General features: G+C 73.2%; 47 protein-coding genes, 1 tRNA gene and 3 pseudogenes (1 of these 51 cut by a window edge). 33 read left to right on the plus strand and 18 right to left on the minus strand.

The genetic code is table 11. The annotated features are described in order from the left end of the window. Nucleotides 1–108: 108 nt before the first annotated feature. From ACFXAE_RS21725 to ACFXAE_RS21740, 4 genes are all read right to left on the minus strand, one after another. A complete protein-coding gene (locus tag ACFXAE_RS21725; RefSeq protein WP_384717258.1) occupies nucleotides 109–1,473 on the minus strand; it encodes an FAD-dependent oxidoreductase in 1,365 nt (454 codons plus the stop codon). A 134-nt stretch (nucleotides 1,474–1,607) separates the two neighbouring features. Next, nucleotides 1,608–4,334, minus strand: a complete 2,727-nt coding sequence (locus ACFXAE_RS21730; protein WP_384717261.1) for a SpoIIE family protein phosphatase — start codon at nucleotides 4,332–4,334, stop codon at nucleotides 1,608–1,610. 214 nt (nucleotides 4,335–4,548) lie between these two features. Next, nucleotides 4,549–5,094: a hypothetical protein gene (locus ACFXAE_RS21735; RefSeq protein ID WP_384717264.1), complete on the minus strand. Its 546-nt coding sequence runs from the start codon at nucleotides 5,092–5,094 to the stop codon at nucleotides 4,549–4,551. Between the two features lie 30 nt (nucleotides 5,095–5,124). Next, nucleotides 5,125–5,682: an ATP-binding protein gene (locus ACFXAE_RS21740; protein ID WP_384717431.1), complete on the minus strand. Its 558-nt coding sequence runs from the start codon at nucleotides 5,680–5,682 to the stop codon at nucleotides 5,125–5,127. Nucleotides 5,683–5,837: 155 nt separating this feature from the next. Here ACFXAE_RS21740 and ACFXAE_RS21745 point away from each other — a divergent pair, with 155 nt between their 5' ends. Together ACFXAE_RS21745 and ACFXAE_RS21750 are read left to right on the plus strand one after the other, a co-directional pair. Next, on the plus strand, nucleotides 5,838–6,068 hold the full coding sequence (locus ACFXAE_RS21745) for a DUF397 domain-containing protein (RefSeq protein ID WP_384717267.1): 231 nt from the start codon (nucleotides 5,838–5,840) through the stop codon (nucleotides 6,066–6,068). A 155-nt stretch (nucleotides 6,069–6,223) separates the two neighbouring features. Further along, nucleotides 6,224–7,144 carry a helix-turn-helix domain-containing protein gene (locus tag ACFXAE_RS21750; RefSeq protein ID WP_384717270.1) on the plus strand — a complete coding sequence of 307 codons (921 nt, stop codon included), beginning with the start codon at nucleotides 6,224–6,226 and terminating at the stop codon, nucleotides 7,142–7,144. Between the two features lie 71 nt (nucleotides 7,145–7,215). Here ACFXAE_RS21750 and ACFXAE_RS21755 read toward each other — a convergent pair whose 3' ends face one another. After that, on the minus strand, nucleotides 7,216–8,037 hold the full coding sequence (locus ACFXAE_RS21755; RefSeq protein ID WP_384717273.1) for an SAM-dependent methyltransferase: 822 nt from the start codon (nucleotides 8,035–8,037) through the stop codon (nucleotides 7,216–7,218). A gap of 310 nt (nucleotides 8,038–8,347) precedes the next feature. On the opposite strand from ACFXAE_RS21755, the pseudogene ACFXAE_RS21760 reads away from it, so the two are divergent. The 12 genes and pseudogenes from ACFXAE_RS21760 to ACFXAE_RS21815 form a co-directional block, all read left to right on the plus strand. Further along, nucleotides 8,348–8,704, plus strand: a pseudogene (locus tag ACFXAE_RS21760) (nitrate reductase); the annotation flags it as partial. Further along, nucleotides 8,703–8,978, plus strand: a pseudogene (locus tag ACFXAE_RS21765) (hypothetical protein); the annotation flags it as partial. The pseudogenes ACFXAE_RS21760 and ACFXAE_RS21765, both read left to right, overlap by 2 nt. A gap of 132 nt (nucleotides 8,979–9,110) precedes the next feature. Further along, the gene (locus ACFXAE_RS21770; RefSeq protein ID WP_384717276.1) at nucleotides 9,111–10,796 is read left to right on the plus strand and encodes a tetratricopeptide repeat protein; all 1,686 of its coding nucleotides are present in this window, start codon (nucleotides 9,111–9,113) and stop codon (nucleotides 10,794–10,796) included. A 954-nt stretch (nucleotides 10,797–11,750) separates the two neighbouring features. Then, complete coding sequence (locus ACFXAE_RS21775) at nucleotides 11,751–12,653, plus strand: alpha/beta hydrolase family protein (protein WP_384717279.1); 903 nt, start codon at nucleotides 11,751–11,753, stop codon at nucleotides 12,651–12,653. Between the two features lie 166 nt (nucleotides 12,654–12,819). Continuing rightward, entirely contained in the window at nucleotides 12,820–15,321 is a 2,502-nt protein-coding gene (locus tag ACFXAE_RS21780; protein WP_384717282.1) for a LuxR family transcriptional regulator, read from the plus strand. Next, nucleotides 15,243–15,515: a helix-turn-helix transcriptional regulator gene (locus ACFXAE_RS21785; protein ID WP_384717285.1), complete on the plus strand. Its 273-nt coding sequence runs from the start codon at nucleotides 15,243–15,245 to the stop codon at nucleotides 15,513–15,515. The genes ACFXAE_RS21780 and ACFXAE_RS21785 overlap by 79 nt, the downstream gene beginning before the upstream one ends. A 146-nt stretch (nucleotides 15,516–15,661) precedes the next feature. Further along, nucleotides 15,662–16,918 carry a helix-turn-helix domain-containing protein gene (locus tag ACFXAE_RS21790; RefSeq protein WP_384717288.1) on the plus strand — a complete coding sequence of 419 codons (1,257 nt, stop codon included), beginning with the start codon at nucleotides 15,662–15,664 and terminating at the stop codon, nucleotides 16,916–16,918. A gap of 345 nt (nucleotides 16,919–17,263) precedes the next feature. Further along, nucleotides 17,264–18,046 carry an ABC transporter ATP-binding protein gene (locus ACFXAE_RS21795; protein WP_384717291.1) on the plus strand — a complete coding sequence of 261 codons (783 nt, stop codon included), beginning with the start codon at nucleotides 17,264–17,266 and terminating at the stop codon, nucleotides 18,044–18,046. Next, nucleotides 18,043–18,846 carry an ABC transporter ATP-binding protein gene (locus tag ACFXAE_RS21800; RefSeq protein ID WP_384717294.1) on the plus strand — a complete coding sequence of 268 codons (804 nt, stop codon included), beginning with the start codon at nucleotides 18,043–18,045 and terminating at the stop codon, nucleotides 18,844–18,846. The genes ACFXAE_RS21795 and ACFXAE_RS21800 overlap by 4 nt, the downstream gene beginning before the upstream one ends. Further along, complete coding sequence (locus ACFXAE_RS21805; protein WP_384717297.1) at nucleotides 18,843–19,739, plus strand: branched-chain amino acid ABC transporter permease; 897 nt, start codon at nucleotides 18,843–18,845, stop codon at nucleotides 19,737–19,739. The genes ACFXAE_RS21800 and ACFXAE_RS21805 overlap by 4 nt, the downstream gene beginning before the upstream one ends. Then, nucleotides 19,732–20,871, plus strand: a complete 1,140-nt coding sequence (locus ACFXAE_RS21810; RefSeq protein ID WP_384717300.1) for a branched-chain amino acid ABC transporter permease — start codon at nucleotides 19,732–19,734, stop codon at nucleotides 20,869–20,871. Before ACFXAE_RS21805 ends, ACFXAE_RS21810 begins: the two co-directional genes overlap by 8 nt. Next, nucleotides 20,868–22,145, plus strand: a complete 1,278-nt coding sequence (locus tag ACFXAE_RS21815; protein ID WP_384717303.1) for an ABC transporter substrate-binding protein — start codon at nucleotides 20,868–20,870, stop codon at nucleotides 22,143–22,145. The genes ACFXAE_RS21810 and ACFXAE_RS21815 overlap by 4 nt, the downstream gene beginning before the upstream one ends. A gap of 46 nt (nucleotides 22,146–22,191) precedes the next feature. Here ACFXAE_RS21815 and ACFXAE_RS21820 read toward each other — a convergent pair whose 3' ends face one another. Further along, nucleotides 22,192–22,674, minus strand: a complete 483-nt coding sequence (locus ACFXAE_RS21820; protein WP_384717306.1) for an MSMEG_6728 family protein — start codon at nucleotides 22,672–22,674, stop codon at nucleotides 22,192–22,194. Nucleotides 22,675–22,767: 93 nt separating this feature from the next. Then, nucleotides 22,768–23,811 carry an L-glyceraldehyde 3-phosphate reductase gene (gene mgrA, locus ACFXAE_RS21825; protein WP_384717434.1) on the minus strand — a complete coding sequence of 348 codons (1,044 nt, stop codon included), beginning with the start codon at nucleotides 23,809–23,811 and terminating at the stop codon, nucleotides 22,768–22,770. Nucleotides 23,812–24,041: 230 nt separating this feature from the next. Between mgrA and ACFXAE_RS21830 the strand changes: the two genes are divergently transcribed. Next, nucleotides 24,042–24,608, plus strand: a complete 567-nt coding sequence (locus tag ACFXAE_RS21830) for a snapalysin family zinc-dependent metalloprotease (protein WP_384717312.1) — start codon at nucleotides 24,042–24,044, stop codon at nucleotides 24,606–24,608. Between the two features lie 127 nt (nucleotides 24,609–24,735). Beyond that, nucleotides 24,736–24,808: transfer RNA gene (locus ACFXAE_RS21835), tRNA-Gly, on the plus strand. Nucleotides 24,809–24,861: 53 nt separating this feature from the next. Here ACFXAE_RS21835 and ACFXAE_RS21840 read toward each other — a convergent pair. The 3 genes from ACFXAE_RS21840 to ACFXAE_RS21850 all read right to left on the minus strand — a co-directional run bounded on the left by ACFXAE_RS21840 (nucleotide 24,862) and on the right by ACFXAE_RS21850 (nucleotide 29,099). Beyond that, on the minus strand, nucleotides 24,862–26,184 hold the full coding sequence (locus tag ACFXAE_RS21840) for a lipase family protein (RefSeq protein ID WP_384717315.1): 1,323 nt from the start codon (nucleotides 26,182–26,184) through the stop codon (nucleotides 24,862–24,864). Between the two features lie 180 nt (nucleotides 26,185–26,364). Beyond that, a complete protein-coding gene (locus ACFXAE_RS21845) occupies nucleotides 26,365–27,540 on the minus strand; it encodes a S1 family peptidase (protein WP_384717318.1) in 1,176 nt (391 codons plus the stop codon). Between the two features lie 251 nt (nucleotides 27,541–27,791). Beyond that, nucleotides 27,792–29,099 (minus strand): cation:proton antiporter, encoded by a 1,308-nt coding sequence (locus ACFXAE_RS21850; RefSeq protein ID WP_384717321.1) that lies wholly within the window; start codon nucleotides 29,097–29,099, stop codon nucleotides 27,792–27,794. Between the two features lie 325 nt (nucleotides 29,100–29,424). Between ACFXAE_RS21850 and ACFXAE_RS21855 the strand changes: the two genes are divergently transcribed. The 3 genes and pseudogenes from ACFXAE_RS21855 (at nucleotide 29,425) to ACFXAE_RS21865 (ending at nucleotide 31,707) form a co-directional block, all read left to right on the plus strand. Beyond that, on the plus strand, nucleotides 29,425–29,889 hold the full coding sequence (locus ACFXAE_RS21855) for a hypothetical protein (RefSeq protein ID WP_384717324.1): 465 nt from the start codon (nucleotides 29,425–29,427) through the stop codon (nucleotides 29,887–29,889). Between the two features lie 129 nt (nucleotides 29,890–30,018). Further along, entirely contained in the window at nucleotides 30,019–31,104 is a 1,086-nt protein-coding gene (locus ACFXAE_RS21860) for a GNAT family N-acetyltransferase (RefSeq protein WP_384717327.1), read from the plus strand. Nucleotides 31,105–31,155: 51 nt separating this feature from the next. Then, nucleotides 31,156–31,707: pseudogene (locus ACFXAE_RS21865) on the plus strand (DUF2269 domain-containing protein). Nucleotides 31,708–31,718: 11 nt separating this feature from the next. Here ACFXAE_RS21865 and htpG read toward each other — a convergent pair. Continuing rightward, entirely contained in the window at nucleotides 31,719–33,620 is a 1,902-nt protein-coding gene (htpG, locus tag ACFXAE_RS21870) for a molecular chaperone HtpG (protein ID WP_384717330.1), read from the minus strand. A gap of 396 nt (nucleotides 33,621–34,016) precedes the next feature. Here htpG and ACFXAE_RS21875 point away from each other — a divergent pair, with 396 nt between their 5' ends. The 8 genes from ACFXAE_RS21875 to msrA all read left to right on the plus strand — a co-directional run bounded on the left by ACFXAE_RS21875 (nucleotide 34,017) and on the right by msrA (nucleotide 43,378). After that, nucleotides 34,017–34,823: an alpha/beta fold hydrolase gene (locus ACFXAE_RS21875; RefSeq protein ID WP_384717333.1), complete on the plus strand. Its 807-nt coding sequence runs from the start codon at nucleotides 34,017–34,019 to the stop codon at nucleotides 34,821–34,823. Beyond that, nucleotides 34,820–36,097 carry a PP2C family protein-serine/threonine phosphatase gene (locus tag ACFXAE_RS21880; protein ID WP_384717336.1) on the plus strand — a complete coding sequence of 426 codons (1,278 nt, stop codon included), beginning with the start codon at nucleotides 34,820–34,822 and terminating at the stop codon, nucleotides 36,095–36,097. The genes ACFXAE_RS21875 and ACFXAE_RS21880 overlap by 4 nt, the downstream gene beginning before the upstream one ends. Continuing rightward, nucleotides 36,094–36,414 (plus strand): STAS domain-containing protein, encoded by a 321-nt coding sequence (locus tag ACFXAE_RS21885; RefSeq protein WP_384717339.1) that lies wholly within the window; start codon nucleotides 36,094–36,096, stop codon nucleotides 36,412–36,414. The genes ACFXAE_RS21880 and ACFXAE_RS21885 overlap by 4 nt, the downstream gene beginning before the upstream one ends. A 162-nt stretch (nucleotides 36,415–36,576) precedes the next feature. Continuing rightward, nucleotides 36,577–37,764 carry a glutamate--cysteine ligase gene (locus ACFXAE_RS21890; RefSeq protein WP_384717342.1) on the plus strand — a complete coding sequence of 396 codons (1,188 nt, stop codon included), beginning with the start codon at nucleotides 36,577–36,579 and terminating at the stop codon, nucleotides 37,762–37,764. 147 nt (nucleotides 37,765–37,911) lie between these two features. Continuing rightward, complete coding sequence (locus tag ACFXAE_RS21895) at nucleotides 37,912–39,696, plus strand: N-acetylglutaminylglutamine amidotransferase (RefSeq protein WP_384717345.1); 1,785 nt, start codon at nucleotides 37,912–37,914, stop codon at nucleotides 39,694–39,696. Continuing rightward, nucleotides 39,669–41,825 carry a S9 family peptidase gene (locus tag ACFXAE_RS21900; protein ID WP_384717347.1) on the plus strand — a complete coding sequence of 719 codons (2,157 nt, stop codon included), beginning with the start codon at nucleotides 39,669–39,671 and terminating at the stop codon, nucleotides 41,823–41,825. Before ACFXAE_RS21895 ends, ACFXAE_RS21900 begins: the two co-directional genes overlap by 28 nt. A 90-nt stretch (nucleotides 41,826–41,915) precedes the next feature. Beyond that, on the plus strand, nucleotides 41,916–42,359 hold the full coding sequence (locus ACFXAE_RS21905; RefSeq protein ID WP_384717350.1) for an ATP-binding protein: 444 nt from the start codon (nucleotides 41,916–41,918) through the stop codon (nucleotides 42,357–42,359). Nucleotides 42,360–42,865: 506 nt separating this feature from the next. After that, nucleotides 42,866–43,378, plus strand: coding sequence for a peptide-methionine (S)-S-oxide reductase MsrA (gene msrA, locus ACFXAE_RS21910; protein WP_384717353.1), 513 nt, complete (start codon nucleotides 42,866–42,868; stop codon nucleotides 43,376–43,378). Nucleotides 43,379–43,424: 46 nt separating this feature from the next. On the opposite strand, the gene ACFXAE_RS21915 is transcribed toward msrA, so the two are convergent. Further along, a complete protein-coding gene (locus ACFXAE_RS21915) occupies nucleotides 43,425–43,889 on the minus strand; it encodes a carboxymuconolactone decarboxylase family protein (protein WP_384717356.1) in 465 nt (154 codons plus the stop codon). Between the two features lie 176 nt (nucleotides 43,890–44,065). Here ACFXAE_RS21915 and ACFXAE_RS21920 point away from each other — a divergent pair, with 176 nt between their 5' ends. Further along, a complete protein-coding gene (locus ACFXAE_RS21920) occupies nucleotides 44,066–44,290 on the plus strand; it encodes a hypothetical protein (protein ID WP_384717359.1) in 225 nt (74 codons plus the stop codon). Nucleotides 44,291–44,314: 24 nt separating this feature from the next. Here ACFXAE_RS21920 and ACFXAE_RS21925 read toward each other — a convergent pair whose 3' ends face one another. Further along, entirely contained in the window at nucleotides 44,315–45,022 is a 708-nt protein-coding gene (locus ACFXAE_RS21925; protein WP_384717437.1) for a discoidin domain-containing protein, read from the minus strand. Nucleotides 45,023–45,436: 414 nt separating this feature from the next. Between ACFXAE_RS21925 and ACFXAE_RS21930 the strand changes: the two genes are divergently transcribed. The 5 genes from ACFXAE_RS21930 to ACFXAE_RS21950 all read left to right on the plus strand — a co-directional run bounded on the left by ACFXAE_RS21930 (nucleotide 45,437) and on the right by ACFXAE_RS21950 (nucleotide 53,093). Further along, on the plus strand, nucleotides 45,437–47,716 hold the full coding sequence (locus ACFXAE_RS21930; protein ID WP_384717362.1) for a catalase: 2,280 nt from the start codon (nucleotides 45,437–45,439) through the stop codon (nucleotides 47,714–47,716). 213 nt (nucleotides 47,717–47,929) lie between these two features. After that, entirely contained in the window at nucleotides 47,930–49,111 is a 1,182-nt protein-coding gene (locus ACFXAE_RS21935; protein WP_384717365.1) for a spore photoproduct lyase family protein, read from the plus strand. Between the two features lie 79 nt (nucleotides 49,112–49,190). Beyond that, complete coding sequence (locus tag ACFXAE_RS21940) at nucleotides 49,191–50,045, plus strand: ABC transporter ATP-binding protein (protein WP_384717368.1); 855 nt, start codon at nucleotides 49,191–49,193, stop codon at nucleotides 50,043–50,045. Further along, nucleotides 50,042–51,022: an ABC transporter substrate-binding protein gene (locus ACFXAE_RS21945; protein WP_384717371.1), complete on the plus strand. Its 981-nt coding sequence runs from the start codon at nucleotides 50,042–50,044 to the stop codon at nucleotides 51,020–51,022. The genes ACFXAE_RS21940 and ACFXAE_RS21945 overlap by 4 nt, the downstream gene beginning before the upstream one ends. A gap of 4 nt (nucleotides 51,023–51,026) precedes the next feature. Continuing rightward, the gene (locus ACFXAE_RS21950; RefSeq protein WP_384717374.1) at nucleotides 51,027–53,093 is read left to right on the plus strand and encodes an iron ABC transporter permease; all 2,067 of its coding nucleotides are present in this window, start codon (nucleotides 51,027–51,029) and stop codon (nucleotides 53,091–53,093) included. Between the two features lie 74 nt (nucleotides 53,094–53,167). Here ACFXAE_RS21950 and ACFXAE_RS21955 read toward each other — a convergent pair whose 3' ends face one another. The 5 genes from ACFXAE_RS21955 to ACFXAE_RS21975 form a co-directional block, all read right to left on the minus strand. Continuing rightward, nucleotides 53,168–53,620: a phospholipase gene (locus ACFXAE_RS21955; RefSeq protein WP_384717377.1), complete on the minus strand. Its 453-nt coding sequence runs from the start codon at nucleotides 53,618–53,620 to the stop codon at nucleotides 53,168–53,170. Nucleotides 53,621–53,767: 147 nt separating this feature from the next. Then, nucleotides 53,768–54,361 carry a sugar O-acetyltransferase gene (locus ACFXAE_RS21960; protein WP_384717440.1) on the minus strand — a complete coding sequence of 198 codons (594 nt, stop codon included), beginning with the start codon at nucleotides 54,359–54,361 and terminating at the stop codon, nucleotides 53,768–53,770. Between the two features lie 138 nt (nucleotides 54,362–54,499). Further along, on the minus strand, nucleotides 54,500–55,453 hold the full coding sequence (locus ACFXAE_RS21965) for an ROK family glucokinase (protein ID WP_361743814.1): 954 nt from the start codon (nucleotides 55,451–55,453) through the stop codon (nucleotides 54,500–54,502). A 126-nt stretch (nucleotides 55,454–55,579) separates the two neighbouring features. Next, nucleotides 55,580–56,098 carry a DUF5304 domain-containing protein gene (locus ACFXAE_RS21970; RefSeq protein ID WP_384717380.1) on the minus strand — a complete coding sequence of 173 codons (519 nt, stop codon included), beginning with the start codon at nucleotides 56,096–56,098 and terminating at the stop codon, nucleotides 55,580–55,582. A 57-nt stretch (nucleotides 56,099–56,155) separates the two neighbouring features. Then, nucleotides 56,156–56,605, minus strand: partial view of an ArsA family ATPase gene (locus ACFXAE_RS21975; RefSeq protein WP_384717383.1) — the 3' end only. It continues 705 nt past the right edge of the window; the window shows 450 of its 1,155 coding nt (coding positions 706–1,155); its start codon lies off the right edge, out of view — the gene reads right to left on this strand; its stop codon occupies nucleotides 56,156–56,158.

The raw sequence follows: 56,605 nt of genomic DNA on the forward strand, positions 1-56,605 counted from the left end.
GACCCCCCCCGCCGCCCCCCCCCACACTCACCCGCTCGCGCGCCCGCCCCCCCCCCAACCCACACCGCACGCGCGCCCAGGGGCACGGCCCCGCGCGGGGTCAGCGGGTCACGCGCCGCTCTCCCGCAGCATGTCCTCGCGCTCCACGAGCTTCACGCGTTCGCGGCCCTGCGGCTCGCCCAGTGCCTTCTCCGCGGCGTCCAGGCGGTACCAGCCGTCCCAGGTGGTGAAGCGGATGCCGCGTTCGGCGAGGAACGCGTCCACGGCCTCCGGGGCCGGCGACTCGGGCGTCTGGAGCCGGCCGCTCGCGTAATCCGCCAGCAGGTTCCCCACCGTCTCGTTGGCGTCGCCCTTGGTGTGGCCGATCAGGCCCACCGGACCGCGCCGGATCCAGCCGGTGACGTACGTGGAGTCCAGGTGCTCGCCGGTCTCCTGGATGACACGCCCGCCCTCGTCCGGGACCGTGCCGGAGCCGATGTCCCAGGGCAGCTTGGGAAGCTTGTCGGAGAGGTAGCCCACGGCCCGGTAGACCGCGCTGACGTCCCAGTCCTTGAACTCGCCGGTCCCCTTGACGTTGCCGGTGCCGTCGAGTTCGGTGCGCTCGGTGCGCAGGCCGACGACCTTGCCGTCCGCACCGAGGATCTCGGTGGGCGACTCGAAGAAGTGCAGGAACAGCTTGTGCGGGCGGTCGCCGGCATCGCGGATCGCCCAGTTCTCCAGGGTCTTGGCGACCATGTCGGCCTGCTTGTTGCCGCGCCGGGTCGCGATCGAGCCCTCGTCGTAGTCGATGTCCTCGGGGTCGACGATCACCTCGATGCTGGGGGAGTGGTCCAGCTCCCGCAGCTCCATCGGGCTGAACTTCGCCTGCGCCGGGCCGCGGCGGCCGAAGACGTGGACCTCCAGCGCCTTGTTGGCCTTCAGGCCCTCGTGGACGTTCGGCGGGATCTCGGTGGGCAGCAGCTCGTCGGCCGTCTTGGCCAGGATGCGGGCCACGTCGAGGGCGACGTTGCCGACACCGAGCACGGCGACCTTCTCGGCCTGGAGGGGCCAGGTGCGCGGCACGTCCGGGTGGCCGTCGTACCAGGAGACGAAGTCCGCGGCGCCGTAGGAGCCGTCGAGGTCGATGCCCGGTATGTCCAGCGCGCGGTCGGCCGTGGCGCCGGTGGCGAAGATCACCCCGTCGTAGAACGTGCGCAGATCGTCGAGGTGGACGTCGGTGCCGTAGTCCACATTGCCGAACAGCCGGATCTGCGGCTTGTCGAGCACTTGGTGCAGGGCCGTGATGATGCCCTTGATCCGCGGGTGGTCGGGGGCGACGCCGTACCGGATCAGTCCGAACGGCGCAGGCATCCGCTCGAAGATGTCGATGGACACGCCCGGTTCGGCGGCCACGTCGGACTTGAGCAGGGCGTCGGCGGCGTAGATCCCGGCGGGGCCGGATCCGACGATGGCTACCCGCAGGGGGCGGGGCATGGTCAGGTTCCCTTCGAGTGATGACAGGCGACTCGGTGGGAAGCCTAAACTGAGGCATGCCTTACCTGGTACGCGGGTCCGGTCTATGGGCTCATAAGCCTCTCTTATGAGGTCTCCTCACATGCCCTTATGTCTCAGGGAACGGGCTGTTCCGTCCAGATGACCTTGCCGGCGGGCAGATAGCGGGTGCCCCAGCGCTCGGTGAGCTGGGCGACCAGGAACAGGCCGCGTCCGCCCTCGTCCGTCATGGTTGCGTACCGCAGATGGGGTGAGGTGCTGCTGCTGTCGTACACCTCGCAGATCAGGTTGCGCTCGTACAGCATCCGCACCTGGATGGGGGTGCCGCCGTAGCGGAGCGCGTTGGTGACCAGCTCGCTCAGGATCAGCTCGGTGCTGAACGCCAGCTCGTCCAGCCCCCACTCGGCCAGCTTCCGGGTGACCGCCGCCCGCACCTCGCCGACGGCCGCCGGATCCGGCGGTACCGGCCACTGGGCGATCCGGTCGGCGGGCAGCGCCCGCGTCCGCGCCACGAGCAGCGCGATGTCGTCACCGGCTCGCGCCGGGCGCCGGGACTCCAGTACGACCCTGCAGGTGTCCTCGGGGGAGTCACCGGCCCGGGACAGTGCCTCGCGCAGCCGTTCCAGACCGACGTCGATGTCGTGCCCGCGGTCCTCGACCAGCCCGTCGGTGTAGAGGACGAGCCGGCTGCCCTCCGGCAGCTCCAGCCCGGTCGACTCGAACGGCAGACCGCCGAGTCCCAGCGGGGGGCCGGCGGGCACGTCCCAGAACTCCGCCCCGCCGTCCGGGCGGACCACGGCCGGCGGCGGATGACCCGCCCGGGCCACGGTGCAGTGCCGGGAGACCGGGTCGTAGACCGCGTACAGACAGGTCGCCCCTGTCACCGGTGCGCTCTGCTCGTCCTGTGCCTCGTCCTGGTCGATGCGCCCGACCAGCTCGTCGAGCAGGGCCAGGAGCTCGTCGGGCGGGAGGTCCAGCGCGGAGAAGTTGTGCACCGCCGTGCGCAGCCGCCCCATCGTGGCCGCCGCGTGCAGGCCGTGGCCGACGACGTCACCGACCACGAGCGCGACCCGGGCACCGGACAGCGGCAGCACGTCGAACCAGTCCCCGCCCACCCCGGCCTGCGCGGGAAGGTAGCGGTAGGCGATCTCCAGGGCGCTCTGCCCGGGCAGCGTGCGCGGCAGCAGGCTCCGCTGGAGCGTCACCGCCATGCTGTGCTCGCGCGTGTAACGGCGGGCGTTGTCGATGGAGACCGCGGCCCGGGCGACCAGTTCCTCCGCGAGGGCCAGCTCCTCGGTGTCGAACGGCTCCGCCTTCCGCGAACGCCAGAAGCTGACCACCCCGAGCACCAGCGCCCCGGCCCGCAGCGGCACGGTGACCAGCGAATGGATGCCGTACTCCATGACCTGCCCGGAGCGCTCCAGGTCCTGCGCGTGCCAGCCCGGCGCCTCGTCGAGCCGGGGCTCCAGGACCGGCCGGCCGGTGGCGAGGCTGACGCCCTGCGGGGACGACGCGACGAAGCGGATCCGCTCGTCCCTGGGGTAGAGCGGAGCGTCCGCGTCGATCCCCGCCGACGCCGCGCGGCGCAGTACGCCGGCCGCGTCGGGATGGCCGCCGGCCAGCACCGACTCGAACAGGTCCACCGTGGCGAAGTCGGCGAACCGCGGCACGGCCAGCTCGGCGAGTTCCTCGGCCGTGCGGGTGACGTCCAGGCTCGTCCCGATGCCCACACCCGCGTCGTACAGCATGTTGAGCCGCTCGCGCGACGTCTCCGCCCGGCCGGACAGGGCGCGCAGCTCGGTGGAGTCGCGGATCGTGGCCACGCTGCCGGGCGGGCCGCCCGTCCGGTCGGTGGGCCGCTGGTTGACCGCCAGCAGCCGGTCGGCCACCAGATGCACCTCGTCCGTGGCGACACGGCCCGAGGACAGCAGCTCGGCGGTGCCGGGGTCCAGGCCGATGTCCGGCACGGGCCGGCCCTCGGCGTCCCCGGGCAGGCCGAGCAGCCGGCGCGCCTCGTCGTTGACGAGCATGAGCGTCCCGTCCCCGTCGACGATGACCACTCCCTCGCGCACCGCGTGCAGTACCGCGTCGTGGTGTTCGTACATCCGGGTCATCTCGTGCGGGCCCAGACCATGGGTCTGGCGCAGCAGCCGTCTGCTGACCAGGGCCGCGCCCCAGGTGGCCAGGGCCAGCGCGGCGGCCGCCGCGCTCAGGACGAGGGGCAGCTGGTCCTCGGCCGCCCCGCCGACGTGCTCGGTCGTGATGCCGGCCGACACCAGGCCCACCACCTCGCCGCCGGCGTCCTTCACCGGCACCACCGCCTGCACCAGATGTCCGATGGTGCCCTCGATCTCCTCCACCACCGGCTCGCCGGCCAGCGCGGGCTCGATGGTGCCGACGAACCGCTTGCCGATGCGGTCCGGTCTGGGGTGCGTGTAGCGGATGCCGTCGGTGTTCATGACGACGACGAAGTCGACGTTCGCCTGCTCGCGGGCCGCCGCGGCGTGCGGCCGGAGCACGGCCGTGGGGTCGGAGGACTCCAGCGCCCCGAGGATGCCCGGCGCGTTCGCGAAGGTCTCCGCGACGGCGAGCGAACGGTTGCGGGCCTCCCGCGTGCTGTCCCGCCGCACCTGGAGCACCAGCGCCAGGACGGCGGCCACGACCAGCAGCAGCACGATCATCAGATGCAGCACGAACACCTGTCCGGCGACGCTGCGCCCGCTCAGCACCGACCGCAGTCCCGCCGCCGGACGCCACCGGAAGCGGCCGTCCGCGGCCCGCCGGCGCCGCACGGACGCCGCGGCACCGGGCCGCAGGGACGACCGGGGCCGGGATCGACCCATGAGTCGGACCATGTGCCATGTCTACACTGCCACGCCACGCGAGGCGAGGCACCCGCCCGACCGGCGGGTTGTCACCGTTCCGGCACGGGTTCCCCGGGGCGCGCGCGGCCGTCCCCCGAGGACCGCGCGCGCCCCTCCCCCGGCGCGCGACCGTCCCCCGAAAGCCGCGCGCGCTCTTCGACCGGGCCACCCCGGCAAACCGTGCTCCGCTGCCTCAGTCGGCCAGGGCGCGGGCCAGTTCCGTGGTGGCGCGGGCGATCTCGGTGTCCGGCTCGGCCAGCAGCCGGTTCAGGTCGCCGCGCCGGGCGCGCACCGCCTGCCGGGCGGCCCGCTCCCACACCACCGGGTTCTCCCTGCGGTTGAGCAGCTTGGGATACGCGGTGGCGGTGCTCTCCCACTGCCGGGCGTCGGCGATGGCCTTGAGCAGCTGGATGATCCCGGCCCGGCAGCTGACGTGCGGCAGCTGGGCCAGCTCCCAGAGGAAGGGGACCGTGGCGGCGGTCGCCTGTTCCGTGACGAAGCCGTACTGGCAGATCCGTTTCCGCAGATCCTCCAGGGCGGCGCGGGCGGTGCCGGTGTCCCCCCAGGCGATGCCGTTCAACAGCAGGGGGATGGCCGCCGCCGAGCCGGTGGAGTCCTGCATGTCGGCCCACGGCACGCGGGACAGTGCCGTGAGGGGCGTGGTCCGTGCCACTTTGGTGGGGGACGTGTGGCGCACAGGGCGCTCGCTGCTCGGCTGTTCCGTAGAAGCGCTGCGCATGGCGTTGGGTGCCTTTCCGCGGCAGTCGTGTCAGATGGGCGGTCGGGTCGACAACCGGGCCCACACCGTCTTGCCCGCCGGAGGGGTGGGGGTCCAGCCCCACCCCTCCGACAGGGCGGCGACGATGCACAGCCCCCGGCCGTGCTCCGCCGGGCCGGAGCCGTCGCCGGGTCTGCGGACGGGCGGGTGGTCGTCGGGGTCGGAGACGGTGAGCAGCAGGTGCGCGGGCTCCAGGCGGAACCCGAGCCGGATGTCCGGCGCACCCGCGCACCGCGGTGCCGCGTGTGTCACGGCGTTGGCGGCGAGCTCGGTGATCACGAGGGTGGCGTCGTCGCAGTGGTGGCCGAGCGACCAGTCGCGCAGGGTGTCCCGGGTGAAGGACCGCGCCCGCGCGAGCCCCTCCCGGCCACGTGCGAGGCGCAGTGTGACCGAGGCGGACGCGGGGCGGACGGTCTCCGGCACCGGGAGCGGCCGGCGCGGATCCGCCGTCGCCGCGCCGCGGCCACTCGTCCGTATTGCGGCGGTGGCCGGCGGCCGGAGTAACGGATGCGCAGGTGATGACACGGCATCTCCCCGATGCGACGTCAGGACGGGGCGTCAGCACGGGGGTTGACGCCGCAGCTATTATCCACGCTGACAGCGCTCGCGTGCAATTGCACGAGAAATTGCGCGAGATTTTTCCCGGTGCGCGGGCCGACGTCCGGCCGCGCACCGGGAGACACAAGAACGGCAAGGAGACAGCGGTGCCAGGAGTGCGCAACGGAGTGCGGGCCAGCCAGTTGGACGCCCGCTGGATCAAGAGCCGGTACAGCAACGCCGAGGGCAACTGTGTCGAGGTGGCCCCGCTGACCGACGGGGGGATCGCGATGCGCAACTCCCGTGACCCCGACGGCCCCGCCCTCGTCTACACGGCCGCGGAGCTGGCGGCGTTCCTGGCCGGCGCGAAGGACGGCGAGTTCGACCACCTGGTCTGAACGCCCGCGTCGCACCGGCGCCGACTGTCCCGGCCGGTGCCGGTGAGGCGGAACCCGACCCGCCACTTCCTCGGGGTTTTCGTACGCGGATGCGGTGAGGGGCAGTCAGGTGCGATAGTGTAAATCGCCCTTGTGCCGGTCTGCTGGGAGTCGGGATGTCTGCCGCGTCGCATCGAATCTCCCGCCTGGAACCCTATCTGGACAGGCTCGAGCCCGCTCCGACCCTGCTGAAGATGCTGGTCGGCGTGCAGTTGGCGGGCTTCCGTGACGATGCCGGACTGTCCCAGGACCAGGCGGCGCGCTCCGTCGGCTTCAGCGCCGCGAAACTCTCCCGCATCGAGTCCGGCAAGGGCCGCCGCCCGCCGACCGAGGCCGACGTCCGGGCATTGCTGAAGCTGTACGGCACCGACGGGTACGAGGCCTCGGTGCTGCTCAAGCTGCTCCTGCGGGCCGGGGAACCGGGCTGGTGGCAGCGGTACGACAAGCGGCTGATGCCCGAGTGGTTCGACCGTCTGGTCGGACTCCAGGAGGCCGCCGCCACCATCCGTACCTTCGAGATCCAGTACGTCCCCGGACTGCTGCAGACTGCCGCCTACACCCGCGCGGTGGTCGAGCGGGGGCTGCCGAACGCCCCGGCGAGCGAGGTGCAGCGCCGGGTCGAGCTGCGCATGCGCCGCGCCGAACTGCTGCTGCGCGAGGCCGCGCCGCAGATCTGGGCCGTCATCGACGAGTCGGTCCTGCTGCGTGTCCTGGGCAGCCCCGCGGTGATGCGCGAGCAGCTCGAGCACCTGGTGACGATGACCGAGCGGACCAATGTGACGGTGCAGATCGTGCCGCTCGACGTGACGAACGCGTCGGCTCCCGCCATCCCCGTGACCTATCTGCGCTTCGGCGGGCTCGACCTGCCCGACGTGGTCTATCTGGAGCACATCAGGAGCGCCAACTTCCTCGAGGACCGCGACGAGACGGAGGAGTACCGGATCGTGCTGGACCGCCTCGCCGACGAGGCGCTCAAGCCGCGCGACTCGGTGGAGCTGCTCCGCAGGACGATCGAGGAGCGCTACGCCACGGCGTAGCGGAAGGCACGAACACGCCGGCGCCCCCGTGGGACCCGAGAGGTCCGGCGGGGGCGCCGCGGCGTCACGGGTTACACCGGGAGCCGGCCCACACCGCCGAACTCGATCCACTCCTGGGTGAGCTGACGGGGCGCCACCTCGGTGTCCGGGCGCCAGGTGGACACCTCCACCAGGCCCGGCTCCAGGATCTCCAGACCCTCGAAGTACGACTCGACGTCCTTCGGCTCGCGCACCCGGCCCCAGTTCCCGTGGGTCGCCCGGTCCATGAAGTCGGTGACGGACTCACGGACCTCGGCGTCCTCGCTGACGAGCTGGCACATCACCATGAAGCTGCCCGGCGCCAGCCGTTCGCGCACCCGGCGGGCCAGGGCGAGCGGACCGTCGGTGTCACTGTCCGGGATGCAGTGGAAGACCGAGTTGAACAGCACGCACACCGGCTCCGAGAAGTCGATCAGCCGCCGGGTCTCCGGGTGGCCGAATATCCCGTCGGTGTCGCGCATGTCGGCCTGGATGACCACGGTGCGCTCGTCCTGCTCCAGCAGGGCACGGCCGTGCACCAGCACCATCGGGTCGTTGTCGGCGTACACCACGTGGGTGGTCGGGTCGATGCGCTGCGCGACCTGGTGGACGTTGTCCTGGGTGGGCAGACCGGAACCGTGGTCGACGTACTGCCGTATCCCGTACTCCTGCGTGAGGGTGCGGACCGCCCGCTGGAGGAAGCGCCGGTTGTTCAGTGCCAGGCGGCGGGTGCTGGGCACCACCTTGTCGAGTTCCTCGGTCGCGGCACGGTCCGCCGCGTAGTTGTCCTTGCCGCCCAAGTAGTAGTCGTACATACGCGCTGCCGTCGGCACGGTCGCGTCGATCTCGGTGGACAGCTGCTTACCGGTGTGCATCGTTCCCCCTGCGGGCCGCGCCAACTGGACTGGCTGGACAGGGAGTACATCCTAGGGAGCCATGAAGGGGCCGTGCCAGCCAGGCGGTGAACGTCGCTCGGAAGGAATGGCACGCCGTGCGCTCGGAATGACCCGGAGTGTCACATCGGGCACTCACTGTGAGCGCTTGCGCTCCGGAGAGGGGGTACGCGCAGGGTGACACCGTTTTCCCGGGGGGACCGGATCCTGGACAGCTCGACGGACCGGATCGCGAACCCCCGGGGCGCGCACCCCTTGCGCGCCCGGCACCCCCTGGCCGGACCGCACCGACATGCACCTGGCGCCGCGCCCCGGCACCGGCGTCGCGCTGCTGCCCGAGATCATCCACGCCGGCCGGACCGACCGTGCCTGCATCGACGCGCACACCGTCGGCTTCGACGAACTCGCCGCCCGCGTCGAGCGGTGCACCCCGAAGCGGGCCGCGGAGATCTGCGACGTCCCCGCCGTGCGGATCGAACGGGTGGCGGAACTCCTCGGCGACGCGCGGCGACTGCTGTCCACCGTCCTGCAGGGCGTCTACCGGTCCCATCAGGCCTCCGCCGCCGCCGTGCAGGTCGGCAACCTGCGTCTGATCCGGGGCATGCCGGGCCGCCCCGGCTGCGGGCCGCTCCAGTTGACTTCCTCACCCGGAGACGGGCCTGCTCCTCCTGCACGACCTGCACGACCTGCACGACCTGCACGACCTGCACGACCTGCACGACCTGCGCGACCTGCGCGCCCTGCATCAGGCCGCCTCGGGCAGCTCGCCGCACTGGGAGATGCTCGCCCGGGCGGCACAGGCCATCCGGGACCGGGAGCTGCTGGAGCCGGCCTCCTCCTGCCGTCCGCAGACCCTGCGCCGGATGCGCTGGACCAACACGATGATCAAGGTGCTGCCGCCGCAGCTCCTCGTCGGCGCGTGACCGGCCCGGGCGGCGGATCCCCGCCGACGCCTGCGCCGGCGGGTGTGCCCCGCTATCGTCGGGTTCGTCCCTACGGGACGTCCGTCGCCGGCGTCGCCGGCGGCCGGCCATCCGCTGCCCCGGGAGGCACGCATGGACGACTACTACGACCTCGGCGACCACCGCCGGCCCGTGACGACCTCCTCCGCCGACGCGCAACTCTGGTTCGACCGCGGGCTGGTGTGGACGTACGCGTTCAACCACGAGGAGGCGGTCGCCTGTTTCGAGAAGGCGGCCGAGGCCGACCCGGACTGCGCCATGGCCCACTGGGGCATCGCCTACGCCCTCGGCCCCAACTACAACAAGCCCTGGGAGGCCTTCGACGGCGGCGAACTCGTCGACACCGTCGCCCGCACCCACGAGGCGGTGGAGCGGGCGCACGAGAAGGCCGCGCACGCCACCCCCGTCGAGCGGGCCCTCATCGAGGCCCTGCGCGCCCGCTACCCGCAGGCGGAGGCCGCCGAGGACTGCTCGGTGTGGAACGAACCCTACGCGGACCGGATGCTCGCCGTGTACGAGGACGCCCCCGGCGACCCGGACGTGGCCACGCTCTGCGCCGACGCCCTGATGAACCTCACCCCCTGGCAGCTGTGGGACCTCAGGACCGGCCGTCCGGCCGACGGCGCCCGCACCCTGGAGGCCAAGGCCGTCCTCGACGGCGCGCTCGCCACCGAAGCGGGCGCCCGGCACCCCGGCGTCCTCCACCTGTACGTCCACCTGATGGAGATGTCCCCCACGCCGGAAGCCGCCCTCACCGTCGCCGACCGGCTGCGCGGCGCCGTGCCCGACGCCGGGCACCTGCACCACATGCCCTCGCACCTGGAAGTGCTCTGCGGCGACTACCGCCGGGTCGTCTCCGACAACACCGTCGCCGTCGCCGCCGACGAGAAGTACCTCGAGCGGGCCGGCGCCATGAACTTCTACACGCTCTACCGCGCCCACAACCACCACTTCAGGATCTACGGCGCCATGTTCGCCGGCCAGTCACAGGTCGCCCTGGACGCCGCCGCGCGGCTCGAGGCCGCCGTCCCCGAGGAACTCCTGCGGGTACAGAGCCCGCCCATGGCCGACTGGCTCGAGGGGTTCCTGGCGATGCGCGTCCACGTCCTGATCCGCTTCGGCCGCTGGGACGACGTCCTGGCGCTGCCGTTCCCCGCCGACCCGGAGCTGTACTGCGTGACCACCGCCATGCTCCACTACGCGCGGGGCGTCGCCCTCTCCGCGACCGGCGCCACCGACGGGGCCGAGGCGGAGCGGGCCGGCTTCCGCGCGGCCGTGGACCGCGTCCCCGGGACCCGGATGCTCTTCAACAACACCTGCCACGACATCCTCGCCATCGCGTCGGCGATGCTGGACGGCGAACTCGCCTACCGCAAGGGCGAGTACGACACCGCCTTCGCCGCGCTGGAGCGGTCGGTCGAGCTGGACGACAACCTGCCCTACGACGAGCCCTGGGGCTGGATGCAGCCCACCCGGCACGCCTACGGGGCGCTGCTGTTGGAGCAGGGCCGCGTCGAAGAGGCCGAAGCCGTGTACCGGGCCGACCTCGGCCTCGACGGCACCCTGCCCCGGCCCCTGCAGCACCCGGGCAACGTCTGGGCGCTGCACGGGTTCCACGAGTGCCTGCTGCGCACCGGGAGGACCGGGGAGGCGGCGATCATCGCCCAGCAGCTCAAGCAGGCGACCGCGCTGGCGGACGTACCCGTCGAGGCATCCTGCTTCTGCCGGCTGGAGACCCACCGCCCGGGGGCCCTTGGCGCGGCCCGCCCCTGCCACTGAACCGGCCCGCCCGGGCCGGTTCGGCGGGGCCGGACCGGCCGGCCTCAGCTCGCTTCGACGACGTCCTGGAACGTCTTCATGCAGGAGAAGCAGTGCCGGTCCGTCATGTGCCGACGAGTCGACTCGTCCTGCTTCTCCACTCCGCAGAGCGTGGATGACTTGTCCGACGTGAGGACATGCCACACCAGCTCTCCCGAAGTGTCTGCACCGCACCACATCTCGTGCATTCCCAGCTCCCTCCGGGTAGGCATGGGGGCCGCTTCCATACGAGCACGGCCCGGGCCCGGACGGCTCGTCCGGCGAGCCAGTCGGGTGATGTGCGGGCCGGAACGCATATCGGTGGTGCGGACCGGATCCCGGAAGGACGACGAAGGCGCCGGTCGTGGTGCGCCCGTCGCGCGGGCCGGGCGGACGACGGGTGACCGTGCGCGGTGAGATCGCCGGCCTCGCGAACTCCGGCCGGGACGTGGTGGAGTCCCCGCGGCGCGCGGGACCGCCGGAGGACGAACGGCTGGTGGACGATCCCGCCCGGGTCCAAGTGGGCCGGCGGCCGCGCCCACGTCTACGACGCGGCGCAAGGACCCCGCCGACCGCCGACCGCCGAGGAACCGAGAGCGGCGCGGGCCGCCTCCGCACACCGCGGCCACCGTCGGCGCCGACTCCGACGGTGACCGCGCCTGTCCGTATACCCCCACTTCACACCCGGATGCCGTGCCCGCGGGCGCGGCCGCCTCCGGGTGCCCGAGCCCGCCGCGAAGCCCCGCGCCCCGGCGCCCGGGACGCCCGGCGCGGCGCACGAGACCGGTGAGATTGCCGGTCCGCACCGGCCCCCTCCTCTCCGACAGTGGCACCGCCAGTCAATCGGCGGCACCCCGGCCGGGGCACGGCCCCCACCACACCGTGATCCCCGTGCACCGGCCGGCCGGCTCGCCGCGACAGAGAGGACCACTCGTCGTGCAGCAGCACCCCCACACCAGCAGGCGCAGGACCGGCAGGCTCGCCGCACTGACCGCGGCCGTCGCCGTCGTCGTCGGCCTCACCACCATCGGCGGCCCCGGCGCCCAGGCGGCCGACAACCCCTACGAGCGCGGCCCGGCACCGACCGAATCGAGCATCGAGGCGTCGCGCGGCCCGTACGCCGTGTCGGACATCTCCGTCTCCTCGCTGTCCGTCACCGGCTTCGGCGGAGGCACCATCTACTACCCGACCAGCACCGCCGACGGCACCTTCGGGGCGATCGCCATCTCGCCCGGTTACACCGCCTACCAGTCCTCCATCGCCTGGCTGGGCCCGCGCCTGGCCTCGCAGGGCTTCGTGGTGTTCACCATCGACACCAACTCCACCCTCGACCAGCCCGCCTCCCGTGGTGACCAGCTGCTCGCCGCGCTGGACTACCTCACCCAGCGCAGCGCGGTCCGCGGCCGCGTCGACAGCAGCCGGCTCGGCGTCATGGGCCACTCGATGGGCGGCGGCGGAACCCTCGAAGCCGCCAAGGACCGGCCCTCGCTCCAGGCCGCGATCCCGCTGACGCCCTGGAACCTCGACAAGACCTGGTCCGAGGTCAGGACCCCCACCCTCCTCTTCGGGGCCGACGGCGACACCATCGCCTCCGTCTCCAGCCACGCCGAGCCCCTCTACACCGGTCTGCCGTCCTCCCTGGACCGGGCCTACATCGAGCTGAACGGCGCCACCCACTTCACGCCCAACTCGTCGAACACGACGATCGCCAAGTACAGCGTTTCCTGGCTGAAGCGGTTCATCGACAACGACACCCGCTACGAGCAGTTCCTGTGCCCGCTGCCCCGGCCGAGCCTGACGATCGAGGAGTCCCGGGGCAACTGCCCGCACACCTCCTGAGGATCCCGAACTCCCGCCGAACGACCAACCGGTGGCGGTCCGCGCACGACGCGGGCCGCCACCGGCGTTGTGCGCGCGCATCGCCGGACGCCGGGCGTCCTGGGCCCCGGCACACGCGTGGACGCGCCCCCTCCACCTCACCTTACGCGTGAGTAAGATCGAGTGGATGACCGGACAGACGACCCCGCGGGGGCAGGTGATCCACCGGCTGCCGTACGGGCTGCGCACCGACGTCGGCGTCCACGTCGTGACCGGTGAACCCGGTTGCGGCCGTACGGCGTTCCTGGAGCACGCCGCCGGCTCCTTCCGTGCCGGACCGGTGTGGCACGTACGCGCCGACCCCGGCCGCAGCGCACCGCCGCTGAGCGGCCTGCACACCTTGCTGCGTGCCGCCGGCCGTACCGTGCGGACCGCCGGGGACGGTACGGCGGGGGAGGCGCTGTTCGACGTCCTGCGCACGGCGGCCGACGCGTCGCCGCTCCTGGTGTGCGTGGACGACGCACACCTGTGGGACGCCGCGTCGCGCGCCGCGCTGGGGCACGCCGCCGCACGGGTGCGCGCGGCGGGGGTCCGGGCGGGGCTGCTCCTCACGGTTCCCGGACACCGGCCCGTCGACCGGGAGTTGGCGGCACTGCCCGTGCTGCGGCTGGGTCCGCTGACGCCCGGGGACGCGGCCCGTGTGGTCGACGACGTGACCGGCGGTGCCGTCGATCCCGGCGTGCGCGAGGAACTGGTGACGGCGGCCGAGGGCAACCCCGCGCTGCTGCTGGCGCTGATCCACCGGCTCTCGCCCGCCCAGCTCGGCGGGCGCCGGGCGCTGCCCCGGCCGCTGGCCGACGGGGAGGTCCTCACCGCGGTGGCCGGCGGGTGCCTGACCGGCGTACCACCGGACCGGGCCGACCTGCTGCTGACGGCGGCGGCCGCCGCGCGCGCGACGGGGGAACCGGACGCCGACGCGGACCTCGTACGGCGAGCGGCCGGGGCCGACGCGATGCGGCCGTTGCCCGAGGTACTGGCCCTGGCCGAGGGCCGCCTGCGGTTCCGCAGCGCGCTGCTGGGAAGGGCGGTGTACGCCGGTGCGCCGCCCGAGCGACGCCGTGCCGCGCACCGCGCACTGGCCGCGTGCCTGGCGGACACCGGTGCGGACGGCGTCCTCGCGCTGCTGCACCGCTCCTGGACGGTCACGGGCCACGCCCCCGCCCTCGCGGCCGAACTCGCGGCGGCAGCGGCCTCCGCGCCGCAGCCGGGCCTGCGCCGCAGGGCGCTCACCCGCGCCGCCGAACTGACGACGGACGAGGCGGAGCGGGCACACCGCTACACCGACGCCGCGGCACAGGCCCTGCTCGCCGGGCACCCTCCCGGGGCCCTGCGCCTGCTCGACGCCGCCCGCAGTCGCCCGGCCCCCGCGTCCGTACGCGGCGGGGCGGAACTCCTGCGCGGCGCGGTGCTCCTCGCCGACGGGCCGGTGGACGACGCCCGCGAGTCCTTCCTGCTGGCCGCGGACCTGCTCGCAGAGACCGGCCACGAGGCCGCCGGCACGGCGACGCTGGGAGCGGCGGACGCGGCATGGGCGGCGGGCGACCTGACCTCCTGCCTCCACGCCCTCACCCCCACCCGGGCGCTCTCCTCCGAGGCCCCGGCCGCCGGCCTGCGTTCCGTACTGCTGCAAGATCACCGGGACGGGATGCGGGCCGTGCTGCTGGGGCGGTTCGACCGTGCCGCCGGCCCGCTGCGGCGGGTGGTCGAGCGCGGGCTGTCCGGCGACGAGCCCGAGCCGCTCCTGCGGTCCGCCTCCGCCGCGCTCATGCTCGGTGACGTGACCGCCGCCCGCCGCGCCGGCGCCCGGGCCCTCGCCGCGGCCCGCACCCTCGGCTCCGCCGCCCTCGAACCGAGGGCGCTGGAATACCTGGCCTACGCCGAACTGCGGGCCGGACGCCACCAGCTCGCCCGGACCCACGCCGAGGAGGGGCTGCGCACCGCGTCGCGGACCGGACAGCGGAACACGGCCGCCCACCACCACGCGGTACTGGCGCTCGCCGCGTCCATCGAGGGGGAGCGGGAGATCGTCGCCGAGCACGTCGCCGCGGCCCTGCGCACCGCACGCCGGCACGGACTCGCGCAGGCCGCGACGCTCGCCCAGTGGGCCGCGGCCCGCGCCGACCTCGGCGCCGGCCGCCCCCGTGAGGCCGCGGACCGGCTGGGCCCCCTGGTCCGCCCCGGTGCCCGCCGCGGCCACTTCGCGGTGTGGATGCTCGCCGTCCCCTGCTTCGTGGAGGCCACGGCGCTCGCCGGACGCCCCGAGCACGCGGCCGCGGTCGTCGAGGACTTCGCCCTGTGGGCCGCCTGCGGAGCCGACCCGCAGGCCCCCGCCCAGCTCCTGCGCTGCCGCGCCCTCCTGGCCGCCCCGGACGCGGCCGACACCCTTTACCTGCGTGCCCTGGACCGCCATGAGGAGACGGCCGGGGACTTCGAGCGGGCCCGCACGGAACTGCTCTACGGCAAGTGGCTGCGGCGCAGACGCAGGCTGCGCGAGGCGCGGAACCGTCTCGGGGAGGCGCTGATGGACTTCGAGCGCTGCGGCGCGCACCTGTGGGCGCAACAGGCCGCCGCCGAGTCGCGGGCGGGCGGTGCGGCCCCCGGCCGGGAGCCGGGGAGCTGTCCCGGCTGACCCCGCAGCAGCTGCGTATCGCACGGCGCGTCGCCGAGGGCGCCACCAACCGGGAGGTGGCCCTGAGCCTGTCCGTCAGCACCCGCACCGTCGACTACCACCTGCGGAACATCTTCGCCACCCTGGGGGTCCGTTCCCGGGTCGAGCTGGTCCGCCTCGTCGGACAGGCGGAAAAGACCGGTGCACAACCCTAGGGACCGACCGGACGGTATGCCATCCTTCGGGGCAGGACGAGTCCGACGGCGGCCGGCCCGCGGGCTCCCCGTACCGGCCGGGCGCCGGTACGGGGACCGCTGCCGCGCGGGCACCGCCGGGAAGCCGACCCTGGGGGAGATGCGCGATGCGACACGCCGTACGGCCACGTACCCTGCCGCGCCCCGGACCCGTGCCCGCTCCACGGCCCCGGACACCGCGCGTGCGGTCGCTGATCGATGCCGACGCGCTGCGCGTGCTGCACCGGGCCGCCCGCGTCCTGCTGGACGACCTGCCCCAGCTCACCGACGGGCTGGTCGCCGCACTGCAGGAGCAGGAGCCCGCGTACCGGGCCGCGGTGGAGGGGGACGCCACCACGACCTGGCAGGAGGTGCACCGCTCGCTGCGGCACAGCATCTCCTCGCTGCTCGATCCGCGGGGCGCCCGCGACGCGGCGCGGCGCTGCACCTGGAAGATCGGCGCCACGCGCGCCGAGCAGGGGCTGCCGCTGGACGCCCTGCTGCACGCCTTCCGGCTGGGCGGCTCGCTGGTGTGGCAGGGCCTGGTCGACGAGACATCCCGGACGGCGCCCGAGGACGTACGGCTGCTGGTGCACGTGGCGTCCGACGTGTGGGACTTCGTCGACGAGCACTGCACCCTCGTCGCGGACGCCTACCGGCAGACCGAGCGACAACTGGCGTGGCGGAGGGAGAACAGGGTGCGTCTGCTGGCCGCGGCCCTGCTGGACGGCACGAGCAGGATCGCCGACCTGCCCGAGGCCGCGCAGGCGCTGAGCCTGCCCGAGCACGGGCGGTACGTGGTCGTCGCGGTCGCCGGCGGCCGGCCCACCGGTTGTTCCGGTGCCCAAGCGGCCCTCGCTCCGGGTGTGCGCGTGCACTGGCACACGGGTGTGGACGCCGATTACGGCATCGTCCTGGCCGAGGACGGTACGGAGCCCGTCGTGCCCAAGGAGCAGGTGGCCGGTGCGCGGGTGGGCGTCAGCAGCGCGGTCGACGGGCTGTCCGCCGTGGGGGAGGCGCGGCGGCTGGCGGACACCGCACTGAGCCTGTGTCCCGAGCAGGGCGGTACGGTCCACCTGACCGAGCACCTGCCGGCGGCGCTGGTGGTGTCGAGTCCCGAACTCGGCGCCGCGCTGGCCGAGCGGCTGCTCGGCCCGCTGGCCCACCTCGAACCCGCCGACGCGAAGGTCCTGCTGGACACCCTGGCCACCTGGCTGGCCTGCGACGGCTCGGCCCAACGGGCCAGCCGGCGCCTGTACTGCCACCGCAACACCGTCCTCAACCGCCTCCGCCGCTACGAACAGCTCACCGGCCGCTCCCTCTCCCGCCCCACCGACCTGATCGAGGTCAGCCTGGCCCTGACGGCCCGCACCTATCTGACGTAACTGCGAGGCGTCCGACGCAACCGCGCCCACTCGTGCCGTATGACCGCGCCCACCCGTGCCGTATGACTGCGGGCAGTCGTGCCTCCCCCAGTGCCTCAAGGGCCTGGGAGGTGCCCCCAGGGCGGCACGGGTGGGCGCAGCGGCACCTGTGCCGGAGCCGGCAAGCGACACCCCGCCCCGGTGCCCAGCCCCTGGGCACCCGCACAACCGCCACCCACCCCCATTGGTACGCCGCAGCGTACGGGCGCCGAAACCTGTACCCGCCGCCCGCCCCCGTGCTGTCGTGAGGCTCCCCTTCCCCCGAAGCCGCCGCCGCCCCGCGCGGCACGGCCCCGAGGAGTCGTGATGCCCGAAGCACCACCGGACGACCTGCCCACCCTGCACGTCGAGAACGTCGACGTGACGTACGGGCGCGCGCTGTCCGCTCTGCGCTCCGTGTCCCTGACCGTGCCGCACGGCGCCGTCGTCGCCCTGCTCGGCGCCAACGGCGCCGGCAAGACGACCCTGCTGCGGGCCGTCTCCGGCACGCTGCGCCTGCACCGCGGCGCGATCACGGCCGGCCGTATCCGCTACGGCGAGACGGTGCTCGACGGCAAGGACCCCGTCGCGGCGGTACGCGCCGGAGTCGTCCAGGTCCCCGAGGGACGACGGGTGTTCGCCGGACTCTCGGTCGACGAGAACCTGCGCTCCGGCGGCCTCGGCCTCGGCCGGCGCGGGCGCGCCCAGGTCCAGGAGTCCCGCGAGAGGGTTTTCACGCTCTTCCCCCGCCTCGCCGAACGCACCCACCAGGCCGCGGGCCTGCTCTCCGGCGGCGAGCAGCAGATGCTCGCCATCGGCCGCGCCCTGATGGCCGCCCCGCGCCTGCTGCTCCTCGACGAGCCCTCCCTCGGCCTCGCCCCGCAGATGGTGTACCGCATCGCCGAGGTGATCCGCGAGATCAACGCCCAGGGCACCGCCGTACTCCTCGTCGAGCAGAACGCCGGCATGGCGCTCTCCCTCGCCGACCACGCGCACGTCCTGGAGGTCGGCGAGACCCGCCTGTCAGGACCCGCCGACGAACTCGCCCGCACCGACGCCGTACGCCGCCTCTACCTGGGCGAGTCGGCCGAGGACCAGGGGGCGGCGTGACCGACCGCACCACCACCGCACCGCCCGTGCTCGACGTACGGGACGTCACCGTGCGCTTCGCCGGACTCACCGCCCTCGACGGCGTCTCCTTCACCGTCGCCCCGGGCTCGGTGCACGCGCTCATCGGACCCAACGGTGCCGGCAAGTCGACCTGCTTCAACGTCCTTTCGGGTCTGTGCCGCCCGGCCGCCGGCACGGTGACGCTCGGCGACACCGACCTGACCCGCCTCGCCCCGCACCGCATCGCCGGACTCGGCGTGGCCCGCACCTTCCAGAACATCGTCACCACCCACGGCACCGTCGCCGACAACCTGATGCTCGGCCGCCACGTCCTGTCCCGCGCCGGGTTCGCCGCGAGCGCGCTGCGCCTGCCGAGTGCCGTGCGGGAACAGCGCGAGCACCTCGCCAGAGCACGCGAGATCGCCGAACTCACCGGTCTTGAGAACCACTTCGACAGTCCCGTCGCGCTGCTGTCGTACGGCGACCGCAAGCGCGTCGAACTCGCCCGTGCCCTCTGCCTGGAGCCCCGCGTGCTGCTCCTCGACGAACCGGTGGCCGGCATGAACGCCGCCGAACGCGCCCGCACCGCCGAGGTGGTGGGCGAACTCCGCGCCGAACTCGGCCTGTCCATCGTCCTCGTCGAGCACGACATGGGCCTCGTCATGCGTCTCGCCGACGACGTCACCGTGCTCGACTTCGGCAGGCCCATCGCCCACGGCACCCCCGACGAGGTCCGCCGGGACCCCGAGGTGCTGCGCGCCTACCTCGGCACCGACACGACCGGGGAGGACGCGGCATGACGACATTCCTCGACAACATCCTCGGCGGACTGGCGCTCGGCGCGGTCTACGCGCTGGTCGCGCTCGGCTTCGTCGTCATCTTCAAGGCCTCCGGCGTCCTCAACTTCGCCCACGGCTCCCTGCTCCTGCTCGGCGGCTACCTCACCGCCGTCCTCCACGACGACCTCGGCTTCGCCGGGGCGCTCGCGCTGGCGGTCCTCACCACGGCCGCCCTCGCGGGCGCACTCGACCGGTTCCTGCTGCAACGCGGCGGCCAGGACGCCCACTCCGCCCATGTGCAGACCATCGTCACCATCGGCATCGACATCGTCCTGCTCACCGATCTGGCCCGGCGCATCGGCGGCGACCTGCTGTCCCTGGGCGACCCGTGGGGCGACTCGGTGACCGAACTGGGCCCGGTGACCGTCGCCGACAGCCGGCTCGCCGCGATCGTGGTGTCGGCCGTGGTCATCGGCGGAGTGTTCGCGCTCTTCCGCTTCACCTCCTGGGGACTCTCCCTGCGGGCGGCGGCCGAGGACCTGGAGGCCGCCGCGCTCATGGGCGTACGGCTCGGCCGGGTGCGCGCGGGCGCCTGGTGCCTGGCGGGCGCGCTCGCCGCGCTGGCCGCCGTGTTCCTCGCCGCGTTCCCCGCGCCCGGACTGGAGCGCACCACCGGGCAGATCGCCCTCAACGCCTTCCCGGCCGCCATCCTCGGCGGACTGGCCTCCCCGGCCGGCGCCCTCGCGGGCAGCCTGATCATCGGCCTGACCGAGGCGCTCGTCGTCGGCTACCAGTCCGATCTGCACGTCCTCGGCGAGGGATTCGGCGACGTCGCCCCGTACGCCGTGATGCTGCTCGTCCTCCTCGTACGGCCCACCGGGCTGTTCGGCGCGAAGGGAGCGGCCCGTGTCTGACCGACTCCTCGGCGCCCTGACCCGCCGACGGGCCTCGCTGTTGCTGCTGGCCGTGGTGCTGTGCCTGCCGCCGTTCTACCTGGACGCCTTCTGGCTGCGCATCGGCCTGTTCTCCCTGGCGGCCGCCATCGGCGCCACCGGCCTCGCCCTGCTCAGCGGCACCGCGGGACAGCTCTCCCTCGGCCACGCCTTCTTCCTCGCCGTCGGCGCCTACGGCTACGCCTGGCTGGCCGGCGAACCCGGACCGGGACTGCCCCCGGCCCTCGCCGCGCTCCTCGCGGTCCTGCTCGCGGGAGCGGCCGGCGGACTGTTCAGCCCCGTCGCCGCCCGGGTCAAGGGCATCTACCTGGGCATCGCCACCCTCGCGCTGGTCTTCCTCGGCCACCACGTCCTGCTGACCGCCGACTCCGTCACCGGCGGCTTCAACGGCCGCTCGGTGCCCCCGCTGACCCTCGGCGGGTTCACCTTCGCGGAAAGCGACCCCGAACTCACCGTCCTCGGGGTGCCGTTCGGCGCGGAGGAACGGCTGTGGTTCCTGGGCCTGGCCCTGTTCGCGTTCACCTGGTTCACCGCCCGCGGTCTGCTGCGCTCACGCCCCGGCCGGGCGCTGGCAGCCCTGCGCGACAGCGAGACCGCGGCCGCCGTGATGGGCGTCGACGTCGCCCGGCACCGCTCGGCGGCCTTCGTGGTGTCGTCGATGTACGCGGGCCTCGCGGGAGTGCTCCTGGCGCTGGCCTTCCGCCGCGTCGTACCGGACTACTTCTCCCTCGCGCTCTCCGTCGACTACCTCGCCATGATCGTCATCGGCGGCCTCGGTTCCGTCGCCGGAGCCACCGCCGGCGCCGTCTTCGTCACCGCCCTGCCGCTGTTGATGACCCGGTACGCCGACCAGCTCCCGCTGGTGGCCGCCCCGGGCTCCGCCGAGGGCGCCGTGGGCCCCACCGAGGCGGCCCGCTACCTCTACGGCGCGGCGATCGTCCTGGTCCTGCTGTACGCCCCCGACGGTCTGCACGGCCTGGCACGCCGGGTCCAAGACCGCCTGCGGCGCCGCCGATCCCGTACCCCCGCCCCGGACACCGTCGTCCCTTCGCCCCCGCAACCGGCCGCACGACCCAAGGAGCACACTCCGTGAACACCACGCACCGCAACCGGCACCGCACCGCCGGGACCGTCCTCGCCGGCGCCCTCGCCCTGCTGCTCGCGGCCACCGGATGCAGCTCCAAGGCGGACGACGGCGACAAGGGCGGCGAGGCCGCCGACGGCGTCCGCACCGGCCCCGGCGTCGGCGCCGACACCATCAGGCTGGGCGCCCTCACCGACCTGACCGGTCCCTACGCCACACTCGGCAAGAGCATCGTGCAGGCCCAGCAGATGTGGGCCGACGAGACCAACGCCAAGGGCGGCATCTGCGACCGCAAGGTGGAGATCGTCGTCAAGGACCACGGCTACGACGTGCAGAAGGCGGTCACCGCCTACGCCGACATCGCCCCGGACGTCGTGGCGCTGCCCCAGGTCATCGGTTCCCCGGTGGTCGCCGCGCTGCTCGACGACATCGAGCGGGACAAGATGCTCACCTTCCCGCAGGCCTGGGCGGCCTCGCTGCTCGGCAAGGACGCCATCCAGGTGCTCGGCACCACCTACGACGTCGACATGATCGCCGCAGTCGAGTTCCTCACCCGCGCCAAGGGCCTGAAGAAGGGCGACACGATCGGCCACGTCTACTTCGAGGGCGACTACGGCGCCAACGCGCTGGAGGGGTCCACCTGGGCGGCCGGGAAGGCCGGACTGAAGGTGACCGGGCAGAAGATCAAGGCCACGGACACCGACCTGTCCGCCCAGGTCTCGGCCCTGCGCAAGGAGGGCGTGAAGGCCATCCTGATCAGCGCCGGACCCGCGCAGACGGCCTCCCTGGTAGGTGTCGCGGCCTCCCGCGGCCTGAAGGTCCCCGTCGTCAGCAGCGCCCCCGGCTTCGCGCCCCAGCTGATGAAGACCCCCGCCGCGCCGGCCCTGGCGGCCATGCTCAACGTGGTCAGCGCGGCGCCCGCGGTCAGCTCCGAGCTGCCCGGCGTGAAGGGAATGGTGGCGTCGTACCAGAAGAAGTACCCGGGCTCGCCGGTCGACTCCGGGGTGCTGTCCGGATACAACGCCGCCCAGCTCATGGGCGCCGACCTGAAGAAGGCCTGCGAGGCGGGCGGCCTCACCCGTGAGGACGTCGTCAAGGCGCACCGCGCGCAGACGAACGCCGACACCGGCCTCGGCACCCCGCAGAACTTCTCCGACGTCGACCGCCCCGCGAGCGTCGAGACGTATGTGCTCAAGCCCGACGCCGAGGCGGTCGGCGGCGTGGTGAACGCGGAGGAGGCGCACGCGGCACCGGGAGTGGAGGATTACCTGTCCGCGCGGTGACGGACGGCCGGGCACCCCGGCGGACCCCGGGGAGGGGACGCCGGGGTCAGTCGGCGACCGCCTCCGGATCGCGGTCGGACGACGGCCAGACGTACGGCAGGTCGTCCGGCTCCCCGGGGAAGAGGCCGGCGTAGACGGCCGGGTCCTTGCGGACCAGCGCCGAGCGGTGGCTGCGGTGCACGGCGTCGTCCCCCAGCCAGGGCGGCAGCTCACCGGCCTCGGCGAGCTCCCGTTGCCCGCGCACCGGCGCCCCGGGCCGCACCCCGGCGAGGTCGGCGACGAGGGTGGCGGCGCAGCTGTCCTGATGGCCCCGGTCCCGCCAGACCCGGCAGACCTCCAGGCCGTACCGCACCAGCGCCTCCTCGTAACCGGTCCACATGCGGACCGCGGGATGGCGGCGCCACCCGTAGCCCGGAACGATCAGGCCGCGCAGGACCTGGACCGCCTCCACCCGCTGCTTGCCCAGCCGGCGCCGGTCGAGCACCAGCGCCGACTCGCAGAAGTCGGGGTACGGCAGGAAGGTCTGCATACGGCCGTCCGAACTGTGTGGGGGCCAAGCGGCTCACCGCACCGCAGTTCCCCTTCCGCGGCGGCGCACACCTCACGGCCGGCCCCCGAGGGCTCAGCCCAGCGTGCCCAGCCGGGCCTCGCGCCACAGGTCGACGCCGCCGTCGGTGGCGTACGTGTCGATCTCGGCCAGCTCATCGGCGCCGAAGTCGAGGTTCTCCAGCGCGGCGACGTTCTGCTCCAGCTGCTCGGTGCGGGACGCGCCGATGACCAGCGAGGTGACCCGTGGGTCCCGCAGCGCCCAGGCCAGCGCCATCTGGGCGAGGGTCTGCCCGCGCCGGGCCGCGATGTCGTTCAGGGCGCGCAGCCGGTGCCGCATGTCGTCGGTCAGCCACTCGGTGTCGAACGACTTGCCGGCCGCCGCCCGCGAGTCCCGCGGGATGCCGTCCAGGTAGCGCCCGGTCAGCATCCCCTGCGCGAGCGCGGTGAAGCCGATGACCCCGAAGCCCTCCTCCTGGGCCGCGTCCAGCAGGCCGTCCGTCTCGATCCAGCGGTTCAGCATGTTGTACGACGGCTGGTGGATCAGCAGCGGAGTCCCGAGGTCCCGGAGGACGGCCACGGCCTCGCGGGTGCGCTCGGCGTCGTACGAGGAGATGCCGACGTAGAGCGCCTTGCCCTGGCGGACCGCCGTGTCGAGGGCGCCCATCGTCTCCTCGAGCGGAGTGGTGGTGTCCAGCCGGTGCGAGTAGAAGATGTCCACGTACTCCAGGCCCGTGCGCTTCAGCGACTGGTCCAGCGAGGCCAGCATGTACTTGCGGGAGCCGCCGCCCTGGCCGTACGGGCCGGGCCACATGTCCCAGCCGGCCTTGGTGGAGACCACCAGCTCGTCCCGGTACGGCGCGAGGTCCCGCTTCATCAGCCGGCCGAAGTTGATCTCGGCGGAGCCGTAGGGCGGGCCGTAGTTGTTCGCCAGGTCGTGGTGGGTGATGCCCAGGTCGAAGGCGCGCAGGGCGATCTCGCGCTGCGTCTCGAACGGCTTGTCGTCCCCGAAGTTGTGCCAGTAGCCCAGGGACAGCAGGGGGAGGTCGAGTCCCGAGCGGCCGGTGCGCCGGTAGCGCATGGTGCCGTCGTAACGCTCGGGATTGCTGACGTGGTTCATCGGGGCGTCTCCGGTGGTGCGGGCAGGGGTGTCCCGTGGCATGGTGTGAACTTCTGCCAACAGTGCCCCCGAGTGATCAGGAAGTCCAACCCGTCCCTTCCACGGAGTGCAGCGGTGCCGTTTCCCGCCCGGGGCGGCCGGAATGAGGGATTGGCGGCTGCGCCGGTGGGGCAGGAACGCCAGGTGTGTCATGTGCACGACTGCCCTTCCCCCCCACATGGAGGTCGACCATGCACGTTCGCAAGGTGACCGGCGGCCTGGCCGCGGTTGTCACGATGTCCCTCGCCCTGCTGGGCGGCCAGGCCACGGCCGCGCCGTCCGACGCGACCGCGCGACCGGTCGCCGCCCGGGTGCTGACCTACGACGCGAGCGGTTCCGCGGAGTTCCGGTCCGCGGTCGACCGGGGCGCGGCGATCTGGAACGAGAGCGTCGACGCCGTGGAACTGCGCCCGGTCGCGTCCGGACAGCGCGCCAACATCCGGGTCCTGGCGGACAACGGCTGGCCGCGCGCCCTGCCCGGCTCCCTGGGCAACGGCACCGTCTACATCGGCCGCCAGGCCGTGAACCAGGGGTACAACACGGTCCGCATCTCGTCCCACGAGCTCGGGCACATCCTGGGCCTGCCCGACCGCAAGCCCGGGCCCTGCTCCAGTCTGATGTCCGGTTCCAGCGCAGGTGTGGCGTGCACGAACCCGTACCCGAACGCGGCGGAGAAGGCGGAGGTCGAGGACAACTTCGCCCAGGCGGTCGCCGGGCAGCCGGTGCCGGCGCCGCGAGCCGTCCTGATCCGGGACTGACGGACCGCCCGACGCCCGCACGGGATGCCTCCTGCCCCAGCGCTCATGTGGCTGATGTGACTACTGGGGCGAATGCCGCTATGGTTGAGGCACGTCACGGCGGCGGGATCACCCGCAGCCCGACCGTGCGTTGGTGGTCCAAGGAAAGACGCCCCGCTTCCTGCGGGGAGATGCAGGTGCAAGGCCTGCCCGGCGCTCCATCACGAGCCCCGTCCCGAAGCTTCGGGACGGGGCTCGTCGCGTTGCCGGTGGTTCAGGGCTGGACCGGCATGGTCCGGCAGTTGGAGCGCGCCGGCTCGCCCTCGAGCCGGTCGGTCAGCCACTTCACCGCGTCACCCTGGTCGGTGAGCAGCGGCGCGAGGTGGTTGGTGAGGATCCTGTCGCCGAGGTTGGGCAGCACGACGGCCTTGTAGGTGACGTCGGCACCCTTGTGGCACCAGTCCAGGGCCAGTTGACGGGCCTGTGCGTGCGGCACGATGTCGTCCTGGACGCCAGTGACCAGGCGGACCGGGCCGGTGGGCTCGAGCCTGCCGATGCGCTGCTCGTCGAGGACGGCCCGGGCGTCCGGCTCGTCGGCGATGATGTCGGCGAGCGAGCTGCCGTCCTTTGTCCACTTGGTGCTCTTGGTGAAGCCGTGACCGAGGATCGCGTCCCCGACGCAACTGGTGCCGATGTCGTCGAGGGCGCTCCGGCCGGTGGCGTTGATGTGCTGGTCGACGACCTCCTGCAACGCGGGCTCCGCCTGGGCGAAACCGTTGACCGACCAGCCCAGCGCGGCCGCCAGGGCGCTGCCGTCGATGCCCTTCATGACCGCCGTCAGGTCGGCGGGCGGCGCGCCGGCGTAGGTGCCGACGAGGTTCACCTCGGGCGCGTAGGCGGAGTGCAGTTCGGCGGCGGACGCGCTGGCCCCGCCGCCCTGGCTGTAGCCGTACATGCCCACGCGTGAGCCGGCGGTGACCGACGCGCCCGGCACGGAGCGGGCCGCGCGGGCCGCGTCCAGCATGGCGTGCCCCTGGTCGAGCCGGTTGACGTAGGTGTGCAGCCGGTCGGTCGCCCCGAGCCCGACGTAGTCGGTCACCACGACGGCGGCTCCGGTGGCGAGGAGCCGGTAGACGGCCAGATTGTCGTACCCGACGGACAGCGTCTCCCCGGTCAGGGTCAGCGGGTTCTGCAGGGCCAGCGAGGGCGCGCACTGGTCGCCCTGGCCCATGGTGCCGGAGCCGACGACCACCAGGGGACGGGGCCCGTCGCCCTTCCAGGCGGCGGACGGCTCGATGTAGGCCCCGGTGACGGCCACCGGCTGCCCGCCCGAGTCGGTGGAGGTGTACATCAGCCGGGTCGCCGTGCCGGGCAGGGTGCGGCCGTCCAGGCCGGGCAGGCTCAGCCCGAGGCGCAGTGGCTCGTGGCGGACCAGTACGCCCTCGCCCGCGGGCAGTTCGGCGGGCGGGGTGTAGAAGGCGGGGATGGTGACGCCCCGCGACACCACGGGGTCGCTCGCGGCGGCGGGCGGCGCGGACACGCAGACACAGGCGGTCGTGGCGACCACGGTGGTCAGCACGCTGCTGATACGGCTCACGGCTCACTCCTCGCTCTGCTCAAGGAAAGTGAACCGGAAACTAGCAGCGCTTACTTACCGCCGGTAACCCATGGGTAAGTTACGGCACGGTAACTTTTGCGGGAAGTGGTGCGCGGAGCGCCGCACGCGAGAGCGGGCCCCGCCGGTCGCCCGGCGGGGCCCGCTCCTGGTCGTGGCCGGTCAGGCCGTGTGCAGGGTCAGCCCGTAGCGGTTGAGGATCTCGTTGACCGGCTGGAACCAGGTCTCGCCCCCGCCGGAGCAGTTGCCCCAGCCGCCGGAGGTGACGCCCTGCGCCTGGTCGCCGCTGATGAACGAGCCGCCCGAGTCGCCCGGTTCGGCGCAGACGCTGGTCTTCGTCATCTGGCGCACCGCGCCCTGGCTGTAGTTGACCGTCTCGTTCTTGGCCAGCACGTTGCCGCAGTGCCAGTGGGTCGTGGAGCCGGAGCGGCAGATCGAGGCGCCGACCGGAGCCTCCGCCGAGCCGCGCACCAGCTGGTCCGACACCGTGCCCCAGCCGAGCACCACCGGCACCGTCCACCAGCCGCTGCCCACGTTCACCCAGGCGTAGTCGTTCTCCGGGAACGAGGAGCCCTGGAAGTTGCCGATGTACGAGCCGTCCCAGCCCCTGACCTGGCCGCCGACGCCGCCGCAGTGCCCGGCGGTGACGAAGCCGCCGTGCACCGAGAATCCTATGGAGCAGCGGACGTTGCCGGTGTAGTACGGGTCGCCGCCCACCGTTCCGGCGGCGAAGGTCTCGGCCGGGGCCTCCACGGTCCGCACGGTGACCGGGCCGGCCTCGCGGGCCTCGCCCACGAAGGCGCGGACATCGTTGTCGGCACGCTTGCCGGCGACGACGTTCACGACGACCGTGTTGGCGGTCGGGTCGACGGCCCAGCTGCTGACGCCCGAGGGCGCGTCGAGGCGGTCGATGCGGGACTTGGCGGCGTCGAGCTGCCGTGCGCTGTGCTCGACGGTGCGGACGGCCGCGCCGGACGCGCGCAGGGACCGTACCGTCGAGGCGCCGGCGTCCGGGGTGACGGCCACGGTCAGCTTCTCGCTCTTCGCGTCGAACCAGGCGCCGCCGTAGGCGGATCCGGCGGTCCTGCGGGCCCGGGGTGCGAGATCGGTGGCCGCGCGCTCGGCGGCCAGCCGGTCCTCCGCCTCGGCGCGGGTCAGTCCGAAGTCCCGCTGCATCGCCTCCAGCAGGCCGGCGGAGGCGGGCGCGGAGTCGGCGGCGCGGGCGGTGGGGGAGTCGGGGGCGTCCTGCGCCGCGGCCGGCAGGGTACCGGCCGCGGTCCAGCTGCCGATCATGAGCAGGGCGGCCACGCCGGCATGCGTGAGTCGGGTGCGTCTCATGGGAGGTGTCCTTCGTCGTTCCAGCGAGGTGGGGGTGGAACACACGCAGCGTGAGAGCGCTCTCAATCTGAGTCGAGCAGAGCTTAGCGAGCCGATTCGTGTCAGGTCTATGCCAATGCAGGGCTCAATTCCCGCGCGCCTTGGCCGTCACGCCCGGATCCGGCCGGCGCCGGGGGCGCGGGACCTTCCGGAGCGCTGTTCCGGAAGGCGGCCCGAGCCGGGAATCCCCCGCCCCTCGGGGAGGGGAGCGGTCAGAGCCGTTCGCCCGCCACCTCGTCCTCGTCCGGCTCCGGTCCCGCACCGCCCGCCCGGGCCCGGTGGGTCCGCAGCCGGTCGAGGCGCGAGATGACGGGGGTGGCACTCACTCCGTGCAGCACGACGGAGGTCAGTACCGTGAAGGTCACCACCGCCCACAACCGCTCGGCCGGGACGCCGAAACCGGCGGAGCCGAGCGCGTGCGCCAGATAGAACAACGAGCCGATGCCGCGGATCCCGAAGAAGGCGATCACCACCCGCTCCCGGGGGCCGGCGGACGTACCGAACTGGGCGGCCCACGCGGTCAGCGGCCGGACCACCGACAGCAGCAGCAGACCCACGACCGCCCCCTGCCAGGTCAGCGACGCCAGCCCGCCCTGCGCGACGAACACACCGAGCAGGAACAGCAGGGCGGCGGTCAGCAGCCGTTCCACCTGCTCCACGAAATCGTGCAGCACCATGTGGTAGCCGTGGGCGCGCTCCGCCCCGCGGATCCGGCAGGCGGTGACGAACACGGCCAGGAAGCCGTAGCCGTGCAGCAGCTCCGTCACCCCGTAGGCGAGGAACGTGGCGCCGATGGCGACAAACCCCTCCCGGTGCTCGGACAGCCGCATCGCCCGCCGGCCCGCCCGGAAGAGCAGCCACCCGAGCAGCGCGCCGACGGCGAGCCCCGCGGCCACGCCCATCGCGCACTTGTACAGCACGTCGACCAGCGCCCAGCGGGCGATCCCGTCAGCGGTGGGACGTCCGCCCGCGGCGGCGAGGGCGACGGCGGCCAGGACGAAGGGGAAGGCGAGACCGTCGTTCAGCCCGGCCTCGCTGGTCAGCGCGAAGCGCACCTCGTCCTCGTCGTGCTCGGAGTCGGTGGGCGCGCCCACCCGCACCTCCGAGGCGAGCACCGGATCGGTCGGCGCGAGCACGGCCGCCAGCAGCAGCGCGGCGACCGGCGGCCAGTCGAGCAGGCCCCAGGCCAGCAGGCCCACGGCCGCGATGGTCAACGGCATGGTGACGCCCAGCTGCCGCCAGGTGCCCCGCCAGTGCCGGCGGCCGAACGGCCGGTTCAGAGCCAGACCGGCGCCCATGAGCGAGATGATCACACAGATCTCGGTGACGTGCTCCACCCACGCCCGGTCCGCCACCGGGTCGATGCCGGGCATGGGCAGGGGCAGCAACTGGAGGGCGGCTCCGCAGACGAGGAACACCAGCGGCAACGACAGCGGTCTGCGGGCCACCACCCGGGGCAGCACGGCCGCGCCGAGGGCGCCGGCTCCGAGCAGGGTGAAGAGGTATTCAGGTGAACTCACCGGTCACAGGTGCCCGGAGTCGGCCGGGAGCACGCCGGGGCCCCGGCCGAAACATCATCCCGGCGGCAGGAACCCGCCCGGACGGACGGACGGGTGCGGCCCCCGCCGCCCGCCGGGAAGCGTGCTCCGGAGTGAAGGGCGGGGCCCGTGGGAAGCACCGCGGCCGGCGCGCGCCGAATGCGCCGCCTCGCGACGCGGAGGTCTTGACGGAGCGGGAGGCGCTCGGCGCTACTGGAAGACGTGCCGGGCGCACATGCGTGGGGGGCCCGCCCGGCGCCGACCCGGTGTACCCACCCCCGCCGGACGCATGCCGAAGGGGTGACCGGTGCGGTCTCGATGGGCGGCGGCAGTCGTACTGCTGGCCTCGGTGCTGCTCCTGACCCTGTGCTCACCGGCGCCGGCGGCGGACCGGCCCGCCCCGGTGCACCCCGTGGCACAGCAGGACCAGCCGGCGGAGGCCCGGCACGACGAGCCGGCCGAGGCAGTGCCGGAGGGCGGCGGAACGCCTGGGGCCATTGGGGCGCCCGAGGTTGCCGGAATGCCCGAGGCCGTCGGAGTGCCCTTTCCCGGAGAGGGCGACGCCTCGCCCCACCGGCCCGTCACCCGCCCGCCGAGGGCCTCGGGAGCGGCCGGAGCGGTCGGCACCGCCCACCCGACGGCCGGGACCGCGTCGACGGTCACCGCGCGGCGACGATCCGCTCCCCGGCCGTACCCGGCGGGACCGCCCCAGGGCCGGGGCACGGCCGATCCGGCCCCCAGCACCACCGGTCTGCGGACATTCCGCTGCTGAGCGGCCGCGGTACCACCCAAGGCCTGCGCCGTGCGGCCGGATGCTGTCCGCCGCGTGCTCCCCGAGCGGTCCACGGCGACGAGCAGGCCTTCTCGTGTCCCGGAAACCATGCCGACACAGGAGGCACACATGCAGGGAAAGCGCGTTCTCGTGGTGCGGCCCGACGAACTCGGGCCGAGCGAGCACAAAACGTGGAGACACCTGCGCGCGGAGTCCGGCGCGCCGGAGAACCCGTTCCTCGATCCGGTGTTCACCACGGCCGTCGGACAGGTCAGGCCCGGCGCCAGGGTGGCCGTCCTCCAGGACGACGGGGCCCCGGTCGGCTTCCTCCCGTACGAGAAGGGGCCGCTGGGCCAGGGCCGGGCCATCGGCCTGGGAGTGTCGGACAGCCAGGGCGCCGTCCTGCGTCCGGGCCTCCGGCTCGACCCGCACACCCTGCTCGCGGCCTGCGCGCTCTCCTCGTGGGAGTTCGACAACCTGGAGGCCGGTCAGCACCTCTTCGTGCCGCACGCCGTCGGGGAACTGGCGAGCCCGGTCATCGACCTGGACCGGGGGTACGAGTACTACACCGACGGGCTGCGCGCCCGTTCCCCCGGTTTCCTCAAGCAGACCCTGGCCAAGGAACGCAGGCTCGCCCGGCAGGTCGGCGAGGTGCGGTTCGTGTACGACACCCGGGACCCGGAGGCCTTACGGGCGCTGATGCGCTGGAAATCCGCCCAGTACCGGCGGACGGGCCGCCGGGACCGGTTCGCCCAGCAGTGGATCACCCGGCTGGTGGACCTGCTGGCGCACGGCGACGACCCCGAGTGCCGCGGACTGCTCTCCGTGCTGTACGCCGACGGCCGCCCCGTGGCCGCGCACCTCGGCCTGCGCTCGGCCACGGTGCTGTCCTGGTGGTTCCCCGCGTACGACCGCGACCACGGCCGGTACTCACCCGGACTGGTGCTGCACCTGCGGATGCTCCAGGCGGCCGCCGCCGACGGCATCCGCATGGTCGATCTGGGCAGCGGTCCCGCCCGCTACAAGGACTCCCTCAAGACCCGCGAACTCCCGGTCTACGAGGGCGCCGTGGTGCGTCCGGGACCCGGCGGGGCCGCGTACCGGCTGGGCCGGGAGCCGGCGCGGGCCGCCCGCCGCTTCGTGCGCGGCCACCCCCGGCTGGCCGACGCGGCCCGGCGCACCCTGACGGGGGTGGGCCGGCTGCGCGAGCGCTGACCGCGTCCGGCGTACGCCGACGTCGGTACGCGGGGTCGCTCCCGCCGTCGGATGTCCGCGCCGCCCGGGCCCGGCACCGTGGGCCGGGTGGAACTCGTCCGCCCCGCACGCCGGGCCCACCTCGTCGTGCCTGTCCTCGCCTCCGCCGGCCGGCCCGGTCTCCCCGTCGGGCTGCTCGCGTCCGGCGTCACCGCGAACACCACCGGGTCCGCGGCCGTGGCGGAGGCGTCGGTCCGGGCCATGCGGCTCTTCGCGGACCGGCTCCTGCCGCAGGTCGCCTTCCTGACGCTCACCAGCGGCCTCGTCCGGTCCCTGAGCACACCGTGAGGACCGGCGAGGCACCGCTGGGCGGGGACGAAGTTCTGGCCGACCCCGGCCACGACCACCGCCACGGCCTTCACGCTGCGGCCGGGCGCGGACGCGGCGGCCGCGTCCGTCGGGCCTTCCCTGCCCGACGGGGGCGACGACCTGATGGGGCCGCTCGTCTCCCTGACCGCCTACGTCTTCATGACGCCGATCCCGGTCCTCGAGCCGTGGGGGCCGACCCGCCGCGGCCCGGGCCTCCGGGCGGCCGCCCGGAGGCCCGGACCGGCGCGCCTGTGATCACGGGAACGTCACAGAGTGCGCTCCAGCCGGTCCGCCATCAGCCGCACGAAGCGCGCCGGGTCCTTCGGCCGGCCGCCCTCCGCCAGCACGGCCAGGGAGTACAGGAGTTCGGCCGTGTCGGTGAGGTCCGACCGGTCCTCGCGCTCCCCGTACGCCTCGTTCAGGCCCTTCACCAGCGCGTGATCCGGGTTGAGTTCGAGGACGCGCTTCGTGCGCGGCACCTCCTGGCCCATGGCCCGGTACATGTTCTCCAGCGCCGGCGTGAGATCGCTCGCGTCGGCGACGAGACAGGCCGGGGAGACCGTCAGACGCGTGGACAACCGCACCTCCTTGACGTCCTCGTCCAGCCGCTCCCGCATCCAGTCGAGCAGACCCGCGTACTCCTCGGCCTGCTGCTCCCGCTCGCCCTCGCTCCGGTCGTCCTCCCGCGCGCCGAGGTCGACCTCGCCCTTGGCGATCGACCGCAGCCGCTTGCCCTCGTACTCGCCCACGGCGTCGACCCACATCTCGTCGACGGGATCGGTGAGCAGCAGCACCTCGATGCCGCGCTCCCGGAACGCCTCCATGTGCGGGGAGCCGTCGATGTGCTCCCGGGACTCGCCGGTGACGAACCAGATGTCGTCCTGCCCGTCCGGCATCCGCTCCACGTACTGCTTCAGCGTGGCCGTGCCGCCGTCCCCGTGCGTGGTCGCGAACGAGGCCACCGCGAGGAGGGCGTCACGGTTGTCGGGGTCGGTGACCAGGCCCTCCTTCAGCACGGCGCCGAACTCCCGCCAGAACGTGGCGTACCGCTCGGCGTCACCGGTCATCATGCTCTTGACCGACGCCAGCACCTTCTTGGTGAGCCGGCGCTGCATCATCCGGATGTGCCGGTCCTGCTGGAGGATCTCGCGGGACACGTTCAGCGAGAGGTCCTGGGCGTCGACCACACCCTTGACGAAGCGCAGATACGGCGGCAGCAGCGCCTCGCAGTCGTCCATGATGAAGACGCGCTTCACGTACAGCTGCAGCCCGTGCCTGAAGTTCTGGGTGAACAGGTCGTGCGGGGCGTGCGACGGGACGAACAGCAGGGCCTGGTACTCGAAGGTGCCCTCGGCCCGCAGCCGGATGGTCTCGAGCGGTTCGCGCCAGTCGTGGCCGATGTGCTTGTACAGCTCGTGGTACTCCTCCTCGGACACCTCCTCGCCCGAGCGCGCCCACAGCGCCTTCATCGAGTTCAGCGTCTCGGGCCCGGCCGTCCCGCCGCCGTCCTCGCCCGTCTCCCCGACGAGTCTGATCGGCCAGGTGATGAAGTCCGAGTAGCGCTTGACGATCTCCTTGATCTTCCACACCGAGGTGTAGTCGTGCAGCTGGTTGTCGGGGTCGGCCGGCTTGAGACGCAGCGTGACCGAGGTGCCCTGCGGCGCGTCGTCGACCCGCTCCAGGGTGTACGTGCCCTCGCCGCGCGACGTCCACCGGGTGCCCTGCCCCTCGCCCGCGCGCCGGGTGAGCAGGGTGACCTCGTCCGCGACCATGAAGCCCGAGTAGAAGCCGACGCCGAACTGGCCGATCAGCCCTTCCGCCCCGGCCCCGTCCTGCGCCTGGCGCAGCTCCCGCAGGAACTCCGCGGTGCCCGAATGGGCGATCGTGCCGATGAGCTGCCCGACCTCGTCGTACGACATGCCGACGCCGTTGTCCCGCACGGTGAGGGTGCGGGTGTCCTTGTCGATCTCGAGCTCGATGTGCAGGTCGGAGACGTCGGCGTCGAGCGAGTCGTCCCGCAGCTTGGCCAGACGCAGCTTGTCGAGCGCGTCGGAGGCGTTGGAGACGAGTTCACGGAGGAAGACGTCCTTGTTCGAGTAGACCGAGTGGATCATCAGCTGGAGCAGCTGACGGGCCTCTACCTGGAACTCAAACGTTTCGGTCGGCATGATGCGCGATTACCTCACTGATCCACGGATCACCGGATACTGGCGCGATCACTTTAATAAAAAGCCGGCTCGGCCGGTCGGGTGCACCGCCGGATCCGGGAAGGGCCCGAGTTCACGGGAGACCGCTGTCGGGGGGCGGACGTCCCGCTCGGCGCGCTCCAAGGGGGATCGCCCCCTCCAGGGAGCTGATCACCGAGGTGGCGAGGGGCCCGGCGTTCGGCGGGGACGCTCGTGTCCGACAGGGCCGGGACCACCGCACCGGTCCGCCCGGCGAAGGCGGCCCGTACCGCGTGCACCGGAGACAGGGACCGGCGCCGCGGCCCCGGGCGCTCCGGCGGAAAAGCGGTCCTCGATGCACGCCGACGGCTTTTCCGCCCGACGTGCGAGCATGGGTTGATGAGCATTCACCGCAGGAACAACATCCGTGTGACCGGGCGTGCCTCCGGTCGTCCGGTGGTCTTGGCGCACGGATTCGGCTGCGACCAGAACATGTGGCGGCTGGTCGAGCCCGCACTGGCCCAGGACTTCCGTGTGGTGCTCTTCGACTACGTGGGCGCGGGCCGCTCCGACCTGTCGGCCTGGCGGGAGGAGCGCTACTCCTCCCTCGACGGCTACGCCCGTGACGTGGTGGAGGTCTGCGAGGAGCTCGATCTCCGGGACGCGGTCGTGGTCGGCCACTCCATGAGCGCGATGGCCGGCGTACTGGCCCGGGCCGCGGCCCCGGACCGGATCGGCTCCCTGGTCATGGTGTGTCCGTCGCCGTGCTACATCGACGAGGACGGCTACCGCGGCGGCTTCAGCGCGCAGGACATCGACGAGCTCCTGGAATCGCTGGAGTCCAACTACCTGGGCTGGTCGGCGACCATGGCTCCGATGATCATGGGCAACCCGGACCGGCCCGAGCTGGGCGAGGAGCTCACCAACAGCTTCTGCGCCACCGACCCGGACATCGCCCGGGTCTTCGCGCGCACGACGTTCCTGTCCGACAGCCGCAAGGACCTCGCGGGCGTGACCGCGCCCACGCTGATCCTGGAGTGCGAGCAGGACGTCATCGCACCCCCGGAGGTCGGCGCGTACGTCCACGCCGCGATACCCGGCAGCGAGCTGGTCACTCTGAACGCCACCGGTCACTGCCCCCAGCTGAGCGCCCCGGAGGCCACCGCCGCGGCGATCCGTGCGTTCGTGTCGTCCCTCGGCCGATGAACCGGGGGGCAGGTGGTTCGGAGGAGCCGGGCACAGGCGTGCCCGGCACTCGCGCGGCGTTCAGCGCGTTGCTGGAGGACTCGGCCGAGGAACTGTACGAGTCGGCGCCGTGCGGCTACCTGTCCACCCTGATGGACGGCACCATCGCAAAGATCAACGCGACCCTGCTGGGCTGGCTCGGTCTGTCCCGCGACGAGGTGGTGGGCCGGATGCGCTTCAGCGACCTGCTCACCGTCGGCGGCAGGCTCTACCACGAGACGCACTTCGCCCCCCTGCTGCGCATGCAGGGACACCTCGGCGGCATCGCCCTGGAGATGAGGACCTCACCCGGTTCCCGGCTGCCGGTGCTGGTCACCTCGACCGTCAAGAAGAGCGACGACGGCGAGCCGCTGCTGATCCGGACCACCGTCTTCGACGCCACGGACCGGCGCGCCTACGAGACGGAGCTGCTGCGCGCCCGCCGGGCGGCCGACGAGGCCCGCCGGCAGGCCGAGGCCGACCACGAGGCACTGCGCGAGGCGCTGGCCGTGCTCCAGCGCAGCCTGCTGCCCGCGGCCCTGCCCGACATCCCCGGCGTGGAGGCCGCCTGCCACTACCACACGGCCTCCCCGATGGAGGTGGGCGGCGACTTCTACGACCTGTTCGCGCTCGACGACAACCGGTCGGCGTTCTTCCTCGGCGACGTGTGCGGCAAGGGGCCGCAGGCCGCCGCGCTGACCTCGCTGATCCGCTACACCCTGCGCGCCACCGCGCTCCACGACTCCGACCCCGTCGCCAACCTGCACGTACTCGACACGGTCCTGCAGGACCGGTACACCGGTGACGATCCGCGGTACTGCACCGTCGTGTCCGGTGTCCTGGAACGCGTGGGGGGCGCGGTGGAGGTCCGCCTGGCCTCCGGCGGCCATCCTCCCGCGCTGGTCCTGCGCGCGGACGGCCGGGTGGAGTACCTGTCCACCCGGGGCGGCATGCTCGTCGGAGCGCTTCCCGGGGCGCAGTTCGTCCAGGTCGGCACCACCCTGCGGCCGGGCGACACGATGCTGCTGTACACCGACGGCCTCACCGAGGCCCGCATCGGCCCCGGCCGGGAGCTGTACGGTTACGAGGCCCTGGAGTCCTTCGCCGCCGGCCTCGCCCCCTCGGGTCCCCACCGCGTGGTCCACGCCCTGACGGACCTGCTGAAGGGTTTCGGCGAAGGGCTGGACGACGACACCGCCCTGCTCGCCATCGGCCCTCCCACCCGCACCGACACCGGATCCAGAACCTCGGAATGAAACCCCTGACGATCATCGCGTCTTCCACGCCCGCCGCTCTCGTCCTCGTGGTCGCCGGCGACCTCGACCACACCAACGCGCGGCAACTGAGCCGCGCCGCACGGGAGGCGACTCTGCCGGCCGGGCGGCTCCTGGCGGTGGACCTGGGCCGGCTGTCGTTCTGCGACTCGAGCGGCATCACCGCGCTGCTCGCCGTCCGCAACCACGTCGTCTCGGCCGGCGCGGAGGTGGTTCTCGTGGCCGTGCCGGCCACGATGCGACGCCTGCTGCACATGACCGGTCTCGATCAAGTGTTCGACGTCCGCGACGCGGCCTAGCCGGGCCGGGGGCTTCCCGCACCCGCGGAGGTCCGGCCGGGCGCGGGGCCGCGGGCCGATTGCGCTCACCGCATCCGGGGCACCCGGGGTGTGCCGAACTCACCGCCGGTGACCTCAGGAGCCGTGCGGGGGCGGCGCAGGACGAGGCCAAGGGGATCAGTGGTGACGGTGCGTATCGGAGCAGAGGAAGAGTTCCACGTCCTGGACGTGGAGAGCGGCCGGCTCGCGCCACAGGCCGACACGCTGCTCGGCCGGCTCGGCGGATCCGGGTTCAGCCGTGAGCTGCAGCAGTCGGCCGTGGAGAGCAACAGCCAGGTGCATGACACCCTCGACGGTCTCTACGCGGACCTGTCCGGCACCCGGCGCCGACTGGACGCCGTCGCATCCTCCTGCGGCCTGGCCGTCGTGGCCGCGGGCACCGTTCCGCTGGCCCGCGTCACCTCCCACGACATCACCGCGGATCCCCGCTACCGGCGCATGGCCGACGACTACCGCCGGGTCGCCGACGAACAGCTCATCTGCAGCGCCCAGGTGCACGTCGACGTACCGGACCGGGACACCGCGGTACGCGCCATGTGCCTGGTGTCGCCCTGGCTGCCGCCGCTGCTGGCCCTGTCGGCCAGTTCACCGTTCTGGCTCGGCTCCGACACCGGATACGCCAGCTGGCGCACCATGGTGTGGCAGCGGTGGCCGACCGCGGGCCCCGCGGGGTGCTACGGGAGCGCCGCCGACTACGACGCCGCCGTGACCGAGCTGATCGGTTCGGGTGTCATCGGCGACACCGGCATGCTCTACCACGACGTACGGCCGTCGGCGCACCAGCGCACGCTGGAGCTGCGCGTCTGCGACGCCTGCCCGCGCGCCGAGACCGTGGTGCTGGTCGCCGGACTGTTCCGTGCGCTGGTGCGCGACGCCTGCGACCGTCTGGAGCGCGGGCCGGACCACGGGTGCGACGGACACCACGAGTGGCTGCGCGCCGCCACCTGGCGTGCCGCGCGCTCGGGGCTGGAAGGCCGGCTCGTCGATCCGGAGACCCGCCGCGCGACTTCGGCCCCCGTGGTGCTGCGCGGGATGCTGCACCGGCTGCGTGCCGCGCTGGAGGCGTCCGGCGACTTCACCACCGTGCGCACACTGCTCGAGGAGGCCCTCGCGACGGGCAGCGCGGCGCACCGGCTGCGGCGGGCGGCTCAGGACGAGGACCTGCTCGCCGGCATCGACATGCTGGTCGCCGAGACCCGCCTCGCGCGCGGCGACCCCGGCCGCCGTCACCGGCGTCCGAACGCCCCGCGCGGCGCCGGCCGGAACCCGGCCCGCGTCCACTCGGCGACGACACCGGGCACACCCGGCTGATCCGGACGGACCGCCGGCCCTTCGGCCACCCCGCGCGCATCCGTGTCCCCCTGACCAAGGAGAGTGTCACACCGTCATGTCCAGCAGCACGCACATCTCTTCACCCCCGCCCCAGGACCGGTACGCGAGGGAAAGGAGGGCCCGCTGATGTGCGGCCTCTGCGGGGAGATCCGGTTCGACGGCGGGCAGCCGGACATCGCGGCGCTGGAGCGCATGACCGACCGGCTGGCACCGCGCGGCCCCGACGGACGCGGCCTGTGGTCCCAGGGACCCGTGGCCCTCGGACACCGCCGACTGAAGATCATCGACCTGTCGGACAGCGGCGCCCAGCCCATGACCGACCCGCGTGCCCGGCTCGCCGGCGTCTTCAACGGCTGCGTGTACAACTACCGCGAGCTGCGGGACGAACTGCACGCGCTCGGCCACCGCTTCTTCTCGCAGTCCGACACCGAGGTGGTGCTCAAGGCCTACCGGCAGTGGGGCATCGACTGCGTCGAGCACTTCCACGGCATGTTCGCCTTCGTGATCGTCGAACAGGACACCGGGCGCGTCGTCCTGGCCCGCGACCGGCTGGGCGTCAAGCCGCTCTATCTGTCCGGCACGACCGAACGCCTGCGGTTCGCCTCCTCCCTGCCCGCGCTGCTCGCGGCCGGCGGCGTCGACACCTCACTGGATCCCGTCGCACTGCACCAGTACCTCAGCTGGCACGCCACCGTCGCCGCGCCCCACACCGTCCTCAAGGGCGTACGCAAGCTGCCCCCGGCCACGGTGCGGGTCGTCGAGCCCGACGGCACCCACCACGACCACCGCTACTGGCACCCCGTTCACACCCGCCGCCCCGAGTACGCGGATCTCGGCGCCGACGAATGGGCCGACGCCGTACTGGACGCCCTGCGCACCGCCGTACGCCGCCGCATGGTCGCCGACGTGCCGGTCGGCGTGCTGCTCTCGGGCGGCCTGGACTCCAGCCTGATCGTGGCCCTGCTGGCCGGCGAGGGCCAGGAGGACCTCGCGACCTTCAGCGTCGGCTTCGAGTCCGAGGGGAACGAGGAGGGCGACGAGTTCTCCTACTCCGACCTCGTGGCCCGGCACTTCGACACCCGCCACCACCAGCTGATGGTTCCCTCCGACCGGGTCGCCGGCGCCCTGGACGGGGCGGTCCGCGCCATGAGCGAGCCCATGATGAGCCATGACGTGGTGGCCTTCCACCTGCTGTCCGAGCAGGTGGCCAAGGAGGTCAAGGTCGTGCAGAGCGGCCAGGGCGCCGACGAGGTGTTCGCCGGTTACGACTGGTACGCGCGGATGGCGGACGTGCCGCGCCCGCGTGCCGCCGAGGCATACATCGACACCTACTCCGACCGCTCGCACGCCGATCTCGCGGCCATGGTCCACCCCGGTCTGCTGCCCGACCGGGACACCTCCGCCGAGTTCGTGCGCGCGCACATGGCGACCGAGGGCGCCGAGACGGCGCTCGACGCCGATCTCCGCCTCGACACGCTCGTGATGATGGTCGACGACCCGGTCAAGCGGGTCGACAACATGACGATGGACTGGGGCCTGGAGGCCAGGGTGCCGTTCCTCGACCACGAGCTGGTCGAACTGGCCGCCGCCTGCCCGCCCGAGCTGAAGCTCGCGGACGGCGGCAAGGGCGTCCTGAAGGCCGCCGGCCGCAAGGTCCTGCCGCGCCAGGTCGTCGACCGGCCCAAGGGCTACTTCCCCGTCCCGGCGATCAAGCACATGGCCGGGCCCGTCCTCCAGCGGGTCCGCGAGACCCTCACCGCCCCCGAGGCCAGGGCCCGCGGCGTCTTCCGCGAGGAGTACGTCGCCGAGCTGCTCGCCGCACCCGGCGCGCACCGCACCAGGCGAGGAGCGAACACGCTGTGGCAGATGGCGCTGCTGGAGACATGGCTGCAGACGCACGGGATCCGCTGACGGCCATGGGGGCGGGCACCGGCGCCTCACCGTGGGCGCTTTCCGCACCGGAGGCGGTGCCGCTCGCCGACACCTCGAGGCCGTACGACCTGCCACCCCCGGCCGTCCACGGCTGCTGGTACCCCTCGGCGGACCCCGGCGGCCGGTACGTCGCCTTCATCTGCGACCGCGCCGGGGTGCCGCAGCTGTGGACAGGTCCGGTGGACGGCGAGGAGGTGCGCCTGCTCGACGCCGACCCGCATCCGGTCACGGAGGTGTCCTGGTCACCGGACGGACGCTGGATCGCCTACACCGCGGCTCCGGGCGGCGGCGAACTCACCCGCGTCCTGTGCGTACGCCCCGACGGCAGCGGACGGCACCTGCTGGCCGGCGGCGAACCGGACACCTCCGCGCGCCTCGGCTGCTGGCAGCACGACGGTTCGGCGGTCGCGGTGACCGTCACCGAATCCGCACCGCCCGGGCGACCGCCGGCCGCGCGCCCCGGCCCGGAGGCGCCCGGGCCGCCGGGCGCCTCCCGCGCCGGCCACCGGGCAGGCCGCGACGGCCGCGCCGTACTGCTGGATCCCGGCGGGGTACGGCGCGTGCCCGAAGGGGCCGTCGACGGCGAACGGACGCCGTCCGCCGAGGAGCCGGAACCGAGGACCCTCTCCGCGTACCTCATCGATCCCGAGGGCGTGGCCGCGCCCGTGCTGCTGGTGAGTGAACGCGGCGCGGCCAACCAACGCGTGTGCGACCTCAGCCGGGACGGCGGGCTCGCCCTGGTCTACCGGGGTCCTCGAGGACGCCGGGAGGCCCTCGTCGTCCGCACCGGTGACGGCACGGTGACCTGCGCGCTGCCGGTCGCCGACGGCGACCCGTGGGTCGGCGGCTTCTCACCCGACGCCGGCACGCTGTGGCTGCGCAGCGACGGCGGCCGGGAGCGCGCCGCCCTCGTCGCCGCACACCTCGATCCGCGGGGACGCCTGACCGGTACGACGGTGGCCGCCGAGCGCCCCGACTGCGACCTGGAGCTGCTCGCTCTGGGACGGGACGGGCGGCGCGCGGTGCTGGCCTGGAACGTGCGCGGAGTGAGCGAGCTGGAGACGGCCGGGCTGACCGCGGCCGTGTCGCCCGACGGCGGACCGGCCGGCGCCCCGTCACCACGGCCCGCCTCGGCCGGTGCCGCACGGACCGTCGGCCTGCCCCACGAGGTGGTCACGCGCATCGCGCCCACCGCCGACCCCGACGGCCCCGTCGTCGCGCTGTCCGGATCCCGGCGCCATCCCGGAGTGTGGTGGCTGCCGCACGGACTGCCCCTGCGCACCCCGTGGTCCTCGCACGAGGAGGACGCGTTCCCCGAAGGCCGTACGCCCGTGCAGCCGATGCCCGTGAGCCCTGTGGCCCGCGACGGCCTCGTCCTGGGCGGCTGGTACTACCGTGCCCCGGGCCGCTCGCCCGGCGAGCCGGCACCGTGCGTCCTGCACCTGCACGGCGGACCGGAGGAACAGGAACGCCCGGTACTCGAACCGCTCTACCTCGAACTGCTCGGCAGGGGACTGGACGTGTTCGCGCCCGACGTCCGCGGCTCGTCCGGCCACGGCCGCTCCTTCGTCGACGCGGACCTGGGCGCCGGGCGCTTCGACGCGATCAACGACGTCGCGGACTGCGCGGCGCACGTGATGGTGCGGGGCCTCGCGGATCCCCGGCGGATGGCCGTGATGGGCCGGTCGTACGGCGGCTATCTGGTGATGGCGTCCCTGGTGTGGCACCCGGACCTGTTCCGCACCGGCGTGGCGGTCTGCGGCATGTCGGACTTCACCACCTTCTTCGCCGGGACCGAACCCTGGATCGCGCAGTCCGCCGCCCACAAGTACGGACACCCGGAACACGACCGGGAACTGCTGCGCGCGCTGTCGCCGATGAGCCGGATCGACGCCCTGCGGGTCCCGGTCCTCACCGTGCACGGCGAACACGACACCAACGTGCCTCCGGGGGAGTCCGAGCAGTTCGTCCGGGCCGCCAGGGAGCGCGGGCTGGAAGCGGAATGCCTCCTGCTGCGCCAGGAGGGCCACGACTTCCGCCGCTCCGACAACCGCCGCCTGTTCCGCCGGACCGCCGCCGACTGGCTGGAACGGCACCTGGCGGACTGAGATGTCGGAGGCACCTGTCACACTTCGGTGGCGTGCGGGGGAGCGATGCGGGTAGTCGCGCGGTGTGATCGGTGAGTGAAGGCGGACCGGATGGAACCAGTTCCAGTCGACGAGGGGGACACGGTGCCGGGGGCACCGCGGCTGCGGGCTTCGTACGCCCTGGCCGAGGACGGTAGCTGGATAGCGCAGGCGCGTCATCTCGCCGCCGCGTTCCTGACCCGGGCGCGGGCGGAGGACGGCCTGCCGGTGTCGACCCGCGCGGTGGAGATCACCCAGCTCGTGGTCAGTGAACTGGTCACCAACGCCCGCAAGTACGCTCCGGGTCCCGTGGGCCTCGACCTGCGGGTCGACGGCGACACCGTCGAGGTGATCGTCCGGGACGGCAACCCCGCGCCGCCGGTGGCCCGGGACGCGGACCCCGGCCGGGTGGGCCAGCACGGACTGGAGATCGTGATGGCCGTCGCCCAGGCCCTGGACGTACGGCAGGAGCCGGCCGGCAAGAGCATCAGGGCCCGTATCTCGCTCCTCGCCTGAGCCGTCCGCGTCCGCCCCCGTCCGTGGCGGTCGCCCGGCGCAGGTGCTGCTGCCGTCGGACACCTCGCGGACGAGGGCGCGGTCGCGGACGAGCCGTACCCGGACGGGCGGCGGGGCGTGGTGGACGGACCGGACGGGACGGGACGTCCCACACGGCGCCCGGGCAAGGGCCCGCGCCACGGCGAGAGCCCTGTCGCGGGCCTCCCGCCCGGTGCCGGCGCGCGTCTGGAGCGCGAGGGCCGCCGCGGCGAGGACGAGGACGATCGCCACGTGCGGGGCGAACACCCGGTGGACGACGGGACGCGCGGTCACCACCGGGCGGAGGCGGCCCGGAAAACCGGCCATGCCCCTTTTCCGGCACCGCCGCGCGGACGTGCGCGAACGCGCCGGTACGCCCCTGTCCGGCCCGCTGTCCGAAGGCGCCGGCGCGGCCGGAACAATGGGATCGCCGATGCGGTTCTCACTGATGAACGCCGCAGGACACGTGGGAGAAGGGCGAGACGAAGATGACGACGAACGAGGAGAGGGCGCTGCTCGCGGGCGGCTGCTTCTGGGGCATGCAGGAGCTGATCCGCACGTTCCCGGGGGTGCTGACCACTCGGGTGGGCTACAGCGGCGGTGACGTGCCGAACGCGACGTACCGCGACCACGGCACCCACGCCGAGTCGATCGAGATCACCTACGACCCCGCCGTCACCGACTACCGCACGATCCTGGAGTACTTCTTCCAGATCCACGACCCGAGCACGGAGAACCGGCAGGGCAACGACATCGGGACGAGCTACCGCTCCGCCATCTTCTACCTCGACGACGAGCAGAAGCGCGTCGCGGAGGAGACGATCGCCGATGTGAACGCCTCGGGGCTGTGGCCGGGCGCCGTGGTGACCGAGGTCGTGCCGGCCGGCCCGTTCTGGGAGGCCGAGCCGGAGCACCAGGACTACCTCCAGCGCTACCCGGACGGCTACACCTGCCACTTCCCGCGGCCCGGCTGGCGGTTGCCGAAGCGCGCGGAAGCCTGACCGGACGCCCGTCCCGGCCCCGGTGGGCCGGGACGGGCGCGGCCGGTCAGCCGAACTGGCCGGGCCGGTAGTGGCCGGCGGGCTGCCGGTTGATGCGGTTGTAGGCGTTGATGACGGCGATCAGCGAGATCAGGGCGACGAGCTGGTCCTCGTCGTAGTGCTTGGCGGCGTTCGCCCAGGCCTCGTCGTCGACGCCGCCGGCCGCGTCGGCGATCCGGGTGCCCTGCTCCGTCAGCTCCAGGGCGGCGCGCTCCGCCTCGGTGAAGACCGTGGCCTCCCGCCAGGCGGCGACCAGATGGAGCCGGACCGGTGTCTCCCCGGCCGCGGCGGCGTCCTTGGTGTGCATGTCGGTGCAGAAGCCGCAGCCGTTGATCTGGCCGGCGCGGATCTTCACCAGCTCCTGGGTGGTGTGCGGCAGCCCGGAGTCCGTCACCGCCCTGCCCGCCGAGTCGATGTGCTTCAGCACCTTGGCCGCGAGGGGGTCGGTGAAGAGGTCGAGGCGCGCTTCCATGGTGATCTCCTGGTCGGTTCCTGTGGTTGCGCGGCACTGACGGGCGGGCTCCCCCTCGTGTGACCGGAGCGGGAGTGTGACCTGCGTCTCATCGGCGGGTGGCGTCGCGCAGCGTGCCGTTCTCGGGGCGCCGGACGACCGATAACCTGGCCCGATGGACGGGGAGCGGAGCGTCGGTGAGTGAGCGTCGGGAACGCGACTGGACGGACATGACGCCCGGGGACTTCGACCTCGACGCCCCGCTGTGCCTCAACGTGGGAACCGGCCCCGTCGTGGTGCCGGCCGAGCCGGACGAGTACGGCACGGCGCCGCTGTTCGGGGAGGAGACCCCGGTGCGGGGCGCCGGCCCGCGCCGTACCCCGCGCAGGACCGCCCCCGACGAGCAGGGGCAGTTGTTCTGAATCCGGCGCGGGGCACTGTCACGCTCAGGGGAACCGCGTGGCCTTGGACGGGACGGTGTCCGTCCCCGAGGCGGGCGAGCCCGGGTCGTCGATGACGTGGCGGTACTGCCCCTTGCCGCCGAGGGAGATCACCTGGAGGTGCCGCATCCTGATGCCGGGCTTCACCGGCACCTGGAAGCCGTGGTGCTGCACGATGGTGTCGTCGGACGTGTAGGTGCAGTGGCTGCCGAGCGCCCAGGCCTCGTGTTCGTCCACCGGGTCGGCGACCTTGCAGGCCGCGTATCCGACGATGCCGTCATGGGTGATGGCGGCCTCCCGGTTCAGGACGACCCGGGTGACGGACGCGGTGGCGCCGAGGTCGACCTGCAGCCACTGGTCGTCGCTCGCGGCCGACGACCACCGGGTGCCCGTGTCGCCGTCCACGGCGCCGCTCGCGGGCGTTCCGGCGTTCTCGGCCGAGGAGGCGGTGGCCGGCTTGCCCTGGGACCACGGGGTATCGGCCGCGGCGGCCGGGCCTGGGCGGCGGGCAGGGTGACGAGCGCCGCGGTGGCGACGAACGCCGCACCCAGGGCTCTGCGTCTCAGGTGGCTCGAGTGCTTCATGTGTCCCATGCGTCAGCCTTCTGCTGGTGCGATGTGGGGATGCGGACGAGCCCGCGTGCGCGCGGGCCGGGCTGTCCGGGCGGCGGGTGGTGCGGTGGCGCGGCTCTCTGTGCGTGAGGGCATGCCGCAGGAGTGAACACGGCTCCGTGACTGCTTAGTTCAGATTCTGATTTAAGCGGTGAGGTGTTGTGCGGGCGCGTCCTCGGACGTGAATTGGTGGGCGGGCCCCGTCGGTGGGGCGGCGCACGGAGGCCGAATCCGCATGCCTTGACCGCCGGGCCGGGGGTACGCGGGCGGGGCGGTCGGATCCGGCGGGGGAGAGCGGAGAGGGGGTGCGGGTGTGCCGAGGCCCGCGGGACGAGGCGCTCCGGGCGGGGATTTCACCCCATCGGCGGGTGCCCGCTGCGAGGGTGTGCCCGCCGTGAGACGTTGACGGCACCCGAGGCCCTTATCGGTCCTTTCGTTCCCTTGGATCGCCCGCAGTCGGCAACTGAACGCACGGCCACCCGTCCGTGGCCGGTCTGAAGCGGAGGAGTGTCACCCCATGAGCGAGGCCAACCCCGTCAAGCGGGCGGCGAAGAAGATCGCCGAGAAGCTGCAGGACGACGGATCGGCCCCGGCCGACGGCATTCCCGGACGGCCGGGCCCCCAGCCACCGTCCGTGGCCGAGCCGACCGAGCCCCGCGAGCCGCTGCCGCCGAAGCCGGACCAGGGCGGCCCGGCCACCGTGTCGCCCACCGGCCAGCCCACCGGCGCCGACCAGGCCAGGGTGGCGCAGTCCGGGAGCTACCTGACCAACGCGCAGGGCACCCGGCTGTACGACACCGACCACTCGCTCAAGGCGGGTCCGCGCGGCCCCGTACTCCTCCAGGACCACCACCTGCGCGAGAAGGTCATGCACTTCGACCACGAGCGCATCCCGGAGCGCGTGGTCCACGCCCGCGGCGCGGGCGCGCACGGGGTCTTCCAGAGCTACGGCACGGCGGCCTCCGTGACCAAGGCGGGGTTCCTCGCCCCGGACGTCGAGACGCCGGTGTTCGTACGGTTCTCCACCGTGGTCGGCTCACGCGGGTCCGCCGACACCGTGCGCGACACCCGCGGTTTCGCCACGAAGTTCTACACCAGTGAGGGCGTCTTCGACCTGGTCGGCAACAACATCCCGGTCTTCTTCATCCAGGACGCCATCAAGTTCCCCGACGTCGTCCACGCCGCGAAGCCGCACCCCGACAGGGAGATCCCGCAGGCACAGAGCGCGCACGACACCTTCTGGGACTTCGTCTCCCTGCACACCGAGGCGACCCACCACACCCTCTTCTTCATGGGCGACCGCGGCATCCCGCGCTCCTACCGGATGATGGAGGGCTTCGGCGTCCACACCTTCCGGCTGGTGAACGCCGAGGGTGCCACGACGCTGGTGAAGTTCCACTGGAAGCCCAAGCTGGGCGTGCACTCCCTGGTGTGGGACGAGGCGCAGACGATCAACGGCGTGGACCCGGACTTCCACCGCCGGGACCTCGCCGACGCCATCGAGGCGGGTGCCTACCCGCAGTGGGAGCTGGGCATCCAGACCTTCCCCGACACCCCGGAGCAGACCTTCGAGGGCATCGACCTGCTGGACGCGACGAACCTCGTGCCCGAGGAGATCGCCCCGGTGCAGCCGGTCGGGCTGATGACCCTCAACCGGAACCCGTCCAACTTCTTCGCCGAGACGGAGCAGGTCGCCTTCCACGTCGGTCACCTCGTGCCCGGTGTCGACGTCACCGACGACCCGCTGCTCGCGGGGCGGCTGTTCTCGTACCTGGACACGCAGATCACGCGCCTGGGCGGCCCCAACTTCCCGCAGCTGCCGATCAACCGGCCGCACGCCCCGGTCAACGACATGCTGCGCGACGGCATGCACCAGACGGCCGTGCACCGGGGTGTGGCCCCCTACCGGCCCAACTCCCTCGACGGCGGCTGCCCGTTCACCGCGGGCGCGGACATGGGCGCGTTCACCGAGGCACCGGTGCGCATCCCGGAGGCGTCGAAGGTGCGCGAGGCGCCGGAGTCGTTCGCGGACCACTTCAGCCAGCCCCGCCGGTTCTGGCTGAGCATGAGCCCGGTGGAGCGCGAGCACATCATCGGCGCCTACACCTTCGAGCTGGGCAAGTGCTACGAGCAGGCCATCAGGGAACGGACCCTTCAGGTCCTGGCCAACATCGACCCCGAGCTGTGCGCCGGTGTCGCCGAAGGGCTCGGCCTGCCCGCGCCGAAACCCACCGTGCCGCTCGCCGACGTCGCGCCGAGCCCGGCCCTCTCGCAGATCGGGGGGACCTGGCCGGTGGACGGGCGCGTCATCGGCATCGTCGCCGGCCCGGACGGCGACCTCGGCGGTGTCCACGCGGTACGCGACGCGGTGCTGGAAGCGGGCATGGTCCCGCTGGTCGTGGCGCCGACCGGCGGCACGCTCGGCTCGGGCGACTCGGCGCTGACGGTCCAGCGCACCTACGTCACCGCGCGTTCCGTCGAGTTCGACGCCGTACTGCTGGCCGGGACACCGGCCATGGGCGACGACACGGCCGGCGCGCGCGACGGCAAGGGCGCGCCCTCCGCCGCACAGCGGACGGCGGCCGACCCGCGGATCGGCCTGCTGCTGACCGAGGCGTTCCGGCACGGCAAGGCGATCGGTGCGTGGGCGGGCGGCGAGGCGGCCCTCGAAGCGGCCGGCGTCCCCACCGACGCCCCCGGCATCGTGGTCGCCGACTCCGGTTCCACCGTCCTCGGCCAGGTCCGCGAGCTGCTGGCCTCGCACCGCGTCTGGGAACGCTTCACGGTCCGGACCTGACATCCCGGCCGGCCGCGATCGGCCCCCGGCGACCGGCTCGCCCCGGCCGCCGGGGGAGCGGACGGGCGCCGGGGATTCCTGGCGGCCGGCCGGGTCCCGGTTGCGACCGTGGCGCGCCGCCCCGTCGCCGTACAGTGGGAGGACGGCCGGATTCCGAGGGAACCGGCCGGCGGGCACTCGTACCGCCTCCCCACCCGAGAAGCCGGTCAGGACATGCGCCACCATCCTCCCCCGTCACACGGCCCGCAGGAGCCGCTCTTCGGCCTCGACGCGTTGCCGGTGGCCCCGGCGGCCGGGCCGGCGCCGTCCACTCCCGCCTTCCGGGACTCCGCGCAGGCGCGCCGGCTGCTCGCGATCCGGGAGATCCACGCGGAACCGGCCGCCGCCGCCTCGCCCCGCGGGCGGCAGATCCTCGCGCGGTTTCCCGATGCCCGGGTGATCGAGGCGGACTCCCACTGGCGCATCCCCGAGCTGCACGGCAACGAGGGCAGCGCCGACCGCTGGATGCGGGTCAAGCGCGAGACCCTCGTACTGGGCGTGAAGAAGACGCTCACGACACGTCCCAACGGCCGCTCCGCCGACTGGATCGCCCCCGGCCCCTCCAACGGCTGCGCCCTGTCCTGCGTGTACTGCTACGTGCCCCGCCGCAAGGGCTTCGCCAACCCGATCACCCTCTTCACCAACATCGACCGGATCATCGCCCACCTCGGCCGCCACGTCGCCGCCCAGGGTCCCAAACCGGAGCCCAATCAGTGCGACCCCGAGGCGTGGGTGTACGACATCGGGGAGAACGGCGACTGCTCAGTCGACGCCCTCGTCTGCGACAACACCGCCGACCTGGTACGCGCCTTTGGCGACTGGCCCACCGCGAAGGCGTCCTTCGCGACCAAGTTCGTCAACCCCGACCTGCTGGAGCTCGACCCGCGCGGGCGCACCCGTGTCCGGTTCTCGGTGATGCCGGCCGACGACTCACGTCTGCTGGACCTGCGCACCAGCCCGGTCGACCGGCGGATCGCCGCCGCAGCGGACTTCCTCGACGCCGGGTACGAGGTGCACTTCAACCTCTCGCCCGTCGTCGTCCGCCCCGGCTGGCAGGACGCCTGGGCCGAGCTGCTGCGGCACATGGACGACGTACTGCCCGAGCGCGTGAAGCGGCAGGCCCGCGCCGAAGTCATCATGCTCACCCACAACGCGGACCTGCACGACGTCAACCTCCGCTGGCATCCGCGCGGTGAGGACATGCTGTGGCAGCCTGCCGCGCAGGAGACCAAGCGCTCCCAGAACGGCGCCCTCAACCTCCGCTACCGTGCCGGCATCAAGCGCCGGGCCCTCGCGGATCTGCGGGAACTGGTCGCCCGCCACACACCGTGGCTGGATATCCGCTACGCCTTCTGACGGGCCGACAGGAACCGGTCCGGCCTTCCCGCAGGTCACCTCTCGATAACGGCAATTAAGGGTAGGCTAACCTTGCCGCGTGATTCCTGCTGAAGAGGCGGCCCAGGGCCCCCGTGGCCATCGACTGTCGGCCACCGATGTGACCGTGGCGTACGACGGCGCCGACGTCGTGCACGACGCGGCACTGACCCTGCGGCCCGGCGAAGTGACCGCCCTGGTGGGCCCGAACGGCAGCGGCAAGTCGACCCTGCTGCGCACCGTCGCCCGGCTGCAACGGCCCCGGCACGCCACGCTCACGATCGACGACGGCACCGACGCGCTGGCCCTCGGCCCCCGGGAGTTCTCCCGCCGCGTCGCCCTGCTGCTCCAGGGGCGCCCCACGCCCAGCGGCCTGAGCGTGCGGGACGTCGTCGAGTTCGGACGCTACCCGCACCGCGGCAGATGGGGAGGGAACGACCCCGGCGGCCGGGCCGCCGTGGACCGCGCACTCGCCCTCACCGGCGTCGCCGAACTCGCCGGGCGCGGGGCCGAACACCTCTCCGGAGGGCAGCTCCAGCGCGTGTGGCTGGCCGGCTGCCTCGCCCAGGAGACCGGCGTCCTCCTCCTCGACGAACCCACCACCTACCTCGACCTGCGCTACCAGGTCGAACTCCTCGACCTCATGCGCGACCTGGCCGACGAACACGGCATCGCCGTCGGTGTCGTCCTGCACGACCTCGACCAGGCGGCGGCCGTCGCCGACCGGATCGTGCTCCTCGCGTCCGGACGCGTCGTCGCCGCGGGCCGGCCCGAGGACGTCCTCACCCCGGAGCGCCTGACCGAGGTCTACGGCATCCGGATCGAGGTCGACACCGACCCCCTCACCGGCCGGCTGCGCACCCGCGCCATCGGCCGTCACCACACCCGCACCGAAAGGCTCAGCACCACCTCATGAGACGCCTCCTGCTCACCGTGCCCCTGGCCACCGCCGCCACCCTCCTGCTGGCCGCCTGCGGCACCACCGAACCCGCAGCCGACGCCGACACCAAGGAGTCCGCGCAGGCCATCACCCTCACCGACGCCACCGGCGCGAAGGTGGAACTCGACGGCCCCGCCAAGAAGGTCGTCGGCACCGAGTGGAACGTCGTCGAGCACCTGGTCTCCCTCGGCGTCGACCCGGTGGGCGTCGCCGACGTCAAGGGCTACAAGACCTGGGACACCGCCGTCCCGCTCAAGAACGAGCCCAAGGACATCGGCACCCGCGGCGAGCCCAGCATGGACACCATCGCCTCGCTCAAGCCCGACCTCATCGTCGCCACCACCGACCTGCAGCCCGACGCGGTCAAGCAGTTGCGCAAGGTCGCCCCGGTCCTGGAGGTGAAGTCCGCCGACGCCGCCGACCCGATCGGGCAGATGCTGAAGAACGTCGACCTCATAGCCGAGGCCACCGGCACCACCGAGCGCGCCGCGACCCTGAAGAAGGACTTCGAGGCCAAGCTCGCCGAGGGCGAGAAGGCCCTCGCCGACGCCGGCCTGGACGGCGCGGAGATCGCCTTCGCCGACGGCTACGCCGCCTCCAACCAGGTCTCCGTCCGCCCCTACACCTCCGGTTCGCTCATCGGAGCCGTCAACGAACGGCTCGGACTGAAGAACGCCTGGAAGCAGAAGGGCGACGAGGCGTACGGTCTGGCGGCCACCGACGTCGAGGGACTGACCGACCTGGGGAAGGTCCAGTTCGTCTACATCGGCAACGACCAGGACGCCAGCAGCGACCCCTTCGGCAAGGAGCTCGCCGACAACTCCGTCTGGAAGTCGCTGCCGTTCGTGAAGTCCGGTGACGTCCACCGCATCGACGACGGCATCTGGATGTTCGGCGGCACCGGCTCGATGGAGGCGTACGCCGACTCCGTCGTCACGGCGCTGACGAAGTAGCGCGATGGCCGTCACCGCCACCACTCCCACCGCCCGTCCGGCGACGGTGTCGTCCCGGACGGGCGCGGCCGCGGTGACGACCGCGCTCGTGCTCCTGGTCGCGGCCCTCGCCGTCGTCGACATCACCCAGGGCACCGCCGCGGTCGGCCCGGCCGAGGTCTTCAAAGCCCTCACCGGACGGGCCGACGCGGCCGACGCGTCGGTCGTCATCGCCTCGCGGCTGCCCCGGATGACCGCCGGGCTCCTCGTGGGCGCGGCGCTCGGCATGGCCGGCGTCGCCCTGCAGGCCGTCAGCCGCAACGTCCTGGCCTCCCCGGACACCCTCGCCGTCAACGCGGGCTCCTACCTCGCCCTCGGCGTCGTCTCCGTCGCCGGGGTGTCGCTGCCGCTGCTCGCCTCCTCGGGCGTCGCCTTCGCCGGCGGACTCGCGGCGGCGGCCGTCGTCCTCGGGCTGTCGGGACTCGGCGCCGGCACCGTACGGCTGGTGCTCGCCGGAACCGCGCTCGCGCTCGGGCTCACCGCCGTCACGGAGGGACTGCTCCTGCTGTTCCCGCAGGAGACCGAGGGCCTCTACCAGTGGAACCAGGGCAGCATCGGCCAGAACGGCTTCGACGGTGTCCTCCAGATGCTGCCCGTCGCCGTCCTCGGACTCGTCGGCCTGCTGCTCATCGCCCGCCGGGTCGACGCCCTCGCCCTCGGCGACGACACGGCCCGCGGACTCGGCGTCCCGGTGCGGTCCACCCGGGTCACCGCCGTCGTGCTGGCGACGCTGCTCTCCGCGGCGGCCGTCACCCTCGCCGGACCGATCGGCTTCGTCGGCCTGTGCGCCCCGGCCCTCGTCCGCCCGCTCGCCCGCCGGATCCGGGGAATCCTGCGACTGCGCAGCGCCGTGCCGGTCGCCGGACTCGTCGGCGCCGCACTGGTGCTCGGGGCGGACGTGCTGCTGCGCGCGTTCGTCGACTCGGACACCGCGGTCGCCGTGCCCACCGGTGTGGTCACCAGCCTCGTCGGCGCGGTGTTCCTGGTGGTGATGGCGGCCCGGCTCCGCGACACCGCCGGCGTTGCCGCGCCGGACAAGCTGCGCATCCGCAGCCGCGCCGTCTTCCTCACCACGCTCACCGTGCTGTCGGTCGTCCTGGTCGGCATCACCGTCGCCGCGGTCCTGCTGGGCGACAGCAAGCTGCTGCTGGGCGACGTGGTCAACTGGGCGCAGGGCAGGGCGGGCAGGACCGTCTCCTTCGTGCTGGACACCCGTATGCCCCGGGTGTCCGCCGCGCTCCTCGCCGGAGCGGCGCTCGCGCTGGCCGGCACCCTGGTGCAGGCCGTCACCCGCAACCCGCTCGCGGAACCCGCCGTCCTGGGTGTCTCCGGCGGTGGCGCGCTCGGCGCGGTGATCCTCGTGACGACGGTCCCCGTCGCCGGGGGGTGGGGCGTCGCCGGGGCGGCCTTCGCGGGATCCGCGGTCACCGCGGTCGTCGTGTTCGGCCTCGCCGCGCGCGGGGGTTACCAGCAGAACCGGCTGGTGCTCGTCGGCATCGGCGCCGCGACCGCGACAACGGCCCTGATCAGCCTGCTGATCGTGCTCACCGACCCGTTCAACGCGACCAAGGCCCTCACCTGGCTGTCGGGCTCCACGTACGGCCGGACCATGCCCGACGTCCTCCCCCTCGCCGCCGTCCTCGCCGTCGGCGTCGCGGTGGCCGGCGTACGGCACAGGGAACTCGACCTGGTCTCCCTCGACGAGGACACCCCCCGGCTCCTCGGACTCGACCTGGCGCGCGGGAGACTGGGCTTCCTGGTCCTGAGCGTGCTGCTCAGTGCCACCGCCGTCGCCGCCGCGGGCACCATCGGCTTCGTCGGCCTGGTCGCCCCGCACGCGGCGCGCGCCCTCGTCGGACGGCGGCACACCCGCGTCCTGCCGGTCGCGCTGCTCCTCGGTGCCGTACTGGTGTGCACGGCCGACCTGTTGGGCCGCACGGTGATCGCTCCCGCCCAGCTGGGCGCCGGCCTGATGACGGCCGTGATCGGAACGCCGTACTTCCTGTACGTGCTGGTGCGCAGCCGCCGGTAGCCCGCGCGGGTGAACGTCCGGACGCCGTCGGCCCGTCGCGGGACCGGCGGCGTCCGGCGCGGTGGACGCCGGGCTCAGCCGAAGGCCTTGACGGCCTGGTAGTACGTCCACGCGGTGCTGTTGCAGGCGGTCTTCGTGGCACCGCCGTAACCGTTGCAGACCCGCTTGAGGTCTTCGTAGAAGGCGCTGTCGATCCGTGACTTGTTGGCGCTGAAGGTGCCCGCGGCCTTGTAGTTGCGGTAGCCGAAGTCATGACGGGCGCAGGCGGTCGAGAAGGGGAAGCCGAAGGGGTTGTCGGGGGAGGAGGAGCAGTGGTCGGTGGACCAGTCGAACTGGTAGGCGGACCAGGCGGACCGGTTGGCCCGGGCCGCGGTCCAGAGGCTGTGGCTCGACGCGCCGGTCTGCGTCCAGCTCGCGAGGACCTGGGACTTGTCCGCGGGTGCGGCGTCGACGGCTGTGGCGGTGCCGAGGACGCCGACCAGGGCCAGGGCCGGGGCGGCGAGAGCGGTGGCGAGTCTTCGGTGCATCCCACACCTCCATGAGACCGCGGCCCGACCATCGGACCGCAGGTTCATGCCAAGACGATGCCCGTGGTACCTGTCCCCCCACACCACGCGCGTCCGACAAACCGTTAACTCTTGGCCGTGCACCCGGACGGTGGTGGCGGAACGTGCTCAGGCCCGCGCGGTACGGGGCGGCCGGTACGCCCATTCCCGGTCCGCGTCGGTGATCGGCCGCAGCACACGGGCCGGGGTGCCGGCGACGACCGTCATCGGCGGCACGTCGGCGGTCACCACACTGCCCGCGCCGACGACCGAGCCCCGCCCGACGGTCACCCCGGGCAGGATCACCGCGCCGGCCCCGATCCACACGTCGTCCTCGATGCGCACCGGCGCCGAGAACTGGCTGCCGTCCCGGCGCAGTTCGGGGTGGACGGGATGGCCGGTGGTACTGACGGTCACATGGGGCGCGAACATCACGCGGTCGCCGACGAAGACCTCGACGTCGTCGACCAGGGTGAGGCCGAAGTTGACGTACACGTCGTCGCCGAGGTGCACGTGCCGGCCGTAGGCGACGTACAGCGGGGGCTCGATCCACACGCCCCGGCCCACCGAGCCGAGCAGTTCGCCCAGCAGGGCGCGGCGGGCCTCCTCGTCGCGCGGCCCGGTGGCGTTGTACGCGGCGGCGAGCTCCTTGCCGCGCAGCCGCTCCTCCTCCAGGCGTTCGAGGCCGGGCGCCGAGTCGGTGTACAGCTCGTGGGCCGCCATGCGGCGGCGTACCTCGCGCTCGGCGTCGTCGTCGTGTGCCACCGGTTCTCCATGGGGTGTTGTGGAAGCGGCCCCGGCGCCCCCCCCCGCCGGGGGGGGGGGCGGGCGCCCCGCGGCCGTGCGGGTTGGGGAGGGGTGTCACATGACCGGGTCGGGCTCCCGGGCCAGGTCCGCCGCGCCGACCAGGCCCGCCTTGTTGCCGAGCTGGGCGCCGAGGACGTCGGCGACCGGGCGCCAGTTGCCGCCGACCAGCCAGCGCTTGTAGGACTTGCGGATCGGGCCGAGGACGAGTTCGCCCTCGTCGGAGAGGCCGCCGCCGACGATGAAGGCGGAGGGGTCGAAGAGGGAGGCCAGGTCGGCGAGGCCGGCGCCGACCCAGCGGGCCAGCTCCCGGTAGGAGTCGACGGCCACCCGGTCGCCCTGGCGGGCGGCCATGGAGACGTGCTTGCCCTCGATGCCCTCGGGGGTGCCGTCGCCGAGGGAGAGCAGGGTCTCGGCGTTCTCGGGGGTGGCGTTGGCGCGCTGCTTGGCGTAGCGGACGAGGGCGCGGCCGGAGGCGTACTGCTCCCAGCAGCCCTGCGAGCCGCAGCCGCACAGCAGGCCGTCCGGCACCATGCGGATGTGGCCGAACTCGGCGGCCACGCCGAAGTGGCCGCGGCGCAGCTTGTTGCCGATGATCACGCCGCCGCCGAGGCCGGTGCCGAGCGTGATGCAGATGACGTTGCGGTGGCCGGCGCCCGCGCCGAACTTGTACTCGCCCCAGGCGGCGGCGTTGGCGTCGTTCTCCACGACGACCGGGAGACCCGTGCGGGCCTCGACCTTCTCCTTGAGCGGCTCGTTGCGCCAGTCGATGTTGGGCGCGAAGTACACCGTCGAGCGCTGGCGGTTGACGTATCCGGCCGCACCGATGCCCACGCCGACGATGTCGTGCCCCGCGCGTGCTCCCTCCACCGCGGAGGCGATGGCGTCCACGATGCCCTCGGGCGTGCCCGGGGTCGGCACCTTGTGGGTCGAGAGGATGTTGCCTTCCTCGTCGACCACGCCGGCCGCGATCTTCGTGCCGCCGATGTCGACGCCGATGGTGAGTCCCATGAATCCCTCAGTTCCGGTCGAGCCCCGCTACCGCCAACGGTACCCGAGGCGCTGCCGTGAGGGGCCCGGCGTCCGCACGGTGGGCGGCCCGGCGGGGATCATGGGAACCTCGCGGGGGCCGCGCCGTCAGTCCAGGTCGATGCGCTCGCCGGGGCCGGTGCCGGGGTCGTCGCCCCGGTCGCGGCGCTCGTCGAGGTCGCGGGGGTCGGACTCGCGGGCCGTCCAGCGGCGTTCCTGGTCCTGTACGGCGGAGCGGTAGGCGGCGAGGAGTTCGCTGCCGGCGGCCGCGAGGTGGTCGAAGACGTCGGGGTTGCGTTCGATGACGGGTTCGACGGCGGCCTTGGCCTGCTGGACGACCTGCCGCACCACCTGCTGCGCGGCCGGTCCGGCGACCGCGCCGAACAGCGGGGACTGCAGACCGGAGAGCTTGTCGGCGACCGCGTCGACGAGCTTCTTCAGCTCCTCGGCGGCGGAACCGGGGGGCGGCCCGTACTGGGCCCGGCGGCGGGCCTTCTCCGCCTCGAGGTCCTCGGCGGCGGCGGTCGCCCAGGCGTCGGTGTGGGTCTCGGCCGCCCGTACGTCGTCCACCGGCTTGCCGGCGATCTCGTCTCCGGCGTCGTCGGACGGAGGGAGCTGTTCGCTCATGACGGACTCCTGACTACGGATGGCACCTTCGACGGTACCCGAAGGGCCGTCGTCGCTTCACCGGGTGCGCGGCCACAGCCCCGGATCCGGCCGGAACCGGATGCGCAGCTCGTTCTCGCGCAGGGCGGCGCCGGCGACGGTGCAGCGGCGCAGCGCGGAGGGCAGCGGGACGATGCGGCGGAACGGTCCGGCGGTGACGACGATCTCGTCGCCGCGCCGGATCAGGTCGAGTTCGTCGCGGCGGGCCCCCGGCAGGGCGATGTGCCAGACGAGGACGCCGTCGTCGGCCAGCCGGTCCTCCACCGGCCACCGGGGGGCGCCGCCCGGTTCGGTCCCGGCACCGGGTACGGCCAGTGCGGCCAGGTCGTCGGGGCCGCGCGGGTCGCGCCCCAGGTGGGCGACCGGGTGGACGTCGTACGACTCGCGCCACTCCTCCAGGGTCTTGCGCTGCTGGGCGACGGGGCCGGCGAGCCAGCTGTCCGCGTCGCTCTCCGGCAGGACGCGGGT

It is taken from the genome of Streptomyces sp. NPDC059454 (assembly GCF_042749965.1).
Classification (GTDB): Bacteria; Actinomycetota; Actinomycetes; order Streptomycetales; family Streptomycetaceae; genus Streptomyces.

What these genes read in the sequence shown, in the direction of transcription:
- ACFXAE_RS21725 (WP_384717258.1), bottom strand. Translation starts at nt 1,473, where the DNA reads ATGCCCCGCCCCCTGCGGGTAGCCATCGTCGGATCCGGCCCCGCCGGG.
- ACFXAE_RS21730 (WP_384717261.1), bottom strand. Translation starts at nt 4,334, where the DNA reads ATGGGTCGATCCCGGCCCCGGTCGTCCCTGCGGCCCGGTGCCGCGGCG.
- ACFXAE_RS21735 (WP_384717264.1), bottom strand. Translation starts at nt 5,094, where the DNA reads ATGCGCAGCGCTTCTACGGAACAGCCGAGCAGCGAGCGCCCTGTGCGC.
- ACFXAE_RS21750 (WP_384717270.1), top strand. Translation starts at nt 6,224, where the DNA reads ATGTCTGCCGCGTCGCATCGAATCTCCCGCCTGGAACCCTATCTGGAC.
- ACFXAE_RS21755 (WP_384717273.1), bottom strand. Translation starts at nt 8,037, where the DNA reads ATGCACACCGGTAAGCAGCTGTCCACCGAGATCGACGCGACCGTGCCG.
- ACFXAE_RS21770 (WP_384717276.1), top strand. Translation starts at nt 9,111, where the DNA reads ATGGACGACTACTACGACCTCGGCGACCACCGCCGGCCCGTGACGACC.
- ACFXAE_RS21780 (WP_384717282.1), top strand. Translation starts at nt 12,820, where the DNA reads ATGACCGGACAGACGACCCCGCGGGGGCAGGTGATCCACCGGCTGCCG.
- ACFXAE_RS21790 (WP_384717288.1), top strand. Translation starts at nt 15,662, where the DNA reads ATGCGACACGCCGTACGGCCACGTACCCTGCCGCGCCCCGGACCCGTG.
- ACFXAE_RS21795 (WP_384717291.1), top strand. Translation starts at nt 17,264, where the DNA reads ATGCCCGAAGCACCACCGGACGACCTGCCCACCCTGCACGTCGAGAAC.
- ACFXAE_RS21805 (WP_384717297.1), top strand. Translation starts at nt 18,843, where the DNA reads ATGACGACATTCCTCGACAACATCCTCGGCGGACTGGCGCTCGGCGCG.
- ACFXAE_RS21820 (WP_384717306.1), bottom strand. Translation starts at nt 22,674, where the DNA reads ATGCAGACCTTCCTGCCGTACCCCGACTTCTGCGAGTCGGCGCTGGTG.
- mgrA (WP_384717434.1), bottom strand. Translation starts at nt 23,811, where the DNA reads ATGAACCACGTCAGCAATCCCGAGCGTTACGACGGCACCATGCGCTAC.
- ACFXAE_RS21830 (WP_384717312.1), top strand. Translation starts at nt 24,042, where the DNA reads ATGCACGTTCGCAAGGTGACCGGCGGCCTGGCCGCGGTTGTCACGATG.
- ACFXAE_RS21845 (WP_384717318.1), bottom strand. Translation starts at nt 27,540, where the DNA reads ATGAGACGCACCCGACTCACGCATGCCGGCGTGGCCGCCCTGCTCATG.
- ACFXAE_RS21860 (WP_384717327.1), top strand. Translation starts at nt 30,019, where the DNA reads ATGCAGGGAAAGCGCGTTCTCGTGGTGCGGCCCGACGAACTCGGGCCG.
- htpG (WP_384717330.1), bottom strand. Translation starts at nt 33,620, where the DNA reads ATGCCGACCGAAACGTTTGAGTTCCAGGTAGAGGCCCGTCAGCTGCTC.
- ACFXAE_RS21875 (WP_384717333.1), top strand. Translation starts at nt 34,017, where the DNA reads ATGAGCATTCACCGCAGGAACAACATCCGTGTGACCGGGCGTGCCTCC.
- ACFXAE_RS21880 (WP_384717336.1), top strand. Translation starts at nt 34,820, where the DNA reads ATGAACCGGGGGGCAGGTGGTTCGGAGGAGCCGGGCACAGGCGTGCCC.
- ACFXAE_RS21885 (WP_384717339.1), top strand. Translation starts at nt 36,094, where the DNA reads ATGAAACCCCTGACGATCATCGCGTCTTCCACGCCCGCCGCTCTCGTC.
- ACFXAE_RS21895 (WP_384717345.1), top strand. Translation starts at nt 37,912, where the DNA reads ATGTGCGGCCTCTGCGGGGAGATCCGGTTCGACGGCGGGCAGCCGGAC.
- ACFXAE_RS21900 (WP_384717347.1), top strand. Translation starts at nt 39,669, where the DNA reads ATGGCTGCAGACGCACGGGATCCGCTGACGGCCATGGGGGCGGGCACC.
- ACFXAE_RS21905 (WP_384717350.1), top strand. Translation starts at nt 41,916, where the DNA reads ATGGAACCAGTTCCAGTCGACGAGGGGGACACGGTGCCGGGGGCACCG.
- msrA (WP_384717353.1), top strand. Translation starts at nt 42,866, where the DNA reads ATGACGACGAACGAGGAGAGGGCGCTGCTCGCGGGCGGCTGCTTCTGG.
- ACFXAE_RS21915 (WP_384717356.1), bottom strand. Translation starts at nt 43,889, where the DNA reads ATGGAAGCGCGCCTCGACCTCTTCACCGACCCCCTCGCGGCCAAGGTG.
- ACFXAE_RS21930 (WP_384717362.1), top strand. Translation starts at nt 45,437, where the DNA reads ATGAGCGAGGCCAACCCCGTCAAGCGGGCGGCGAAGAAGATCGCCGAG.
- ACFXAE_RS21935 (WP_384717365.1), top strand. Translation starts at nt 47,930, where the DNA reads ATGCGCCACCATCCTCCCCCGTCACACGGCCCGCAGGAGCCGCTCTTC.
- ACFXAE_RS21945 (WP_384717371.1), top strand. Translation starts at nt 50,042, where the DNA reads ATGAGACGCCTCCTGCTCACCGTGCCCCTGGCCACCGCCGCCACCCTC.
- ACFXAE_RS21950 (WP_384717374.1), top strand. Translation starts at nt 51,027, where the DNA reads ATGGCCGTCACCGCCACCACTCCCACCGCCCGTCCGGCGACGGTGTCG.
- ACFXAE_RS21955 (WP_384717377.1), bottom strand. Translation starts at nt 53,620, where the DNA reads ATGCACCGAAGACTCGCCACCGCTCTCGCCGCCCCGGCCCTGGCCCTG.
- ACFXAE_RS21960 (WP_384717440.1), bottom strand. Translation starts at nt 54,361, where the DNA reads ATGGCGGCCCACGAGCTGTACACCGACTCGGCGCCCGGCCTCGAACGC.
- ACFXAE_RS21965 (WP_361743814.1), bottom strand. Translation starts at nt 55,453, where the DNA reads ATGGGACTCACCATCGGCGTCGACATCGGCGGCACGAAGATCGCGGCC.
- ACFXAE_RS21970 (WP_384717380.1), bottom strand. Translation starts at nt 56,098, where the DNA reads ATGAGCGAACAGCTCCCTCCGTCCGACGACGCCGGAGACGAGATCGCC.